44 protein-coding genes and 2 pseudogenes (2 of these 46 running past the window's edge) are annotated in these 57,671 nt (G+C 53.5%); 31 read left to right on the top strand and 15 right to left on the bottom strand.

The window, feature by feature from the left end; all coding sequences use genetic code 11:
• Positions 1–928 carry the 3' portion of a class I fructose-bisphosphate aldolase gene (fbaB, locus tag J4645_RS09280; protein ID WP_208208954.1) on the top strand. It extends 125 nt beyond the left edge of the window, so only the last 928 of its 1,053 coding nucleotides appear in the window; its start codon lies beyond the left edge, outside the window; the stop codon is at positions 926–928.
• A gap of 52 nt (positions 929–980) precedes the next feature.
• Here the strand turns inward: fbaB and yegS are convergent, their stop codons facing one another.
• Positions 981–1,880 carry a lipid kinase YegS gene (gene yegS, locus J4645_RS09275; RefSeq protein ID WP_023207587.1) on the bottom strand — a complete coding sequence of 300 codons (900 nt, stop codon included), beginning with the start codon at positions 1,878–1,880 and terminating at the stop codon, positions 981–983.
• A 558-nt stretch (positions 1,881–2,438) separates the two neighbouring features.
• On the opposite strand from yegS, the gene steD reads away from it, so the two are divergent.
• Together steD and J4645_RS09265 are read left to right on the top strand one after the other, a co-directional pair.
• On the top strand, positions 2,439–2,774 hold the full coding sequence (gene steD, locus J4645_RS09270) for a type III secretion system effector SteD (RefSeq protein WP_001612048.1): 336 nt from the start codon (positions 2,439–2,441) through the stop codon (positions 2,772–2,774).
• Between the two features lie 121 nt (positions 2,775–2,895).
• Positions 2,896–3,312, top strand: a complete 417-nt coding sequence (locus J4645_RS09265) for a CesT family type III secretion system chaperone (RefSeq protein ID WP_001543023.1) — start codon at positions 2,896–2,898, stop codon at positions 3,310–3,312.
• A gap of 9 nt (positions 3,313–3,321) precedes the next feature.
• Here the strand turns inward: J4645_RS09265 and J4645_RS09260 are convergent.
• The 11 genes and pseudogenes from J4645_RS09260 to mdtA form a co-directional block, all read right to left on the bottom strand.
• Positions 3,322–3,501, bottom strand: a pseudogene (locus J4645_RS09260) (non-LEE encoded effector protein NleB); the annotation flags it as partial.
• A gap of 450 nt (positions 3,502–3,951) precedes the next feature.
• Complete coding sequence (gene yegQ, locus J4645_RS09255; RefSeq protein WP_001517981.1) at positions 3,952–5,313, bottom strand: tRNA 5-hydroxyuridine modification protein YegQ; 1,362 nt, start codon at positions 5,311–5,313, stop codon at positions 3,952–3,954.
• 115 nt (positions 5,314–5,428) lie between these two features.
• Positions 5,429–7,540: a DUF4034 domain-containing protein gene (locus J4645_RS09250; protein ID WP_023215234.1), complete on the bottom strand. Its 2,112-nt coding sequence runs from the start codon at positions 7,538–7,540 to the stop codon at positions 5,429–5,431.
• Positions 7,541–7,550: 10 nt separating this feature from the next.
• The gene (locus J4645_RS09245; RefSeq protein ID WP_017442194.1) at positions 7,551–8,267 is read right to left on the bottom strand and encodes a DUF1266 domain-containing protein; all 717 of its coding nucleotides are present in this window, start codon (positions 8,265–8,267) and stop codon (positions 7,551–7,553) included.
• Positions 8,267–9,469: a hypothetical protein gene (locus J4645_RS09240; protein ID WP_000141073.1), complete on the bottom strand. Its 1,203-nt coding sequence runs from the start codon at positions 9,467–9,469 to the stop codon at positions 8,267–8,269. The genes J4645_RS09245 and J4645_RS09240 overlap by 1 nt, the downstream gene beginning before the upstream one ends.
• A 268-nt stretch (positions 9,470–9,737) precedes the next feature.
• Positions 9,738–10,460: a two-component system response regulator BaeR gene (gene baeR, locus J4645_RS09235; protein ID WP_000137854.1), complete on the bottom strand. Its 723-nt coding sequence runs from the start codon at positions 10,458–10,460 to the stop codon at positions 9,738–9,740.
• On the bottom strand, positions 10,457–11,860 hold the full coding sequence (gene baeS / locus J4645_RS09230) for a two-component system sensor histidine kinase BaeS (protein WP_000870081.1): 1,404 nt from the start codon (positions 11,858–11,860) through the stop codon (positions 10,457–10,459). Before baeS ends, baeR begins: the two co-directional genes overlap by 4 nt.
• Positions 11,860–13,272: an MFS transporter gene (locus J4645_RS09225; RefSeq protein ID WP_000137815.1), complete on the bottom strand. Its 1,413-nt coding sequence runs from the start codon at positions 13,270–13,272 to the stop codon at positions 11,860–11,862. Before J4645_RS09225 ends, baeS begins: the two co-directional genes overlap by 1 nt.
• The gene (gene mdtC / locus J4645_RS09220) at positions 13,269–16,349 is read right to left on the bottom strand and encodes a multidrug efflux RND transporter permease subunit MdtC (RefSeq protein ID WP_001210092.1); all 3,081 of its coding nucleotides are present in this window, start codon (positions 16,347–16,349) and stop codon (positions 13,269–13,271) included. The genes J4645_RS09225 and mdtC overlap by 4 nt, the downstream gene beginning before the upstream one ends.
• On the bottom strand, positions 16,350–19,472 hold the full coding sequence (gene mdtB, locus J4645_RS09215; RefSeq protein ID WP_208208953.1) for a multidrug efflux RND transporter permease subunit MdtB: 3,123 nt from the start codon (positions 19,470–19,472) through the stop codon (positions 16,350–16,352). It abuts the gene before it with no gap.
• Positions 19,472–20,713, bottom strand: a complete 1,242-nt coding sequence (gene mdtA / locus J4645_RS09210) for a multidrug efflux RND transporter subunit MdtA (RefSeq protein WP_000678803.1) — start codon at positions 20,711–20,713, stop codon at positions 19,472–19,474. The genes mdtB and mdtA overlap by 1 nt, the downstream gene beginning before the upstream one ends.
• Before the next feature lie 282 nt (positions 20,714–20,995).
• On the opposite strand from mdtA, the gene J4645_RS09205 reads away from it, so the two are divergent.
• Positions 20,996–21,055: a type I toxin-antitoxin system Ibs family toxin gene (locus tag J4645_RS09205; RefSeq protein WP_105887528.1), complete on the top strand. Its 60-nt coding sequence runs from the start codon at positions 20,996–20,998 to the stop codon at positions 21,053–21,055.
• 98 nt (positions 21,056–21,153) lie between these two features.
• Here the strand turns inward: J4645_RS09205 and yegD are convergent.
• Positions 21,154–22,506: pseudogene (gene yegD / locus J4645_RS09200) on the bottom strand (molecular chaperone).
• 133 nt (positions 22,507–22,639) lie between these two features.
• Between yegD and alkA the strand changes: the two are divergent.
• Positions 22,640–23,509 carry a DNA-3-methyladenine glycosylase 2 gene (gene alkA / locus J4645_RS09195; protein WP_000494711.1) on the top strand — a complete coding sequence of 290 codons (870 nt, stop codon included), beginning with the start codon at positions 22,640–22,642 and terminating at the stop codon, positions 23,507–23,509.
• On the opposite strand, the gene J4645_RS09190 is transcribed toward alkA, so the two are convergent.
• A complete protein-coding gene (locus tag J4645_RS09190; protein ID WP_000042964.1) occupies positions 23,477–26,467 on the bottom strand; it encodes an MASE1 domain-containing protein in 2,991 nt (996 codons plus the stop codon). The genes alkA and J4645_RS09190 overlap by 33 nt on opposite strands.
• A gap of 330 nt (positions 26,468–26,797) precedes the next feature.
• On the opposite strand from J4645_RS09190, the gene udk reads away from it, so the two are divergent.
• The 3 genes from udk (at position 26,798) to asmA (ending at position 30,006) form a co-directional block, all read left to right on the top strand.
• Entirely contained in the window at positions 26,798–27,439 is a 642-nt protein-coding gene (udk, locus tag J4645_RS09185; protein ID WP_000132082.1) for a uridine kinase, read from the top strand.
• A gap of 90 nt (positions 27,440–27,529) precedes the next feature.
• Positions 27,530–28,111 carry a dCTP deaminase gene (gene dcd, locus J4645_RS09180; RefSeq protein ID WP_001234783.1) on the top strand — a complete coding sequence of 194 codons (582 nt, stop codon included), beginning with the start codon at positions 27,530–27,532 and terminating at the stop codon, positions 28,109–28,111.
• Between the two features lie 38 nt (positions 28,112–28,149).
• A complete protein-coding gene (gene asmA / locus J4645_RS09175) occupies positions 28,150–30,006 on the top strand; it encodes an outer membrane assembly protein AsmA (RefSeq protein ID WP_001252262.1) in 1,857 nt (618 codons plus the stop codon).
• A gap of 85 nt (positions 30,007–30,091) precedes the next feature.
• On the opposite strand, the gene J4645_RS09170 is transcribed toward asmA, so the two are convergent.
• Positions 30,092–31,672 (bottom strand): TerC family protein, encoded by a 1,581-nt coding sequence (locus J4645_RS09170; protein ID WP_000454712.1) that lies wholly within the window; start codon positions 31,670–31,672, stop codon positions 30,092–30,094.
• A 674-nt stretch (positions 31,673–32,346) separates the two neighbouring features.
• On the opposite strand from J4645_RS09170, the gene J4645_RS09165 reads away from it, so the two are divergent.
• The 23 genes from J4645_RS09165 to J4645_RS09055 all read left to right on the top strand — a co-directional run.
• A complete protein-coding gene (locus J4645_RS09165; protein WP_000978077.1) occupies positions 32,347–33,486 on the top strand; it encodes a polysaccharide export protein in 1,140 nt (379 codons plus the stop codon).
• Positions 33,487–33,491: 5 nt separating this feature from the next.
• Positions 33,492–33,941, top strand: a complete 450-nt coding sequence (gene wzb / locus J4645_RS09160; RefSeq protein ID WP_000482224.1) for a low molecular weight protein-tyrosine-phosphatase Wzb — start codon at positions 33,492–33,494, stop codon at positions 33,939–33,941.
• Positions 33,938–36,097, top strand: coding sequence for a tyrosine-protein kinase Wzc (gene wzc / locus J4645_RS09155; RefSeq protein ID WP_023215231.1), 2,160 nt, complete (start codon positions 33,938–33,940; stop codon positions 36,095–36,097). The genes wzb and wzc overlap by 4 nt, the downstream gene beginning before the upstream one ends.
• Before the next feature lie 86 nt (positions 36,098–36,183).
• Positions 36,184–37,026 (top strand): colanic acid biosynthesis glycosyltransferase WcaA, encoded by an 843-nt coding sequence (gene wcaA, locus J4645_RS09150; protein ID WP_000205695.1) that lies wholly within the window; start codon positions 36,184–36,186, stop codon positions 37,024–37,026.
• 2 nt (positions 37,027–37,028) lie between these two features.
• Entirely contained in the window at positions 37,029–37,517 is a 489-nt protein-coding gene (wcaB, locus tag J4645_RS09145) for a colanic acid biosynthesis acetyltransferase WcaB (RefSeq protein ID WP_000888724.1), read from the top strand.
• Positions 37,514–38,731 (top strand): colanic acid biosynthesis glycosyltransferase WcaC, encoded by a 1,218-nt coding sequence (wcaC, locus tag J4645_RS09140; RefSeq protein ID WP_001023843.1) that lies wholly within the window; start codon positions 37,514–37,516, stop codon positions 38,729–38,731. Before wcaB ends, wcaC begins: the two co-directional genes overlap by 4 nt.
• On the top strand, positions 38,706–39,920 hold the full coding sequence (gene wcaD, locus J4645_RS09135) for a colanic acid polymerase WcaD (RefSeq protein WP_000091392.1): 1,215 nt from the start codon (positions 38,706–38,708) through the stop codon (positions 39,918–39,920). Before wcaC ends, wcaD begins: the two co-directional genes overlap by 26 nt.
• A gap of 12 nt (positions 39,921–39,932) precedes the next feature.
• Positions 39,933–40,679 (top strand): colanic acid biosynthesis glycosyltransferase WcaE, encoded by a 747-nt coding sequence (gene wcaE / locus J4645_RS09130; protein ID WP_000480132.1) that lies wholly within the window; start codon positions 39,933–39,935, stop codon positions 40,677–40,679.
• 15 nt (positions 40,680–40,694) lie between these two features.
• Entirely contained in the window at positions 40,695–41,249 is a 555-nt protein-coding gene (wcaF, locus tag J4645_RS09125; RefSeq protein ID WP_001153601.1) for a colanic acid biosynthesis acetyltransferase WcaF, read from the top strand.
• A gap of 23 nt (positions 41,250–41,272) precedes the next feature.
• A complete protein-coding gene (gmd, locus tag J4645_RS09120; protein WP_000048160.1) occupies positions 41,273–42,394 on the top strand; it encodes a GDP-mannose 4,6-dehydratase in 1,122 nt (373 codons plus the stop codon).
• Positions 42,395–42,396: 2 nt separating this feature from the next.
• Positions 42,397–43,362, top strand: a complete 966-nt coding sequence (locus tag J4645_RS09115; protein WP_001041701.1) for a GDP-L-fucose synthase — start codon at positions 42,397–42,399, stop codon at positions 43,360–43,362.
• 2 nt (positions 43,363–43,364) lie between these two features.
• On the top strand, positions 43,365–43,838 hold the full coding sequence (locus J4645_RS09110) for a GDP-mannose mannosyl hydrolase (RefSeq protein ID WP_001530314.1): 474 nt from the start codon (positions 43,365–43,367) through the stop codon (positions 43,836–43,838).
• Positions 43,835–45,058 carry a colanic acid biosynthesis fucosyltransferase WcaI gene (wcaI, locus tag J4645_RS09105; protein WP_000699646.1) on the top strand — a complete coding sequence of 408 codons (1,224 nt, stop codon included), beginning with the start codon at positions 43,835–43,837 and terminating at the stop codon, positions 45,056–45,058. The genes J4645_RS09110 and wcaI overlap by 4 nt, the downstream gene beginning before the upstream one ends.
• The gene (cpsB, locus tag J4645_RS09100; RefSeq protein WP_000605953.1) at positions 45,055–46,497 is read left to right on the top strand and encodes a mannose-1-phosphate guanyltransferase; all 1,443 of its coding nucleotides are present in this window, start codon (positions 45,055–45,057) and stop codon (positions 46,495–46,497) included. Before wcaI ends, cpsB begins: the two co-directional genes overlap by 4 nt.
• 110 nt (positions 46,498–46,607) lie before the next feature.
• Positions 46,608–47,978 (top strand): colanic acid biosynthesis phosphomannomutase CpsG, encoded by a 1,371-nt coding sequence (gene cpsG / locus J4645_RS09095; protein WP_208208952.1) that lies wholly within the window; start codon positions 46,608–46,610, stop codon positions 47,976–47,978.
• A 53-nt stretch (positions 47,979–48,031) separates the two neighbouring features.
• Positions 48,032–49,426 (top strand): undecaprenyl-phosphate glucose phosphotransferase, encoded by a 1,395-nt coding sequence (gene wcaJ, locus J4645_RS09090; RefSeq protein WP_000183163.1) that lies wholly within the window; start codon positions 48,032–48,034, stop codon positions 49,424–49,426.
• A 132-nt stretch (positions 49,427–49,558) separates the two neighbouring features.
• Positions 49,559–51,037 carry a colanic acid undecaprenyl disphosphate flippase WzxC gene (wzxC, locus tag J4645_RS09085; protein ID WP_000058682.1) on the top strand — a complete coding sequence of 493 codons (1,479 nt, stop codon included), beginning with the start codon at positions 49,559–49,561 and terminating at the stop codon, positions 51,035–51,037.
• Between the two features lie 21 nt (positions 51,038–51,058).
• Positions 51,059–52,339 (top strand): colanic acid biosynthesis pyruvyl transferase WcaK, encoded by a 1,281-nt coding sequence (gene wcaK / locus J4645_RS09080; RefSeq protein WP_001528379.1) that lies wholly within the window; start codon positions 51,059–51,061, stop codon positions 52,337–52,339.
• Complete coding sequence (gene wcaL / locus J4645_RS09075) at positions 52,336–53,556, top strand: colanic acid biosynthesis glycosyltransferase WcaL (RefSeq protein ID WP_023215230.1); 1,221 nt, start codon at positions 52,336–52,338, stop codon at positions 53,554–53,556. Before wcaK ends, wcaL begins: the two co-directional genes overlap by 4 nt.
• A 10-nt stretch (positions 53,557–53,566) precedes the next feature.
• Positions 53,567–54,970: a colanic acid biosynthesis protein WcaM gene (gene wcaM, locus J4645_RS09070; RefSeq protein ID WP_023377086.1), complete on the top strand. Its 1,404-nt coding sequence runs from the start codon at positions 53,567–53,569 to the stop codon at positions 54,968–54,970.
• A 177-nt stretch (positions 54,971–55,147) separates the two neighbouring features.
• Positions 55,148–56,041: a GalU regulator GalF gene (gene galF, locus J4645_RS09065; protein WP_000981469.1), complete on the top strand. Its 894-nt coding sequence runs from the start codon at positions 55,148–55,150 to the stop codon at positions 56,039–56,041.
• A 384-nt stretch (positions 56,042–56,425) separates the two neighbouring features.
• On the top strand, positions 56,426–57,505 hold the full coding sequence (locus J4645_RS09060; protein ID WP_000642134.1) for an EpsG family protein: 1,080 nt from the start codon (positions 56,426–56,428) through the stop codon (positions 57,503–57,505).
• Positions 57,505–57,671, top strand: the start of a protein-coding gene (locus J4645_RS09055; protein ID WP_000924686.1) for a glycosyltransferase family 1 protein. 835 nt of this gene lie beyond the right edge of the window; 167 of the gene's 1,002 nt are visible here — the first part of the coding sequence; it begins with the start codon at positions 57,505–57,507; its stop codon lies beyond the right edge, outside the window. The genes J4645_RS09060 and J4645_RS09055 overlap by 1 nt, the downstream gene beginning before the upstream one ends.

Below are 57,671 nucleotides of genomic sequence, written 5' to 3'. Positions count from 1 at the left end.
CAATAATCGTCCACCAGCCGTTCTGCGTAATATGCAGACGCTCTATAATACTGGTCGCCTGGCGGGAACAGGATACCTTTCGATACTGCCCGTCGATCAGGGAGTGGAGCACTCCGCCGGCGCTTCTTTTGCGGCCAACCCGCGCTACTTTGATCCAAAAAACATTGTTGAATTGGCGATTGAGGCCGGCTGTAACTGCGTGGCCTCTACCTACGGCGTACTGGCCTCGGTTTCACGGCGTTATGCGCACCGTATTCCGTTTTTGGTCAAACTGAATCACAACGAAACATTGAGCTATCCGACAGAGTACGATCAGACCCTGTACGCCAGCGTTGAGCAGGCGTTTAATATGGGCGCCGTGGCGGTAGGCGCGACGATCTATTTCGGTTCGGAACAGTCTCGTCGCCAGATTGAAGAGATCTCCGCCGCTTTTGAGCGTGCGCATGAGCTGGGTATGGTGACCGTATTCTGGGCTTACCTGCGTAATTCTTCCTTTAAAAAAGACGGCGTCGATTACCATGTATCCGCTGACCTGACGGGGCAAGCCAACCATCTGGCCGCTACGATTGGCGCGGATATTGTGAAACAGAAAATGGCCGAGAATAATGGCGGTTATAAAGCGGTCAACTTCGGCTATACCGACGACCGCGTGTACAGCAAACTGACCAGCGATAACCCGATTGATTTGGTACGTTACCAGTTGGCGAACTGCTATATGGGACGCGCCGGGCTTATCAACTCCGGCGGCGCGGACGGCGGCGACACTGATCTCGGCGACGCGGTTCGTACCGCGGTGATCAACAAACGAGCCGGTGGAATGGGGCTAATTCTGGGACGTAAAGCCTTTAAGAAATCGATGGCTGATGGCGTGAAGTTGATTAACGCCGTACAGGATGTCTATCTGGATAGCAAAGTCACCATCGCCTGAGTTCAACGAAGAAAAGCCGGATGTGAGCGCATCCGGCCAGCGACAGGTGTTATTAACGTAGCAACGGGCAGTCTGGCGGCAGCCGACAGCGTAATGCGCCAGGTAGCACCTCAATATGAAATTCTTGTCCGCTGAGTGGTTCGCCATCCAGATTAAACGTGATTTCATGCGGCGCATGAATATTAAACCACGCCGAGGCGCCGTCAATAATATTCGGATTGTCATCTGACTGCGTGAGTGTGGAAAACAGCGCCGGCAGCAGCTCTTCGCCGGTAAAAATCCGTAGCTGTAACAGCCCGTCGTTAATCAGCGCGGTGGGACATAATTGCTGCCCGCCGCCGGCCTGACGACCGTTGCCGATGCCGATTACCAGCGCATCTCCCTGCCAGTGAAAGTTTTCGCCACGTATTTCGCAGCGGTCAGGGGTCAGCGTATCCATTCTCATCAGACCGTGAATAAGATAGGAGACGCCGCCCAACGCGGCTTTAAGTTTTTCCGGCGTTTCGGTGGTAATGCGGGTGCCAAAACCGCCCGTCGCCATATTGATAAAACAGGTTTTATCATTGACCCTGGCCATATCAATTTCCATCGCGTTTCCGGCAATCGCCAGTTTCAGCGCTTTGTCCAGCGCTTCAGGAATACCGGCGCTGGTGGCAAAATCGTTGGCAGTGCCGAGCGGCAAAAGGCCCAGTGCAGGGGCTACGCCGTCGCGGATCTGGATGAGCGCGGTCGACACTTCATTAATGGTACCGTCTCCGCCGCCGGCAATCACCGTTTCAACGCCCAGTCTACGGGCTTCATCAACGTAACGCTGCGCGTCGCCTTTTTCCCAGGTTACCCGAACGTGAATCTGTATACCTTCGTCGCGAAGTAGAGTAATGGCCTCACGTAGCGGCTGGTTATCAGCGCTTTTGCCATTGAGGATCAGTAAGCTGGCGGGAAAGTTAGCCATCCGTTATGCCTTAATAAGTTGAACAACAATCTCCAGAAAGTGTATAGCAGAAATGAAAAAGCGAGGTCAGAACAGGATGAAAATTGAAATGTTGCGCACTTATTGCTTTACCGTTTTTCTTCCTGCTGTACGCAGCGGTAAGCGAAGCATGGTTTAAGACAAATGGCGACAAGAGAGATGCCGGTATGCGCATTGAGTAGCGCTTGTGAGAGTGCAGGGAAACCACAAGGGGGAGTCAGACGCTTTCCGATATAGCGCCTTTAATAACGAAACGGAGGATTAACAAGACGAACATACGTCAGTTATCAGTATTAATTTCAAACACCATAATATCAGATAAAAACCTGATATTTATTACCAAACATACTTTTTAATAGCATAAAATCGAAATGTTCTTTAGACTGCTTTGGCAGGAACAAGACGCACTATTAGCAGTACACTATTCTTGTTATCAAATAAAACCTATTTAGATGATGACTTAGCGCGGTGTCTTATAGTCGTGCCTGAGGTACCGCTTTTCTCATAAACATAAACAGGCATGTGCATGAAGAGGTTTATATGAATGTCACTTCAGGCGTGAATGCGCAAACGCCATTGCTCCCTCCTTCTGAACGGGGTAATGACGAAAAACCAGTAGCTGAAATCGTTGAGTTTAACGCTTACGGCAATAAACCCAGATGTTTAATGTGTCTGGGAACCTCGGCATTGTTTACAAGTGTTTTCAGTGGGGTATGCTCAGGGGCTGTCGCCAGTGTCAGTAGTGGTGCTGCATATACTACCGCTCTGACGGTTTTAGGCGCATCGCTTGGCATGGGGGGAATTGGTATGATGGGAATATGCGCCGGACTATATCTTAGCGCAAATGGCATCAGAACCCGGCCAGCCTGGCCATAAATGAGCAAACACAGCAAGTCATAGGGAAAAGATGAATTCCGACGATGACACGGGGTGTTAAGCGTCCAGACAAGAGGCTTATGACTTATATAGAAACTCTTTAAATAGAGTATGGGGTGTTATGTATTCAAGAGCCGATCGCTTATTAAGACAGTTTTCACTAAAATTAAATTCCGATTCAATTGCCTTTGACGAAAACAGATTATGCTCATTTATTATAGATAACCGTTACCGTATCTTACTAACAAGCACTAATAGCGAGTATATAATGATATACGGTTTTTGCGGAAGACCTCCGGATAATAATAATCTTGCTTTTGAATTTCTCAATGCTAATTTATGGTTTGCAGAGAATAATGGACCACATTTGTGTTATGATAATAACTCACAATCATTATTACTGGCTCTCAACTTCTCACTCAATGAAAGTTCTGTAGAGAAACTTGAATGTGAAATTGAGGTAGTTATTAGATCAATGGAGAATCTGTATCACATTTTACAGGATAAAGGAATAACTCTGGATACCGATTATACGTGACGGTGGGAAGGGTGTTTGGTGATCTGGTGGTAATAGAGGATAATCAACCCCGGCAAAACTTACATGGCCTGATGAAGGTGGACTGAGCGTAGGTGCGATGGTTTGAGTATTACTTTGACATGAAATCAAACCTCTAATCCGGGAAAACATTATTTTAATCCTTGTAAAAGCGGCATTAAAACGTGCCATAACTTTAGACGCTTAAATTATCGGTTTTTAACCTTAATTTAATAACCTGGAAACTTTTTGTATAAGTTCGCACAAAGCAGTTCTTGATTTAATTCACTGATTTTAAACGTAAATATCAGAATGCTAAGTCCTGAGTCTGACCGGATGCGGGAGGATTGTGACTTGCTGGCTGGCCATGAATAGTGGAGGTCTGTAAACCTAAGCGCCCATTTGCGCTTTGGTTAGTGTGGTCAATTTTTGGATGTGGCGGAAAGTACCACTTTTTTATTGATTATACGCAAAAAATAAGCCTGCGTAAGGGAGATTACGCAGGCCAAGGAGGTGGTTCCTGGTACAGCTAGCATTTATGGGTTATGTTTTTCAGCGCGTTGAATAATACCCGCATTGAGCGAAGCGGTATGTGATCAATTTCTAAGAATCTTCCCGCCATGAAAAAATAACCGCAATTAACTACTTAGCATGGGGGTTACGCGTTGATTCGCCTGAGAAATTACGCATCAATAGTGCGTAATCCAGCGTAACGTCCTGCGGGACGGGCATCCAGACGGTATAGCCATCGCCAGGCGCCACCGGCATAGCGTCGCCTTTGGCGTTCTCCATCTGTTCCAGGGTGAAATTGATATTTCCCTGCGGTGTCATCAGCTCCAGACTATCGCCAACGGAGAATTTATTTTTCACCGCCACGGCCGCCAGTTGGCCTTTACGCTCGCCGGTGAACTCGCCGACAAATTGCTGGCGTTCGGAAACGGAGTACCCGTACTCGTAATTCTGGTAATCGTCGTGCGTATGGCGACGCAGGAAACCTTCGGTATAGCCGCGATGAGCCAGACCTTCCAACGTTTCCAGCAGCGTAGGGTCGAAGGGTTTACCCGCGGCGGCGTCGTCGATGGCCTTACGGTAGACCTGCGCGGTACGGGCGCAGTAATAAAAGGATTTGGTGCGGCCTTCGATTTTCAGCGAGTGGACGCCCATTTTCGTCAGGCGCTCCACGTGGGCGATAGCGCGCAAATCTTTTGAGTTCATGATATAGGTGCCATGCTCGTCTTCGAACGCGGTCATGTATTCGCCCGGTCTTTGGGCCTCTTCTATCATAAACACTTTATCCGTCGGCGCGCCGATACCGAGCGTCGGCTCAACGTTCTGTACCGGAATCGGTTCGTGCTTATGCACGATGTTGCCGACAACGTCTTCTTTTCCTTCCTGCACGTTATATTCCCAACGGCAGGCATTGGTGCAGGTGCCCTGGTTCGGATCGCGTTTATTGATGTAGCCGGAAAGCAGGCAGCGGCCGGAATAGGCCATGCATAGCGCGCCGTGGACGAAAATTTCTATTTCCATATCCGGCACCTGCTGGCGAATTTCCTCAATCTCTTCCAGCGACAGCTCGCGGGAGAGAATCACACGGGTCAGCCCCATCTGCTGCCAGAATTTTACCGTCGCCCAGTTTACGGCATTAGCCTGTACCGACAGGTGAATCGGCATTGCCGGGAAGTGCTCGCGTACCAGCATAATCAACCCTGGATCGGACATGATCAGCGCATCCGGGCCCATCTCGACGACGGGTTTCAGGTCACGGATAAAGGTTTTGAGCTTGGCGTTATGCGGGGCGATGTTCACCACCACGTAGAATTTTTTTCCGAGCGCGTGGGCTTCGTTGATGCCAAGCTGCAAATTTTCGTGATTGAATTCGTTATTACGCACGCGTAAAGAGTAGCGCGGTTGGCCCGCATAGACGGCATCGGCACCGTAAGCGAAAGCGTAACGCATATTTTTCAGCGTTCCCGCCGGCGAAAGGAGTTCTGGTTTAAACATCATTTTCTCGTTCTGATGACAGGTCAGATCCGCCTCACCTGATGAGGCGGCTGGAGGAGAGTCCTCACTTTAAGGGCGGGCATTGTAGCGCCGTGGGAGAGGGGAGTAAACCACCTTACACCATTGAGTTGACCTGTCCCGGCAGCTCTGAGTTCGGGATGCGGACGGTATACCAGGCGAAACGAAAGCGTTTCCAGAAAGAATCGAAATGCAGGTGGTCCAGGCAGTCCATAACGATTTCATTATCCGGGTAAAGCGTGAAGGCAAAATGTGCCCAGCGTGCGCTTAGCTTCATATTAAACAGCGTTCGATCGTGTTTATTACCGTGCAGGCGCGATAGGGTCACCATAGCATGTAGCGTGCCTTTGTTGGCCTCTTGTTGCACCAGTTCCAGATGCTTATGCGCCAGCGTAATATCCTTCACTTCAAAAATATTCAGCAGGAACAAGCCCCAGGCTTCTTTATGCCCGAACTGATGCGCCAGCCAGAGATTATCGAGCAGTTCTTTTTCATAAGCGGAACGTTTTTCGGTATCAAGTTCTTGTTTACTCAGACGCTGGTTGCAGATGCCAATGCTGAAATGAATATTTTTCAGGTCATTTTCATAGTCGGTATAGCCTCCGTTATCTATTAATTTGTACGGGGTGCTCTCGCGCAGCGCTAACTGCCGGTGCAAAATCTCCGCCGCGCGCTGAAAATACCCTAACGCGATGGCAGGATCGTAAGGTAGTAGGCCTTTGTTCTCTTTATTATTGTGTTCAAGGCCCAGCAGGTTTAGCGCGGCGGGTATATTTCTTTGTGCGCCCAGCTCTGCCAGCGGCACGAAATGTTCCGGGAGCCCGAACCAGTTGAAATTTTTAATCGCCGCCCGCCAGTTATGGTTATATTGAATGTCGGCGACGCTATCGAGCCAGGCGAGGCCTTGCGCCTCATCCTTTTCGAAACCCAATAGCCCGGCGTACTGAAAGTAGCCACGACGGATTTTCGGCACTGCGAATTCCGTTTGCTGCGCATTCTGACAGAGAAAATTATACATCCACCAGGTGTCAGGAAAATCGCGCAGGGCGAACTTTATCGTGTCATCAGAGAAGTAATTGTTGAGCTTAACTTTTTCCACGATCGAACGCTGAAGGGTTCGCCAGAGCGCGTCATTATCGTCCAGATCGCTATAGCAGACCCGCAGCCACTCCAGCGCGTTGTGGCGAGATTCCTGGATATGCGCTCGCAGGCTAATCTCTTCGGCTTTGGCGATAATACGTTCCTGTTCTGCCGGGGAGTCAACCTCTTTGATGCGCAGATCGCGGTGATCGTCCCACCAGATTAATAGCTCCAGATGTTCACGTTCTGCGGCAGAAAGGTGATCGCATACGCTTGATTCCAGAAATTCGCGGATCTCCTCGTGAGACCCTCTCCAGCGTGGCATACGAAACGGGATATATTCATCCAGCACGTAAAATGCCGTCGGGAAAATAGCCAGGCAGACGGCGAGCCAGTATTTTTGCCCGGCATCGTCATCGCACTCCGGCAATACGGACGGGCGCGGCAAATTTGGGCAAACCGCGTCGGCAAACGACAGCCCGGAATGGGCCATCAGCGCGTCCACCTCCTGCGGTGAATGGCGATGATATTCAGCCAGATCCTCCATTAATGGCTGCCCGGCAACATCCGCGCCCACGAGGAACTCAACCAGCCAGTCGGGCTGGCCGAAGACTTTTGAGTTGGTGCTGGTCAGGGCCGCCGCCATCCACTGGCGCGGTTCACAGTCGATAGCATTGAGCGCGGCGATGACCATCCGTTCGTTGCAGGCGGCGGCGCAGATCCACATCGCTCGGGTGGTTTCTCTCGCCCAGCCATAGCTGCGGTAAAGCCACGCACGGTGATTCCAGTATTGCGCCTCGGCAAGCCAGGCGTGAGTGGAGCGGGGACGAGCGCGCTGCCACTTTTTGATCAGCGCTAATCCTTGCGGCCCAGCCTCAACCAGCGTGTCCATATCGTAAAAAGGGTTGTCCATTTGATTCCAGGCGAAGAAATAGCGCTTTTCCGCTTCGCGGCTGGTAAAGCTCTCCGTCAGCGCCTGGTTGTAGCGTTCGTCCAGTTCGTCATAGCGTTCTTCACGCAGCAGGCCGGAAATATCGGCGATATGCCACTCGCGATGCCCGTCATTGAGGGGATTTTTGTGGTTGCACATCTCAAACATAGCGTTGAGCAGGCGGTCATCCTGTTCCATAAATAGTCCTTTAAATCGGCTCGAAAATTTTGAATTCATTCCACGGCAGTTGTCGCCAGCGGCTGACAGGGTCTTGCAGATAATGGGTGGCTTCCTGTAAATCCCGTCCGGCAAGCGCTGTTGGCGTGTCACGTAGCGTGAGCCATACCCGGCGTGCGCGAACGTAGGCGGTGGCGTAATCCTCCCAGGAATCAAAACAGTCCTGAGCGCGCTGGGCGTTAAGTAACAACACCAGCCAGGCCTGATTTTCATCACACCAGCCGAGCCCGGCGATACAGCGGGTCAGGAAGGCGGTGCGCATGCAGTCGAATGCCAGCGCGTCGCGGACCTGTCCCTGGGCCGCCAGATAATGGTAAAACGTGCGCGGCGAGCTGCCGATGCCCGCAGGCCAGCGGCGTAAGATATCCTCAACCTTGTGGCGTAACGCTGCATCGTCGAGATTTTCGCTCAAGCCCAGCTCTTTTTTTACCTGCTGTGCCAGATAGCGGCGTTTGTCATCGTCAAGTTTGAAGACCAGCTCAACGCCTTTGATCGGTAGCCCGTTGCGCCGGGCGAGGATATCAGCTAGCGCCAGCGCCCATTGCCGCCGCCGGGTATCGCGACGCAGATCCTTCAGGCGATCTTTTTCTTTCTCCTCGGCGATACGGGCCGCAATCAGCGGTTTGTTTTTTTTGTAGTTGCGCCAGCTAAAAAATAGGGCGGCAATAATAAGAACAATCCAGAACATTAGCGCTCCTCCCTGGTTGCAGAAAGATAGCGCGTGGTTTGTAGCGTCAGGCTTTCAATTTCGAAAGGTTCACTACTGGTGTTTTTTCCGGCAAGCGTAGGGTGCCATTCATGCCGTGGAAACAGCATTTCCGCAGCCGTCGCCACGTTAGGATCAACAACCTGAAGATAGCGCAGCGCCTCCGGGGCGCTGTGCAGCAGCAGCCACTGTAAAGCCACCGGAGGCGTAGGGAAGTGCTCCATTAAATGAAAATTGTCATGCAGCACATTGAGCAGAAAATTGAGGTCATGAATATGAGTAATAAATTTCCAACCTGAATATTCCGGCGTTGCTTCATAAACTATTCCCATCTCTTCGCAATCGGCGTGGCGCTCAGGAAGTGGTTGCAGATGGCGTAACAGAGATAAAACATCGTTAGCATATTTCTTAATAGGATGGCGATTTTGCTTACCTTTAATCTGATCAATGCTCAGGCCGTTATTACCAACCACCAGGCTTATTGTGACGTGGGGAATATTATTGCCGTCGCGCAGGCTAAACAGGCGAAGTTTTTGTTGTTCAATTTGCCGGGCGTAGTAATCGCCGTAGCCGCCGGAAAGCGCGCCTTTATTATCAAAATCTCCGACGCAGTGTTGCATATGCCAGGATTCATACGCCATCTCACTGCGCAGGCCGGGGTTTGTTGCATCAAGCTCAACCAGTACACCGTTATTCACCGCCATCACCGGTTTTAGCGCTTCGCTGTTGGAGGGATACCAACCTTGTTCACGCAGGCGCTGCATTTTTTGATGCTCCGCTTCGCGCATTGCCAGCACGGTAAAGCAGTTGATGCGCTGCAGTTTAGTTTCCAGCCGCGTTCCTTCCTGACGCGAAAGAAATTCCACTAAATCTCTTTCCATTGCCACGAGTTGCGGGTGCTGAACGTTAAGGTAGTAAAAGCGCTCATCGCCACCCAGCTTTGGCACCAGCCAGGCGGGGATTTCTGCATCAGCGCTAAAATAAACGGCATAATCGGCGACGGAGCGCACAGGATAAACGTGAGGAAAGTCACCAATGATCCAACGATAAAAATGGTTGCTTAACCAGCGCTGGATATTTTCGCTGTCGCCGCGTTGTTGGCTCCGGGAAAAAATAGACGATTTTACATTTGGCGCATTTATTATATTGCGTGGTTTATAGCGGTGAGATGACGTTTCTGTCATAAAAATCCATGTATAATTAAGCTGGTATTATGTTTATGTATTTTTAGATTCACTTAATGAATTAATGCGCAATAAGTTTAAAAAACTACTCACAGTATATCGGTAAACTAAAAAGAGCGGCCAAATAATTTATTGTCTCCGATCGCGTTCGTCGTGGTTTTCGGGATACCGCTCGGCCAAAGGAAAGAGGACAGTGTGTTAATTCCGCCAGAATAGCGTTGGCGGAAAATATCGTCTTACGACCTTGTTATTGTTATGCCAATAATCATTATACCAGGCGACACGCATCCGCTTCCCAGCGATATCCCACCCCGTAGACCGCGCGTATAAATGACTGTTCGGCATCCAGCGATTCCAGTTTACGGCGCAGGTTTTTAATGTGGCTGTCGATAGTACGATCGGTCACCACACGGTAGTCGTCGTAGAGGTGGTTTAACAACTGCTCGCGGGAAAAAACTTTACCCGGTTCAAGCGATAAGGTTTTTAGCAGACGGAATTCAGCGGGGGTTAAATCCAGCGCTTTACCACACCAGGAGGCCTGAAAGCGGCTTTCATCAATCATTAACGGGCTTTCGGCATCCTGCTGCTGGAGTTCGCGCTGCGGTTTACAGCGGCGCAAAATGGTTTTCACGCGGGCCACGACTTCGCGCGGGCTGTAAGGCTTACAGATATAATCATCGGCGCCGATTTCCAGCCCAAGCAGCCGGTCGATCTCTTCGATTTTGGCCGTGACCATCACAATGGGGATGTCGGAAAAACGGCGAATCTCCCGGCATAGCGTCAGACCATCGGTACCCGGCAGCATCAGATCCAGCAGGATCAGATCCGGCGGCGTTTGACGCACATACGGCAGTACCTTGTCGCCATGATTGATGAGCGTGGGGGCGTAACTTGCCGCGCGTAAGTAGTCAATAAGCAGCTGTCCCAGCTTGGGTTCATCTTCAACAATCAAAATGCGCGGCGTGTTTTCATCAATGGGTAATTCAGTCATACTTCTCTCTGTAAATCGCGATCCAGCGGTAACTCTACTGTAATGCTAACCCCGCCAAAAGGCGAATGAGCGGCGTGAAGATGACCGTTATGCGCGTGTACAATATTGACGCATATCGCCAGCCCCAGTCCAGAACCGCCGCTGGCGCGGTTACGGGACACTTCCGTGCGGTAAAAACGGTCAAAAAGCTTTTGTAACTGTTCATCGCTGACGCCCGGTGCAGAATCGGCAAAGGTCAGGAATAATGATTTATCGCGTTGTTCGGCGGAAATATGCAGGCCGCCGCCGCTGTCGGTGTAGCGCAGACTGTTTTCCAGCAGATTATTAAACAGTTGCATCAGGCGATCCGGGTCGCCGAAGACGGTCATGCTATCCGGCAACGCGTAATGTAGCGTTAGCCCCCGGCTGGTAAAGCGTTCTCTGAACGCGCCGCCAGCGACTTCCAACAGGGGAACAAGATCGACGGTCGTTTTTTGGTAAGCCAGCGCGCCCTCGTCAGACAACGAAAGCTGATGCAGGTCGTCAACCAGTTTGGTAAGCGTACCGACTTCCGCCTGTAGGGAGGTAACCGATTCTGGCGTGAACTGGCGAACGCCATCCTGAATGGCTTCCAGTTCGCCGCGCAATACCGCCAGCGGCGTGCGCAGTTCGTGGGAAATATCCGCCATAAAGTCGCGGCGCATCTGCTGATTTTTTTCCAGCGTGCTGGCAAGCTGGTTAAAGTCCTGCGCCAGTTTTCCCAGCTCATCGGCGCTGGTTGGGGTCACGCGCGTGGTAAAATCCCCCGCCGCCAGTCTGTGCGTACCCTCGACCAACCGTTTGACCGGGGCGAGCAGGCCACGCGCCAGCAAAAATGTCGCCAGCGCGGCCAGCAACGTTGATAATGCCACGATCATCCAACTGGCGCGCCGCTGCTGCATATCAAAATTAATATCCGTATTGCGCGTCAGCCGCTCGACAGGAGAGGCGATAATCGCGCCGACTTCGACGCCATTGACCAGAATGGGGCGGCGAGTACCGTCATGCGGCACCGGACCGCGTGGGCCGACCAGCACCCGGCCATTTTGATCGACGACCCAGAACTGGGTGCGCCAACCGTGCGGCGGCATACCGGGGCCGGGTTTATCCCGGTCGTTGTCATGCTCAAATGAACGCAGAATCTGGAAAACGAAGCGATCGTTGTTGCGTAAAAAACGCCAGTTGCCGTGTTGCTGGTACTGGTCGCCCAGCGCATCGCCCAGCATTTGTAGCCGCTGCTCGTTGCCGTGTTTGATATAGTCAATAAATCCGCGTTCAAAACTGACGCGCACGGCCCAATGCATACTGATCAGCAGCACGATGCAGGTGGCGAAAATCGCCAGAAACAGCTTGCCGGTGATTCCGGGCCGCCAGACTTTCATTACAGGCTCCTTTTACGCCGTGAAATGACCATGTTTTGCTGTGTATCGTTCGGCACGCGGGCAAAAATTATCGCCGGTAGCGCGATAATAACCGCCATACATAACCAGGTGTACATAAAGACGTGATGTGTGGCGCTACTGTCTATCCCGATATGCTGTTGGCCAAACATACCCAGCAGCATTCCGGCAATAGTGACGCCAATACTCATCGAGAGCTGCATAATCATCGATAATAAGCTATTGCCGCTGCTGGCCAGCGTATCGGGAAGGTCTTTTAGCGTTAAGGTGTTCATGGAAGAAAAGCGCGCCGAGTTCACCATTCCCTGCAAAAGCAGTACCAGCGGCAGGAGATAATACCAGCCGAGCAGCGCGACCGACATAAACAACAGGCTAACCAATGCCAGTCCGAGCGTGGTCGCCACCAGAACCCGACGATAGCCAAAACGGTTAACTATCTGCACCACAATCCGCTTCATTCCCATGCTGCCCAGCACCATGGGGATCATCATCAAACCGGCATGAAACGGTGAAAAACCAAGACCAATTTGCAAAAAGACCGGCGTCATAAACGGCAGCATACCGCTGCCGATACGCCCGGCAAAACTGCCCAGCAACCCCAGTGAAAACGTGGGCGTGCGGAACAATCGCAGGCTGAATAACGCGCCTGAGTTTTTTTTGGCATGGAGGAGATAGAGCAGAATGGCTGCCGCGCCGCCCGCAGCAAGTCCGGCTAATGTCCAGGGCGAAATCCCCATGCTTTTACTACCATCCAGCGCCAGCGTGAGTACCGCCATGCCGATAGCTAACAGCAGGAACCCCGGCAGATCAAAGCGCCGGGTCTCTATGGTGTAGTTTGGCATCAGCATAAAGGTTGCAATAGCGCCGACAATTCCCACCGGGATATTGATCAGAAAGATCCAGTGCCATGAAGCATATTCCACCAGCACCCCGCCCAGCGCGGGGCCGAGTAACGGCCCGATCTGTCCCGGTAGGGTGACGAAGGTCATCGCCGCCATATATTGCGCGCGCGGCACGATTTTCATGACCGTCAGGCGTCCGACCGGTACCATCATCGCGCCGCCTACGCCTTGTAAAACCCGCGCTAATACCAGTTGATTAAGCGTGCCGGAGAGGGCGCAAAACAGCGAACCCAGCGTGAACAGCACAATGGCGGCAAAGAAGATATTACGCACGCCGATTTTATCTGCCAGCCAGCCGCTGGCGGGGAGCATTACGGCGACGGTAAGAACATATGACACCACTACCATGTGCATATGCAGCGGGCTTTCCCCCAGGCTTTTCGCCATGGAGGGCAGCGCAGTGTTGACGATGGTGGTATCCAGCGACTGCATAAAAAAGCCGAATGCCACAATCCAGAGTTGCCAGCGGGTGTTGTCAGGAAGTTCTGTCATATTTCTACTACCGGTTTGCTATTTTTACGCGAAAAACGCCGCCGCAGACGATCGAAAAAGAGGTACACCACCGGCGTGGTATAGAGCGTCAGGAGCTGGCTCATGACCAAACCGCCGACAATGGTTATCCCCAGCGGCTGCCGTAATTCCGAACCGTCTCCGCCAGATAACACCAATGGCAGTGCGCCGAACAGCGCCGCCAGCGTGGTCATCATTATTGGACGGAAGCGTAACAAGCAGGCCTGGAAAATGGCTTGTTCCGGCGTCAGGCCGCCGCTTCGTTGCGCTTCAAGCGCAAAATCGACCATCATAATGGCGTTTTTCTTCACAATGCCAATTAATAGCATGATCCCTATCAGGGCGATTAGGCTGAAAGGGGCATTGAAGAGTTCCAGCGCCAGAAGCGCCCCAACGCCCGCCGATGGCAGAGTAGAGAGAATGGTCAGTGGATGGACGTAGCTTTCGTACAGTATCCCCAGCACAATGTAGACGGTAGCGATCGCCGCCACTATCAAAATAAGCTGTGAATTCATGGTCTGCTGGAAGACTTGCGCCGTTCCGGAAAAACTGCCGCGTACCGTCGGGGGGACGCCAAGCTGCGTCATTGTGCGATTAATGGCCTCCGTCGCCTGCGATAACGATGTGCCGGTCGGCAGGTTAAAGGCAATCGTGGACGCCGCGGACAATCCCTGATGGTTCACCGACAGCGGCGCATTGGCGGGCCGCCATTGGGCGAAATAAGAGAGGGGAATCGCTTTTCCGTCACGGTTGATAACGAACATTTTCTCCAGCGCGCTGATATCCTGGCTATAGCGCGGATCGACTTCCATCACCACTTTATACTGGTTCATCGGCTGATAAATGGTGGAAATTTGCCGCTGGCCGAAAGCATTATTTAACAGACTGTTTGCGGCCTGAACATCAATACCCAGCCGTGACATGGTGTCGCGGTCGTAGATAAGGTTCATCTCCGCGCCATTATCCTGCTGGTCGGAGTTTACGTCCGCCAGTTGCGGCAGGGCCGAGAGCGCTTTGCGTATTTTCGGCTCCCACTCGCGCAGCGCCGCCAGGGAGTCAGACAGCAACGTATATTGGTAACTGGCGTTAGCCTGCCGCCCGCCGACGCGAATATCCTGTACCGCCATCAGAAACAGCCTGGCGCCGGGTTCTTTTGCCAGTTTGACCCGCAGTCGGTCAATGATTTGCTGCGCCGTCTCTTTGCGTTCGCCGCGCGGCTTCAGCGTAATAAACATCATGCCGCTATTCACCCGCGAGCCGCCGGTAAAACCAGTGACATTATTCACCGCCGGATCGTCGCGAATAATTTTCATAAAATCCTGCAGCTTGCCGCGCATGGCCTGGAAAGAGATGCTCTGGTCAGCCTGAATACCGCCCATCAACACGCCGGTGTCCTGCTCCGGAAAGAATGTTTTAGGGATGGCGATATAAAGCCAGATGTTCAGCGCAACGGTGCCAAGAAAAACCACACCGACAAGACGCGTATGGTTAAGCACCCATTTTAACGACGTGCCGTAACCCTGTTGCAAGGCGACCAGCAAACGGCCAACGCCCCGTTTACGCGGTTGGGTGCGCGGTTTGCTTGATTTAAGCATCCAGCCGCACATCATCGGCGTCAGCGTGAGCGAGACCACCAGCGAAATGCCAATCGCCACCGAGAGGGTAACGGCGAATTCCCGTAATAATCGCCCTGGCAGGCCGCCCATTAACAGCAGCGGCAGAAATACCGCCACCAGCGACAGACTCATGGAGATGACCGTAAACCCGACTTCCCGCGTACCCTGTAATGCCGCCTGCAAAGGTTTCATTCCCGCCTCCAGATGGCGGGCGATATTTTCCAGCACCACAATGGCATCATCAACGACAAATCCGGTCGCGATAGTCAGCGCCATCAGCGACAGATTGTTGAGGCTGAAGCCGCACAGATACATGGCGGCGAAGGTGCCGATGAGCGAAACGGGAACGGCGACGGCGGGGATTAGCGTGGCGCGCCCGGAACGCAGGAATAAAAACACCACCAGGATCACCAGCGCGACAGAGATAACCAGCGTCTCTTCTACCTCTTGCAGCGATGCGCGAATCGTCGGCGAACGATCCTGGGCGATTTGTAAATCGATAGCGGCGGGGATCATTGCCCGCAGTTCCGGCAGTTTTGCCCGGATGCCGTCGACCGTCTGAATAATGTTGGCCTCCGGCAGCTTGCGGATCATCAACAAAATAGCGGGTTTAGCGTTCGTCATCCCGGCGTTACGGACATCCTGCACCGAGTCGGTGACGCTGGCGACGTCGCCCAGGCGTACCGCCGCGCCGTTGTTATAGTGAATAATCAGCGGCTGGTATTCGGCGGCGGTTTTCAGTTCGTCGTTGGTCTGGATTTGCCAGCGGTGGACGCTATCTTCAATTGCGCCTTGCGGTCGGCGTACGTTGGCGCTGTCGATCGCTTCGCGGACCTCATCCAGCGAGACGCCCTGGTTAAAGAGCGCCTGCGGGTTTAAGCCTACACGTACTGCGGGCAGGGAGCTGCCGCCGACGTCAACATCGCCGACGCCGTCAATTTGCGCGATGGTTTGCGCCAGTTGGGTAGAGGCGAAATCATACAGTTTGCCCTGTGACCAGCTCTCCGAGGTGAGCGTTAAAATCATAATCGGCGCGTCGGATGGGTTGGCCTTGCGATAAGTCGGGCGGCTGGGCATTCCGCCTGGCAACAAGCTTTGCGCGGCGTTAATGGCGGCCTGCACGTCGCGCGCCGCGCCGTTAATATCACGATCGAAATTAAATTCGAGAATAATGCGCGTACTGCCGAGCGAGCTGCTGGAAGTCATTTCATTGACGCCTGCAATGCGTCCCAAAGAGCGTTCCAACGGCGTCGCCACCGACGAAGCCATGGTTTCCGGCGAGGCGCCCGGCAGCGAGGCGCTAACCATAATCACCGGGAAATCGACCTGCGGCAGCGGGGCGACCGGCAGCAGACGGAAGCCCAGAATGCCGCACAGCGTAATGGCGGCGGCAATCAAAATGGTGGCGACCGGGCGGTAGATGAAAAGGGCGAAAAAGCGCATCTACGCCTCCTCTTTATGGCGCGGAAAGCGACTTTTCACGTACAGCGACAGGCGGTCAAACAGGAGATAAATCACCGGTGTGGTAAACAGAGTTAATACCTGGCTGACCAGTAGGCCGCCCACCATTGCGATCCCCAACGGGCGACGTAATTCCGCGCCAACGCCGGTACTCAACATTAATGGCAATGCCCCGAGCAACGCCGCCAGCGTGGTCATCAGAATCGGTCGAAAACGCAGCAGACAGGCCTGGAAGATAGCGTCGCGCGGACTCATCCCCTGTTCGCGTTCGGCGGCGAGGGCGAAGTCAATCATCATGATGGCGTTTTTCTTCACGATGCCGATCAGCAAAATAATGCCGATAATGGCGATAATATCGAGCTCGCTACCGGCGATGATCAGCGCCAGCAGCGCGCCGACGCCCGCCGTAGGCAGCGTTGAGAGAATCGTGATCGGATGGATAAAACTCTCATACAGCACGCCGAGCACGATATACATCGCCACCACGGCGGCGACAATAAGCCAGACGGTGCTGCCCAGCGCCGCCTGGAAGGCGAGCGTACTGCCCTGAAACTGCGTTGTAATATCCGCTGGCAGGGCGAGCGTTTTTTCCGTATCGAGAATCGCCTGCACCGCATCGCCGAGCGAATAGCCCTCCGGCACGTTAAACGAAAATGTCGTAACCGGGAACTGATCTAAATGATTGATAGAGAGCGGAGCGAAGCGCTGCTCAATGCGGGCAATCGCGCTGAGCGGTACGGTGCCGCCGTCGCGGCTCGTCAGGCGAATCGTCTCCAGCGCCGCCAGTCCCGGCGTGCTGGCGGTATTATGTTCCAGTACGACGCGGTACTGGTTCGCCCGGGTATAAATCGTTGAAATCAGGCGTTGCCCGAACGCGTTGTAGAGCGCGTTATCCACATCCGCCATGCTGATACCCAGACGGCTGGCGCTGTCGCGGTCGACATTCACCCAGGCCGCTAATCCCCGATCTTGCCAGTCGCTGCTTACCTCAGAGAGCTGTGGTAACGACTGTAGCGCGTTCTGCAGTTTTGGCACCCAGTGACTGAGCGCATCGAGCGTCGTGGCCTGCAGGGTAAACTGATACTGCGTGCGGCTGACCTGCGTGTCGATGGTTAAATCCTGCGTCGGCTGGAGATACAGCGCCACGCCGGGAATCGTCGCCACGGCGGTTTGCAGCCGGGAGATCACCTGCTGCACGCGGTCATCACGCGCATCCAGCGGCTTGAGGTTAATTTGCAGGCGCGCGCTATTGAGCGTGGGGTTAGCGCCGTCTACGCCAACAAAAGTCGTCAGGCTTTGCACCGCCGGGTCCTGTAATATCCGCTCCGCCACCTGGCGCTGACGTTGCGCCATACTGGCATACGATGACGATTGCGGCGCCTGCAGCGTTCCCTGGATAATGCCGTTATCCTGTACCGGAAAGAACCCTTTCGGAATGACTATCCACAGCATAACGCTGAGCAGGAGCGTGGCGAATGCCACGCTCAATGTAAGCCACGGATGGTTGAGCACTTTCGCTAATCCGCGTCCGTAGCTGGCGATCACGCGGTCAAACATCCGCTCGCAGGCGCGGGAAAAGCGGTTTTGTTTACGCAGAGACTGCTGGCTGAGCATACGCGCGCACATCATGGGCGTGAGCGTCAAAGAGACGACGGCGGAGATTAAAATCGCTACCGCCAACGTCACCGCAAATTCGCGGAACAGTCGACCAACAATATCGCCCATAAAGAGCAACGGGATCAGCACCGCAATCAGGGAAAAGGTGAGGGAAATAATGGTAAAGCCGATTTCGCCCGCGCCTTTGAGCGCCGCCGCCAGCGGTTTTTCTCCTTTTTCGATGTAGCGCGAGATGTTCTCGATCACCACAATCGCATCGTCCACCACGAAACCCGTGGCGATAGTGAGCGCCATCAGCGTCAGGTTATTAATGGAAAAATCCAAAAACACCATCACCGCAAAGGTGCCGATAAGCGACAGCGGTACGGCGACGCCGGGAATAATTGTGGCGGGAATGTTACGTAAAAACAGATAGATAATCATGACGACCAGCGCGATCGCCAGCATCAGTTCAAACTGGGTATCGCGCACGGAAGCGCGAATATTGGTGGTGCGATCGGACAGGACCGTGACCTTCACCGATTTCGGCAGGCTTTCGGTAAGCTGGGGCAGCATCTGGCGAATGCTGTCCGCTGTCGCAATGATATTGGCGCCGGGCTGGCGTTGAACGTTCATCACGATAGCCGGCGCTTGATTCGCCCATGCGCCGAGCCAGCTATTTTCCGCCCCCTGTTCGACGGTGGCGACATCGCCCAACCGTACCGGCGCGCCGTTTTGATACGCGATGATAAGCCTGCGGTAGTCGTCGGCAGACTGCATCTGATCGTTAGCAGAAAGCGTCACCGCCCGTTCGGGGCCATCCAGACTGCCTTTCGCCGAGTTGACGTTGGCGCCGGTAATTGCGGTACGGACCGTTTCGCTGGTCAGACCGAGCGCGGCGACAGCCTGAGCATTCAGTTTTACGCGTACCGCAGGGCGCTGCCCGCCGGCAAGCGTCACCAGTCCGACGCCGGAGACCTGCGAGATCTTCTGCGCCACGCGGGTTTCTACCATGTCCTCTACTTGGGTCATCGGCATCGCGTTTGAGGTGACGGCAAGCGTCATAATCGGCGGGTCCGCCGGGTTGACTTTGCTATAAATCGGCGGATTCGGCAGGTCGGAAGGCAATAAATTGGTGGCTGCGTTAATCGCCGCCTGTACTTCCTGCTCGGCAACGTCCAGCGGCAGCGTCAACTGAAACTGTAGCGTTACCACTGATGCGCCGCCGGAGCTTTGCGACGACATCTGCTTAAGTCCTGACATCTGGCCGAACTGGCGCTCAAGCGGCGCGGTGACGGCGGAGGTCATGACATCCGGGCTGGCGCCAGGGTAGAGCGTAACAACCTGAATAGTGGGGTAGTCGACCTCCGGCAAAGCGGCGACGGGCAGGAAGCGATAGCCGATAATCCCGGCGAGTAAAATCGCCGCCATCAGCAGAGTGGTGGCCACGGGGCGCAGAATAAACAGGCGCGAAGGGCCGCCCGTGCTGCCCGGAGGTAATACCTGCATCAGGCGCGCGCTCCTTTTTGACCTTCATGGCGGGAAGGGGATTTTTCATCCGCCACGGTGGTTTGCGGCTCAACGACCTCGACTTTTGCGCCTTCCGTCAGCCGATCAATACCATCGGTAACGACGCGATCGCCTGCCGACAAGCCTGCGCTGATCACCACGTTTCGGTTATCCTGAATACCGATTTTTACCCGCTTCTTGCTGACGTTATTTTCGTCGTTCAGCACCCACACAAAGTGGCCCTCATTGCCCATTTGCACCGCCGCGGCAGGCACCACAACGGCATTTTGTTCGGTATCGACCAGCATCCGGGCGTTCACAAATTGATTGGGGAACAGCGTATCGTCCTGATTGGTAAAGCGCGCTTTAATTTTGATCGTTCCCGTCGTGGGATCAATCTGGTTGTCCAGACTGAGCAACACACCTTCGCTCAATTTGTGCGAGTTAGTCCGATCCCAGGCTTCTACGACCAGCGCTTTCCCCGCTTTCTGTGCCTGAACTACGGTCGCGATATCGCTTTCCGGCAGAGTAAAAATGAGATCAATCGGGTGCGTTTGCGTAATGACGACAATACCGGCGGTATCGCTGCTGGAAATCTGGTTGCCGACATCCACCTGTTTCAGACCCACGCGTCCCGAGACCGGGGCCGTGATACGACTCCAGTCGAGCTGTAACTGCGCGCTGGCGACATTGGCTTCATCCGCTTTAATGGTTCCCTGGGTTTCGTTGACCAGCGCCTGTTGCGCATCCAGTTCCTGACGGGAAACCAGATTGGTTTTTGCCAGTTGCTGATAGCGCGCCAGATCACGACGCGCATTCGCCAGCGTAGCGTTATCTTTCGCCAACTGTCCCTGAGCCTGCGCCAGGGCGACCTTAAACTGGCTGGGATCGATTTGCGCCAGCAGATCGCCTGCGTTGACCTGCTGACCTTCCTGAAAGTGCAGGGCGATGAGTTGACCATCCACGCGGCTACGTACCGTAACGGTATTCGCTGCGGTCACGGTACCCAGCCCGCTCAGATAGCGCGGTACGGCCTGCGTGGTCGCGGTCGCGGCCTGTACCGGCGCCAGAGGGCCGTCGCGCATACCGCGGCGACCTGCGGCGGCGGTATGCGGCGCTTGCGCGGCGACGCCCGGCGCGGCGGTCGGGCTTTCGCTACGGTTATGCCAGAACCAGAATGCGGCGGCGGCTACTACAACCCCAATCGCTATTGCCCAGCGGAAAGTATTACTGCCTTTCATCGGTATAAGTTTCTCATCCTGAAACGTTTTGCGGAATGTTGCTCCCTCTATTGTAGTCAGCAGGGAAGGGAGAAAAATGGAGGAATTATGGAACACGGTCGGGATTATTCTGAATGGCGACCCGCTTTGCGAGGCGCTACGCAACTCTCATCGCTGAAAATCGTTAGCGCGCCGGAGTGCGGTAAAGTGGCGGCACGGCAATGAAGGTAAGCCACCGATTTCAGCAGGACGCTGAAACGGGAAAGCCCCTCCCGAGGAAGGGGCCAAAATAAGGAAAGGGTTATGATGAAGGTAGTCATCATACTGGTGATACTCTTAGTGATTAGCCTACCAGCTTACTAAGACACCAGGGGGAGGAGGAATCCTCCCTTACCCTCACTCCTGACGTTAAGCCACATCAAGAATAATGTCAATCCATCAGCTCTGGGCTTGCGAGGCGCTTAGCGGAAAACGACCTCCGCCCAGCGCGCCAGTCCTGCGGTGACGGAGCCGAAATCATCGCCGCCAGCGATGGGTATGCCCGGTAGCTGTTCGGAAAGCGCTTTTTTAATCAATGGCGAACGGGCGCTGCCGCCGGTCAGATAGATGACATCCGGTTTTTCCTGCGCGCTGTCCAGCGCCAGTTGCACCTGTTCCAGAATACGCGCCAGCGGTTGATCCAGCGCCGCTTCCAGTCCTTGCTGGCTGATAGCGACCGCCAGGTCGTCGCTGATAAATGGCAGCCTCGCCGTAACATCCGCCTGGCCGGAAAGGGCGATTTTGCTCTCTTCCGCGCAGCGTACCAGGCGGTAGCTAAGCCGCTGACGCCAGACCTTGAGCAGCAACGCGACCTTGTCTGCTTCACGCGCGTTGCGAACCAAATCGTTCAACAGACGACCATTCGCGCTACTGTAAAAATCGCTTTGCGCCGGGACGTCGTTAATCGCAACGGCGTTCCACCACGGCAGCACCGGCAGGGCGATGCCTTTTTCGGTTTCGCCGCCCATGCCCAGCAAAGGCATCAGATTTTTAAAGGCCAGCGCGATATCCAGATCGTTTCCGCCCACGCGGCAACCGCTGTGCCCCAACAGGCTGTTTTCACGATCGGCGCGCTGACGCCACTGTGGCCCCATTAGCAGCATGGAGCAGTCGGTGGTGCCGCCGCCAATATCCACGACCAGCACACGCTTCTCTTCCCGCAGTGTAGCCTCGTAGTCCAGGCCCGCCGCGACCGGTTCGTACTGGAATACCACCTCCTGAAAACCGGCGCGTTTTGCCGCCCGCTCCAGAATACCCTGCGCCTGGCGGTTCGCGTCATCGCCGCCGAGTCCCTGAAAGTTGATCGGGCGACCGATCACCGCTTGGGTAATGGCCTCCGGCAATTGGCTGTGCGCCGTATGACGAATATGTACCATCATGGCGCAGACCAAATCTTCAAACAGCGCGACCTGCTGCGGTTTCAGGCCGCTGGCGCCTAAAAAGGATTTCGGCGATTTGACAAACTAGACCTCCTGGGGATCGTCAATATAGTGCGCCAGCGACGCCAGACCAAACTGTACGCTTTGCGCGCCAACCTCAATATCTTCCTCGCGGTTGTAGCGTATCGCGCGGCGTAGCAGCGCCTGGGTTTCTTCGTCCGTTGCCGGCACATCATGATGGCGATACAGCCACTCGCTCACCGCTTCGCGCGTCGGCGCGCACAGCATAGACGGCAGTAATGCGCTGTTATTCTCCATTGTCAGCAACTGTGGATGCCCGTCGCGCATAATGGCGACCGAGCAGTTTGCCGTACCGTAATCAAATCCTATAAACACCTTAAAATCCCCATGCCAGTGAAGAAGGGGCGTGACTTTAGCGAAATGTCGTCGCGGCGACAACTGGAATATGAAAGCAAGGCGTTACGTGCGATTAGCGTTTATGCTGAAAGGTCAAATAAAGGAGAAAAGTATGTTTACCCTGAGCTGGCAGCCGCCTTACGACTGGTCGTGGATGTTGGGCTTTCTTGCCGCGCGTGCGGTGGACGGCGTGGAAACGGTAGGCGAGGGCTTTTATGCGCGCAGCCTGGTGGTGGGCGAGCATCGCGGACTGGTCAGCGTGAGGCCCCATCTGCCCACCCACACTGTGCAGGTTAGCGTGAGCGCCGGATTACTTCCCGTCGCGCCGGCGTGTCTGGCGAAGGTTTCGCGTCTGTTTGATCTTGACTGCCAGCCCGCGCAGGTTGCCGCCGTGCTGGGGCCACTGGGCGAGGACAGACCGGGGCTGCGTTTACCGGGATCGGTTGATACGTTTGAACAAGGCGTGCGGGCGATACTGGGGCAACTGGTGAGTGTCGCGATGGCGGCAAAGTTGACGGCGAAAGTGGCGCACCGCTATGGTGAGGCGTTGCCGGATGCGCCCGATTATGTCTGTTTTCCCGGTCCGGAAACGCTGGCGTTGGCCGATCCGCTGGCGCTTAAAGCTCTGGGGATGCCGCTGCGGCGCGCCGAAGCGCTGATTCATCTGGCGCAGGCGACGCTGGCGGGAAAACTGGCGCTCGCCGCGCCGCCGGATATTGAGCAGAGCGTTAAAAATTTACAAACGTTTCCGGGAATTGGTCGCTGGACGGCGAACTATTTCGCCCTGCGCGGTTGGCAGGCAAAAGATATCTTTTTGCCCGACGATTACTTAATTAAGCAGCGCTTCGCCGGGATGACGGCCGCGCAGATCCGTCGCTACGCGGAGCGCTGGAAACCGTGGCGTTCCTACGCGCTACTGCATATCTGGTATACCCACGGCTGGCAACCGTCAATGGATAGCGAAATAGCTGGTATTCAGTAACAAATCCAACGGTTGCGCTTCGGCGATAGTGTCGCCATAAATCAGATCCACGCCAATACGGGAGAGCGTATCCAGCACCTGTGGGTTTTGTACCGGCCCGGCGAGCGTTTTGATGTCCAGATGCTGGGCGTGTCCCTGGATGATCGAGGTCAGCATTTCATCCATTAAACTCTCATGAACGTTGGCGATAAGGTCGCTATCCAGCAGTAAATAATCAGCGATATGCGGGGTCAGTAAATTAAACAGCTGTAAATCGCGCCCGACATGGCTGAGAATCACCTGGCAGCCGCGTTGTCGCAGTTTTCGCAGAGTCGCAGCGGCGGTCTGCGCCTGCTTAACGATAACGTCAGCCGGGATAATCAGATGTAATAACCGTGGCGGCAGTGGGCTATGCTCCAGTTGTTCCAGCAGCTCATCAATAAGGGTCGCGCTGTATAATCCTGCGGCGGACAGCGGCAGCGCAACGCTTAATCCCTTGCTGGCGACGGCGGTCGCCGCATGGTGGAAAAACTCATGGAATACCCGTCGGTCAAGCGCGTGATGCAGCGCGGAGTCGGCTAATCCTGCCCGGAACGCGCGCTCTTCCATCACTTCCCCTTCGCTGGTCCACAGCCTGAGTGAGACCAGCCAAAAGCTGGTGGCCTCCGGCGTACGCGGCGGCGCGACGTTTCTGGCAAGCATTAGCAGGTGGTTATTTTTAATCATATGCCACTGTTCTTCCAGCGGCATCATTCCCTTTGAGGAGGTTAATGCGTGCTGCGGTTCGTACACGGTCAGACGGCCGCGACCGCTATTTTTCGCGGCGTAGCAGGCTATATCGGCCTGAGACACGACCTCTGTGAGCTGGCAGTTATGTTCATTTATCATTGTGATCCCGGCGCTGGCGCCGATCCGATGCAGGCGTCCTTCCCACATAAAGTGATATTCATTAACGGCGTTGATAAGCCGCGTCACGATAAAGCGCGCGCTGTCACTATTACAATCCGGCAGCAACAGGCCAAACTCATCGCCACCCAGACGGGCCAGGAGATCGCCAGATCGAAGCATACTGAGCATCAGTGACGCGAGTTCGCGCAATAAGGCATCGCCGGCGGCATGTCCCGCGCTGTCGTTAACCGCTTTAAAACGGTCCAGATCGATAAACACCAGCGCATGATGTTGAGGCGATTCCTGTATTGTTTGCAGGCGCTGTTGAAGCTGCTTTTCAAAACTGGCGCGGTTGGCAAGATGGGTGAGGGCGTCATGCGTTGCGCTGTAGCTGAGCTGGCGTAACATTTTTCGTGATTCGGTAACGTCCTGGATAACCAGAACCGAACCAATCTTATCGCCGTCAAGCGTACTGAGCGGCGTGATACTGTAATGAATATCGTAGCTGCCGCCGTTATGACAATGGAGCACTATCTCCTGTTCCATGTCCGATCGCGACCTGTCGGCGCGATAAATATCCTCCAGCAGCGGCCCCTTATTACCTGACGTAATGCGCAGAACCGTTAATAATGGCGCGCCTAAAGCATCCTCCTGCCGCCAGCCGCTCATCTTCTCGGCGATCGGGTTCATAAAGGTGATATTCATCGCGACATCAATACACACCACCGCTTCTCCGATAGAGTCAAGCGTGATGTGCAACCGTTCTTTTTCCTGAAACAGCGCGTCGTTCGCCTGTGTAATACGCTCCATCAACCGCTGGTTTTCCTGCTCGCTTTGCTTGAGATCGTTAATATCTTCAATCTGAGCAATAAAATAGAGAGGTTTATTGTCTTTATGACGAACCAGCGAGACGGCCAGTAGCGCCCAGACGACATCGCCGTTGCGGGTGTAGTAGCGTTTTTCCATGGAATAGCTATTGATGTCGCCGCGCACCAGCATGTTTAGCTGTTCAAGGTCATTATTCAGGTCTTCCGGCCAGGTCAATTGCTGAAATGTCATCGTGCGTAATTCATCCTGGCTATAGCCAAGAAAATGGCTCAGAGATTTATTGACCTGTAGCCACTGACCCTCCGTACCGACCAGCGCCATACCAATGGCGGAATACTCCATCGCGTTGCGAAAGCGGGATTCGCTCTCGGTGATATGTTTGCGTTCCGTGCGAAACGCGTACATCACCATCGTCATCATATTGGCAGGCAGCAGGATCATTAAAAAAGGTAGCCACGGCATATTGACCATCACGTCGGTTTTCGGCGTGGCGAGCAGCGTGGGGTCATTGGCCAGCATGAGCGAGACCACGATAACGGTAGCTAAAAAAATTAAAAACGCCTCCATTCGCGGCAGGCGCACCGCACTCCACATCAACAGGACGATAACGCACGTAAACGGCCACGGAATATAGCGCATAGCGAGCCAGCTTAGCGCCAGCGTAATGACCAGCGTCAATAGCGTTTCCAGCAACAGATGCGGGTCGCGATGACGCAACAGATAGTGTGGTTTAAACAGTAAACCTAACGGTACCAGCGTCAGCGCGCCGATGGCTTCCGATAATACCCAAATCAGAAACGCTTTCGAGGCGACCGCTTCCGGCGCTATCAGCCAAAATAACATGCCGCCGAGTAGCGGCGGAATCACGGCGCTGCCGATAGCCAGACGAAACCAGTCATTCAAATTTTGTAAGGGGTTGTAGCTGGGGAGCAGTTTTCGCAGCAGTATCGCGCCAGTGGCCGCCTCGATAATATTTATTGCCGTCCAGCTAAAGTTAAGCGAGGCGGCAGGAAATAAAGTCAGTGAGGCGCCGATGCTGCCGAGCGAGCAGGCGACCGCGATCCCTGGCCACAGACGGCCCGCATGGCGGTAAAACGCGACCATCATAATGGAGGTGGGGAACCACAGCGGCGCGAGTTGGGTGCCGACACGCGATAATACGAGCGAAAAGAGCGTAAAGACAAACGCGACCAGGCCTAAACTGACCAGACGCAATAGCGGGTGGGGGACGGTAACGAAAACATGTTGGGATGGTTTACTCATTACCACTCTATCCGAATCGCCGGTAACGTCGCGGAATACCGGACGCGTCAGTTTACTCTGTGATTATGCTAGTATAAACGCGTAATGATTTATACGCTGGCTGAATATAAATTGTGGCTCCCGGCGTATTCCTCCTCCAGACGGGTCGATAAATCCGCTGTCCGCGTTAAAACTGAACGCTTTTACGTCGCGACGTCGAATGCGCCGCCAACAAATTCACCGTGGCATAGCGCCGGACTGGTATCGCGCTGCTGAAATCCCTATAATTGCCGCGTTTGGCGTTTCGGCGCCCCCCTTCCTTACATCCAGGTTAATCAGGTCGCTAAATTTATGACTGATCAGTCTCATCAGTGCGTCATTATCGGTATCGCTGGCGCATCGGCTTCCGGCAAGAGTCTTATTGCCAGTACCCTTTACCGCGAATTGCGTGAACAAGTGGGTGACGAACATATTGGCGTTATTCCCGAAGACAGTTATTACAAAGATCAAAGCCATCTGTCGATGGAAGAACGCGTAAAAACCAACTATGACCATCCGAATGCGATGGATCACAGCCTGCTATTTCAGCATCTTCAGGCGCTCAAGCGCGGTTCGGCGATTGAATTACCGGTATACAGTTATGTTGAGCATACCCGTATGCAGGAAACGGTTCGCGTAGAACCGAAGAAAGTGATTATTCTTGAAGGTATTCTGTTACTGACTGACGCGCGTTTGCGTGAAGAGATGAACTTCTCTATTTTTGTCGATACGCCGCTGGATATCTGTTTGATGCGCCGTATCAAACGCGATGTGAACGAGCGTGGTCGCTCAATGGATTCGGTGATGGCGCAATATCAGAAAACGGTGCGTCCGATGTTCCTGCAATTTATTGAGCCTTCCAAACAATATGCGGATATTATCGTGCCGCGCGGCGGTAAAAACCGCATCGCTATTGATATTCTGAAAGCGAAAATCAGCCAGTTCTTTGAATAAATCTGGCGAATTGTGTACCGTTCAGTGATAACCTGGTTAGCCCTTGATGTGCTTGATTTAAGGGCTTGATGCGCGAAAGGAGAAAGTGCCATGCGTTTATGCGACCGAGATATTGAAGCCTGGCTGGATGAAGGCCGTTTGTCTATCACCCCGCGACCTCCCGTAGAGCGCATTAACGGCGCGACGGTCGATGTACGTCTTGGCAATAAATTTCGAACCTTCCGTGGCCATACGGCGGCGTTTATCGATCTGAGCGGGCCGAAAGATGAGGTCAGCGCGGCGCTGGATCGCGTGATGAGCGATGAAATCGTTTTGCCGGACGGCGAGGCATTTTATCTGCATCCGGGCGAGTTGGCGCTGGCCGTCACCTTTGAATCCGTTACCCTGCCGCCGGATTTAGTGGGCTGGCTGGATGGCCGTTCCTCGCTGGCGCGTCTGGGACTGATGGTGCATGTGACGGCGCACCGTATCGATCCCGGCTGGTCGGGCTGCATTGTGCTTGAGTTTTACAACTCCGGGAAGCTGCCGCTGGCGTTGCGTCCGGGTATGCTCATCGGCGCGCTGAGCTTTGAGCCGCTGTCCGGCCCGGCGGCGCGGCCTTATAACCGCCGTCAGGATGCCAAATATCGCGATCAGCAGGGCGCTGTTGCCAGCCGGATTGATAAAGACTGAGCCATTCGGCGCAATACTGCCGGTCCATTGAGGGTAGCATGAGACGATTTCTGACGACGCTGATGATTCTCCTGGTCGTGCTGGTGGCCGGATTCTCTGCGTTGGTATTGTTGGTCAATCCGAATGATTTCCGCGCCTATATGGTGCAGCAGGTTGCCGCGCGTAGTGAATATCAGTTGCAACTGGACGGGCCGCTGCGCTGGCACGTATGGCCGCAACTCAGCATCCTTTCCGGGCGAATGACGCTAACGGCGCGAGGCGCCAGCGAACCGCTGGTGCGGGCTGACAATATGCGCCTGGATGTCGCTTTATGGCCGCTGTTGAGTCATCAGCTTCATGTTAAGCAGGTAATGCTGAAAGGCGGGGTGATTCAACTGACGCCGCAAACGGAAGCGGTACGCAGCGATGATGCGCCGGTCGCGCCGAAAGATAATACCTTGCCGGACGTAGCGGAAGATCGCGGCTGGTCGTTTGATATTCGTAGCCTGCGCGTTGCCGACAGCGTGCTGGTTTTCCAGCATGAAAATGATGATCAGGTCACGGTGCGCGATATTCGTCTGAATATGGAACAAGATGCCGAGCATCGCGGCACGTTTGATTTTTCGGGACGCGTGAACCGCGATCAGCGGGATCTTGCTTTATCGTTCAGCGGAACGGTGGATGCTTCCGATTATCCGCATAATTTAACCGCGGGTATTGAGCAACTGCGCTGGCAATTGCAGGGCGCGGATCTACCGGCGCAGGGGATTGAGGGGCAGGGACAACTGCAGGCGCAGTGGCAGGAGGCGCAAAAACGTCTTTCATTTAACCACTTAAATTTAACGGCGAATGACAGTTCTCTGACCGGGCATGTTCAGGTAACGCTGGCGGAGCAGCCGGAATGGCAAATTGACCTCCAGTCCAGCAAGCTTAATCTGGACAACCTGTTGCCGCATCATAGCACCGTGGCACAGACGGGCGGCGCGGTGTCGCAGGGGCAAAATACGCTCCCCCTGACCAGGCCAGTTATCGCGTCGCGTGTTGGTGCGCCGCCTTATCAGGGGCTGCAAAGCTTTACGGCGGAGATTGCTTTACAGGCGGATTCAGTTCGCTGGCGGGGAATGGACTTTACCCAGGTTTCGACGAAGATGTCTAATCAGGCCGGATTGCTGGATATCACCGAGTTGCAGGGGAAACTGGCCGACGGAGAGATGTCGCTGCCCGGCACGCTTGACGCCCGCACCGCCAGTCCGCGCATCGAATTCCACCCTCGCCTCAACCATGTTGAGATTGGGACTATCCTGAAAGCCTTCAATTATCCGATTAGCCTGACCGGTAAGATGTCGCTGGTTGGCGATTTCTCCGGGGCGGATATTGACGCGGAGGCGTTTCGCCATAGCTGGAAAGGAAAAGCGCATGTTGACATGAGCAATACGCGCCTCGAAGGAATGAATTTCCAACAACTGGTGCAGCAGGCCGTAGAGCGAAGCGGCGGCGACGCGCAGCAGTCGCAGGAAAATATGGACAACGCGACCCGACTGGATCGCTTCACGACCGATCTGGCGCTAAATAAGGGCACGCTGACGCTCGACGACATGGTCGGGCAATCTTCTATGCTGGCGTTAACCGGCAGCGGAACGCTGGATCTGGTTAAGCAGAGCTGTGATACGCAATTTAATCTGCGTGTGCTGGGCGGATGGAACGGCAATAGCAACCTGATCACCTTCCTGAAAGAGACGCCGGTGCCGCTGCGCGTCTATGGCAAGTGGCAGGAGCTGAACTATACCCTGCAAGTGGATCAGTTATTGCGCAAGCATTTACAGGATGAGGCGAAGCGTCGGCTCAACGACTGGGCGGATCGCAATAAAGATACCCGTAACGGTAAAGATGTGAAGAAACTGCTGGATAAGCTGTAGTTTTTGGCCAAAGGGCAGAGCCGGATGGCGAGGCTAACGCGCCTCCGGCCTGCCTGGTAAGCAGGCCGGGGCAGGCGAACAGACGTTACATCTCCGGGTCTGGCTCGCCGTTATGCAGCGGAATTAACTGCACTTTCTGCACTCGATGGCTTTCTACCTGCAATGTTTTCAGCAAATAATCACCCACCTGAACCTCTTCACCGGTTTGCGGTATGCGCTGCAAATATTCCATCAATAATCCGGCAATCGTATGGTATTCCCGTTTTTCATCCAGTGGTAGCGGCACGTACTGCACCAAATCCTCCAGCGGCATATGGCCGTTTGCTGTCCAGGAACCGTCCGGGTTCTTCTGAATATCGTGGCGGGCGTCAATTTCCTCGACTTCATTCGGCAGATTACCGGCGATAGTCTCCATGACATCGCTTAATGTCACAATGCCTTCAACCGAGCCAAACTCATCTACGACAAAGGCAAAATGGGTTCTGGCGTTACGGAACTGCTCCAGCGCAGGCAGCAGCGGCAATGTTTCCGGGAAAACCAGCGGTTGGCGAATCAGCGCGCGCAGGTTGAGCGGTTCGCCGCGCAGCGATTGTTGCAACAGATCGATGACGTGGACGACGCCGAGTAAATCTTCCTGTTCATTTTCACCCGTCACGACCAGACGCGTATGCTGGTTCTTTTCCAGCAGAGCGCGGATTTCCGCTTCCGGCGCGTTGAGATCGATATGCTCGATATCGTGACGCGACGTCATGATGCTACTTACGGTGCGCTGGTTGAGATTCAGCACCCGTTCAATCATCCTGCGCTCCTGCGGATTAAAAATCTGGCTGTCGTCATGGTCTGCCAGCATCGCGGCGGTTTCCGCATCCAGTTCGGCATCCTCTTTTTTACCGCTAATCAGCCGCATCACGGCCTCCGTTGTGCGCTGGCGCAGCGTATGGTTAGCGGAAAGAAAACGGCGGCGGTTAAAAATAGCCAGTTGGTTGAGCGCCTCGATCATCACCGAGAAGCCGATAGCCGCGTACAGATACCCTTTCGGAATGTGGAAACCAAACCCTTCCGCCACCAGGCTAAAGCCGATCATTAGCAGGAAGCTAAGGCACAAAATGACAATGGTGGGATGGTTGTTCACAAATCGGGTCAGTGACTTGCTGGCGAGCAGCATCAGGCTAATGGCGATTATCACTGCCGCCATCATGACCGCCAGGTGATCGACCATCCCCACGGCGGTAATCACGGAGTCGAGAGAAAAGATAGCGTCCAGCACCACGATTTGCGCGACCACCGCCCAGAATTTCGCCCCCTTACGCTGGGTAGGGTTGGCGCTATCTTTCCCTTCCAGCCGTTCGTTGAGCTCCATGGTGGCTTTAAAGAGCAGGAAGAAGCCGCCGAACAGCATAATCAGATCGCGGGCGCTAAAGCTTAACGCCTGTACGCTAAAGAGCGGCTTAGTCAAGGTGACCAGCCACGAGATTGACGCCAGCAGCAGCAGGCGCATGATCATCGCCAGTATCAGGCCGGTAATGCGCGCGCGGTCGCGCTGCCCCGGCGGTAGTTTTTCAGCGAGGATGGCAATAAAGACCAGGTTATCAATGCCGAGAACAAGTTCGATAACGATTAACGTTACCAGTCCGGCCCAGATTGACGGATCGGCAATCCATTCCATAGTAAGAGCAATACCTTCTGTAATATGACAATTGTCACAATTCGATCATGGATAATACGGCGGAAAAATGCAATGCCGCAGAGCAATTTATCTTTGTTACGCGGCTATAAAATAACTTTAAAATAGCCGTAATGTTTCTGTCGGAAACTAAATAATGTCAAGAATATATTTAGGAAATATCGCAGGTGGAGTGGAGTAAATAAATATTGTCAACATCAATAAAATCCTAAAATCATCTGTTAATTCATTTAATATTAATCTTAAAAATATAGAATGGCGGGTTTGTTACCTTGCCTGTCATTAGGTTAGCTGCAACAATTCTTGCAGGATTAAGATAGCGCGCTTAAATATCCTGTCACGACATCGAGAAAACTATTAATACGTAACCTTTATTTCGCTGAAGATTTTTATCTGAACGAGGATGAAATCGGAGGGGAATGCGAAAATTTAGAATAATCAGTGTATTGGTAGCTAAGAAGCCAGGGGCGGTAGCGTGCCTGAAAGCCTGAATATAAGCCTTTATTATTCTGTCAATAGCCTGCGGATGAATTGATTTTTTTTCAGAATGATGCCAGTTAATTTTCTCTGCCATTAACTGCAAGGTAAATGTGCACGGACGAAGCCGCTATTTAAATTGCACAGGATAATGACTCTGCCAAAGTGATAAATAATCAATGATGAAATCCAAAATGAAATTGATGCCATTATTGGCGTCGCTCAGCTTGATAAGTGGTTGCACAGTACTTCCGGGCAGCAATATGTCTACGATGGGGAAAGATGTGATCAAACAGCAAGACGCTGACTTTGATCTCGACCGGATGGTCAATGTGTATCCGCTGACGCCACGGTTGGTTGAGCAATTACGCCCGCGGCCCAATGTCGCGCAACCGAATATGTCGCTGGACCAGGAGATCGCCAGCTATCAGTATCGCGTCGGGCCTGGCGATGTGCTGAATGTCACCGTCTGGGATCACCCGGAATTGACCACGCCAGCAGGCCAGTACCGTAGCTCAAGCGATACCGGCAACTGGGTACAGCCGGACGGCACCATGTTTTATCCCTACATTGGCAAGGTTAGCGTCGTCGGTAAAACTTTGTCAGAGATTCGCAGCGATATTACCGGGCGTTTAGCGAAGTACATCGCGGACCCACAGGTGGATGTCAATATCGCCGCTTTCCGCTCGCAAAAAGCGTATATCTCCGGCCAGGTGAATAAATCCGGTCAGCAGGCCATTACTAACGTACCGCTAACCGTCCTGGATGCGATTAACGCTGCGGGCGGCCTGACCGATATGGCGGACTGGCGCAACGTCGTGCTGACGCACAACGGCAAAGAACAGCGCATTTCGCTACAGGCGCTGATGCAAAATGGCGATCTTAGCCAGAACCGCTTGCTCTACCCTGGCGACATTCTGTATGTGCCGCGCAATGACGATCTGAAAGTCTTTGTCATGGGCGAAGTGAAAAAACAGAGCACCCTCAAAATGGATTTCAGCGGTATGACGCTCACCGAAGCATTGGGCAATGCGGAAGGCATCGATCTGACCACCTCCAACGCCAGCGGCATTTTTGTGATTCGTCCGTTGAAAGGCGAGGGGGGACGCGGCGGCAAGATCGCCAATATCTACCAGCTTGATATGTCTGACGCCACGTCATTGGTGATGGCGACGGAATTCCGACTTCAGCCTTACGATGTGGTGTACGTCACGACTGCGCCGGTTGCTCGCTGGAACCGTCTGATCAATCAGTTGCTGCCAACCATTAGCGGTGTCCGTTATATGACGGATACGGCCAGCGACATTCATTCCTGGTAATCGTTATGTTTAACAAAATATTAGTGGTCTGTGTGGGGAATGTTTGCCGTTCCCCGACGGCGGAACGTTTGCTAAAGCGCTTTCATCCCTCGCTGACGGTAGCGTCCGCCGGGTTAGGCGCGCTGGTCGGCAAAGGCGCCGATCCTGCGGCGGCGAGCGTGGCGAGCGCCCACGATCTGTCTTTGGAAAATCACTGCGCAAGGCAAATTTCCGCGCGTCTGTGCCGGGAATATGACCTGATTCTGACGATGGAGAAACGTCACATCGCCGCCCTGTGCGACATTGCGCCGGAAATGCGCGGCAAGGTAATGCTGTTTGGTCACTGGGACAGCGAGCGTGAAATACCGGACCCGTATCGCAAAAGCCGCGATGCGTTTGAGGCGGTGTACACATTACTGGAAAGGTCTGCCCGCCAGTGGGCGCAGGCACTGAATGCAGAGCAGGGAAAACCATGACAGAAAAAGTAAAACAATCTGCGGCGGTTACGGGTAGCGATGAAATCGATATCGGGCGTCTGGTCGGAACGGTGATTGAAGCGCGTTGGTGGGTGTTGGGGACGACGGCCATCTTTGCGCTGTGCGCGGTAATTTATACGTTCTTCGCCACGCCCATCTATAGCGCCGATGCGCTGGTACAGATTGAACAAAACGCCGGTAATTCGCTGGTACAGGATATCAACAGCGCATTAGCGAATAAGCCGCCGGCTTCCGATGCGGAAATTCAGCTCATTCGATCGCGTCTGGTGCTGGGGAAGACCGTTGACGATCTGGATCTGGATATTGCCGTCACCAAAAACACCTTTCCGCTGTTCGGCGCCGGGTGGGAGCGGCTGATGGGGCGTCACAATGAAATGGTGAAAGTCACGACATTCACCCGACCAGAGACGATGAGCGGACAGATCTTCACCCTCAAAGTGCTGGGCGACAAACGTTATCAGTTGGTCAGCGACGGCGGATTTAGCGCGCAGGGCGTTGTGGGCCAGCCACTCAATAAAGACGGCGTGACGATGTGGGTAGAGGCAATTGACGCCCGTCCTGATACGGAATTTACGGTGAGTAAATTCTCAACGCTTGGCATGATTAATAACCTGCAAAATAACCTCACCGTAACGGAAACCGGCAAAGATACAGGCGTTCTGAGCCTGACGTTCACGGGAGAGGATCGCGACCAGATCCGCGAAATTCTCAACAGTATTACCCGTAACTATCTGCAACAGGATATTGCGCGGAAATCTGAAGAGGCGGGGAAGAGCCTGGCGTTTCTGGCAAAACAACTGCCGGAAGTCCGCAGCCGTCTGGATGTGGCGGAAAACAAGCTAAACGCTTTCCGCCAGGATAAAGACTCGGTGGATTTACCGCTGGAGGCGAAGGCGGTGCTCGATTCGATGGTTAATATCGACGCCCAGTTGAATGAGTTGACGTTTAAAGAGGCGGAAATTTCCAAGCTCTTTACCAAAGCGCATCCGGCTTACCGCACCCTGCTGGAAAAACGTAAAGCGCTGGAAGATGAAAAAGCCAAACTGAACGGGCGGGTGACGGCAATGCCGAAAACCCAGCAGGAGATTGTGCGTTTGACCCGCGATGTGGAGTCCGGCCAGCAGGTCTATATGCAACTGCTTAATAAACAGCAGGAGCTGAAAATCACCGAAGCCAGCACCGTTGGCGACGTACGCATCGTTGACCCGGCGATTACCCAGCCGGGCGTGCTGAAGCCGAAAAAGGCGTTGATTATTCTCGGCAGCATTATTCTGGGATTAATGTTATCGATTGTCGGCGTGCTGCTGCGCTCGCTGTTTAATCGTGGTATCGAAAGCCCACAGGTGCTGGAGGAGCACGGGATCAGCGTCTATGCCAGTATTCCGCTGTCGGAATGGCAAAAAGCGCGCGATAGCGTCAAAACCATTAAAGGGATTAAGCGTTACAAGCAGAGCCAACTGCTGGCGGTGGGCAATCCGACCGATCTGGCGATTGAGGCGATTCGCAGCCTGCGCACCAGCCTGCATTTCGCCATGATGCAGGCGCAAAATAATGTACTCATGCTCACAGGCGTCAGCCCCTCTATCGGCAAAACCTTTGTTTGCGCCAACCTGGCGGCCGTCATCAGCCAGACGCATAAACGGGTATTACTGATCGACTGCGATATGCGCAAGGGCTACACCCATGAACTGCTCGGCACCAATAACGTGGACGGCTTATCTGACATTCTGGCGGGCAAAGGCGAGATAGCCTCCTGCGCGAAACCTACGGCGATCGCTAATTTTGATCTTATTCCGCGCGGTCAGGTACCTCCTAATCCATCGGAACTGCTGATGAGCGAGCGCTTCGGCGAGCTGATCACCTGGGCAAGCAGCCGCTACGACCTGGTATTAATCGACACGCCGCCGATTCTGGCCGTGACGGACGCCGCGATTGTGGGTCGCCACGTCGGGACGACGCTGATGGTGGCGCGTTATGCCGTCAACACTTTAAAAGAGGTGGAAACCAGTCTGAGCCGTTTTGACCAGAATGGCATTCAGGTCAAAGGCGTCATTCTCAACTCCATTTTCCGCCGGGCGACGGGCTACCAGGATTATGGCTATTACGAGTATGAATACCAGTCAGATTCCAAATAAAAAATAAGGCGTGCCGGATGGCGCGGCCTGTGACTGTAGGCCGGACAAGCGTAGCGCCATGCGGCAAAACTATCTGGGGAATAAGCATGACAACAGACAATCCGCTGATCTCAATTTATATGCCAACCTGGAACAGGCAGCAGTTGGCTATCCGGGCGATTAAATCAGTACTACGTCAGGACTACCGTCACTGGGAGATGATCATCGTGGATGATTGCTCCTCGTCTTATCAGCAGCTACAACAATTTGTTGAGGAGCTGAACGACCCGCGCGTCCGTTATACCCATAATGCCAGGAATACTGGCGCCTGCGCGGTTCGCAACCAGGCCATTATGCAGGCGCAAGGGCATTACATTACCGGTATTGATGATGACGATGAATGGACGCCAAACCGTCTGAGCGTGTTTCTGGCCCATAAACACCAGTTGACTACGCACGCCTTTTTGTATGCCAACGACTATGTGTGCGAGGGCGAGGTCTACTCTCAGCCTGCCAGCCTGCCGCTGTATCCGAAATCCCCTTATTCGCGCCGCTTGTTCTACAAGCGCAATATTATTGGCAATCAGGTTTTTACCTGGGCCTGGCGTTTTAAAGCGTGTTTGTTCGATACCGAACTCAAGGCGGCGCAGGACTACGACATTTTTCTGCGCATGGTGGTGGAGTATGGCGAACCGTGGAAAGTCGAAGAGGCGACGCAAATTTTACATATCAACCACGGCGAGATGCAGATTACCTCTTCGCCGAAAAAGTTCTCCGGCTATTTCCATTTTTATCGTAAGCACAAAGATAAATTTGATCGCGCCAGTAAAAAATACCAGCTTTTTACCCTGTACCAAATTCGCAATAAGCGAATGACCTGGCGCACGTTGCTGACGTTGCTCTCCGTGCGTAATAGCAAACGCCTGGCGGCCGGGCTGCGGGGGCGATAACGATGCTGGAAGACTTACGCGCGAATAGCTGGAGCTTACGCCCTTGTTGCATGGTGCTGGCCTACCGTATCGCTCATTTTTGTTCCGTCTGGCGCAAAAAGAATGTGCTGAATAATCTGTGGGCCGCGCCGGTGCTGGTGCTGTATCGCGTGATCACGGAATGCCTGTTCGGGTATGAAATCCAGGCCGCCGCGACCATTGGTCGGCGGTTCACTATCCATCATGGTTACGCGGTAGTGATCAACAAACATGTCGTCGCCGGTGACGATTTTACCATTCGCCACGGCGTCACCATTGGCAATCGCGGCGCGGACAGCCTGGCTTGTCCGGTGATTGGTCACGGCGTTGAGCTGGGGGCGAATGTCATCCTGCTTGGCGATATTACTATCGGTAATCACGTCACGATTGGCGCGGGTAGCGTGGTGCTTGACAGTATTCCGGACCATGCGCTGGTGGTGGGAGAAAAAGCACGGGTGAAGGTCAGCACATGAATATTCTGCAATTTAATGTACGGCTGGCGGAAGGCGGCGCGGCGGGAGTGGCGTTGGATCTCCATCTGCGGGCGCTGCAAAAAGGGCTGACGTCACGTTTTGTCTATGGTTATGGCAAAGGCGGAAAAAAAAGCGTCAGTCACCACCGCTATCCGCAGGTGATAAAACAGACGCCGCGCGGCACGGCAATCGCCAATATCGCGCTATTTCGTTTCCTGAATCGCGATCTGTTTGGCAATCTCGACAATCTTTACCGCACGGTTATCCAGACATCCGGCCCGCTGGTGCTGCATTTTCATGTTCTCCACAGTTACTGGCTAAACCTGGCGGATATCGTGACGTTTTGCGAAAAAGTCAAAGCGCAAAAACCGGACGTCACGCTGGTCTGGACGCTGCACGATCACTGGAGCGTCACCGGGCGTTGCGCCTTCACCGACGGTTGTGAGGGCTGGAAAAGCGGCTGCCAAAAATGTCCGACCCTAAGCAATTATCCGCCGGTCAGGGTGGATCGGGCGCACCAGCTTATTGACGGCAAACGTCAGCGCTTTCGTGACATGCTGCGGCTGGGCTGCCGGTTTATTTCGCCGAGCCAGCACGTGGCCGAGGCCTTTAACAGCGTTTATGGCGCGGGGCGCTGCCAGATTATTAACAACGGTATCGATCTGGCGACTGAGGCGATTCTCGCGCAGCTATCACCTGTGCCGCTGAATCCGGGAAAACCGCGAATTGCCATTGTGGCGCATGACTTGCGTTACGACGGCAAAACTGACCAGCGTCTGGTACACGACATGATGGCGCTGGGCGAAAAAATTGAACTGCATACCTTTGGTAAATTTTCGCCTTTTACCGGCCAAAACGTCGTTAATCACGGTTTTGAAACCGATAAGCGCAAATTAATGAGCGCGCTCAATGAGATGGATGCGCTGGTCTTTAGCTCGCGGGTCGATAACTATCCGCTGATCTTGTGTGAAGCGCTCTCGATCGGCGTACCGGTGCTCGCTACCCACAGCGAGGCGGCGCAGGAGGTGCTGGCGAAATCCGGCGGCCAGACCTTTGCCGCTACAGATGTACTGCGCCTGGCGCAGCGGCGTAAGCCAGAGATTGCTCAGGCGGTATTTGGCGCAACGCTGGACGCCTTTCGTATGCGTAGCCGCGTCGCGTACAGCGGTCAACAGATGCTGGAGGAGTATGTCTCGTTCTATCAGAATCTGTAGCTACCTGCTGCTGCCGCTGATCTACCTACTGGTCAATGTCAAGATTGCCCAACTGGGGGAAAGCTTTCCCATTACCATCGTCACTTTTTTACCGCTGTTGCTGCTGTTATTTGTGGAACGCATTAGCGTAAAAAAATTGATGATCGCCTTAGGCATCGGCGCGGGGCTTACGGCATTTAACTTCCTGTTCGGCCAGTCGCTGAATGCTGGTAAATATGTCACGTCCACGATGCTGTTTGTCTATATTGTGGTCATTATCGGGATGGTCTGGAGTATCCGATTCAAAACCATTTCCGCGCATAACCACCGAAAGATTTTGCGTTTTTTTTATCTGGTGGTGGGTATAGTGGTCGCGCTCGCCGCGGTTGAGATGGCGCAAATTATCCTTACCGGCGGCAGCAGTATTATGGAAGGAATTTCGAAATATCTCATTTACAGTAATAGCTACGTACTGAACTTCATAAAATTTGGCGGTAAGCGTACCACTGCGCTTTATTTTGAACCGGCATTTTTCGCTTTGGCACTAATCTCAATTTGGCTGAGCATCAAACAGTTTGGTATCAAAACACCGAAAAGCGATGCTATGATTCTGGCAGGGATAATATTATCAGGATCATTTTCAGGGGTAATGACCTTTATCCTGTTTTATCTTCTGGAGTGGGCGTTCCAATATTTGAATAAGGATGCGATAAAGAAAAAACTTCCACTGGCGCTGGTCTCATTAACCCTGTTTTTGGTTGGGGTAATTATTGCATTTCCTTATATCGCGACACGACTTGGCGATTTAGGGACGGAAGGCTCATCTTCTTATTATCGTATTGTGGGACCCTTAGTCATGGTCGGATATTCCTTGACCCATATTGATGGTGTAGTCAGATTTGGCTCACTTTATGAATATGTCGCATCATTCGGAATCTTTAACGGTGCGGATGTCGGGAAAACCATAGACAATGGATTGTATCTGCTGATTATTTATTTTTCCTGGTTCGCAGTGCTAATGACGCTGTGGTATATGGGGAAAGTTTTAAAAATGGCGCTAAATGCGTTTGGCGATAATCGCAATTTTCGGGTGCAGCTCTATCTTTTTACGCCGGTGTCGCTGTTTTTTACCGGTTCAATATTTAGCCCGGAATATGCTTTTTTAATCGTCTGTCCGTTCATTTTGCGCAAGGCGTTAAAAATTTCATAACGGGGTGGTGGCATGTTTTTAAGCGTCGTTACCGTCGCCTTTCGCAATTACGAAGGGGTGGTAAAAACCTGGCGCTCGCTGCGCAATCTGGCGCGCGATCCGGGTCTGTCATTTGAATGGATCGTAGTGGATGGCGGTTCGGAGGACGGCACGCGCGAATTTCTGCAAAAACGTCACGGTGAGTTTAACCTGCGTTTTATCAGTGAAAAGGATCGCGGTATTTATGATGCCATGAACAAAGGCATTGCGCTGGCGCAGGGGCGCTATACCCTGTTTCTTAATTCCGGTGATGCGTTCCATGATGATGCCGCGCTGTTTGTCCGCCAACTGGCGCGACAAAAGGGCGAGGCGATGTATATTGGCGACGCGCTGCTGGATTTCGGCGGCGGGCATAAAATACGCCGGAAGGCTAAACCCGGGTATTATATCTACCATAGTTTGCCAGCCAGCCATCAGGCGATATTTTTCCCGACGGCAGCGTTAAAAAAGTATCCTTATGATCTGCAATATCATGTCTCTTCAGATTATGCGCTGGCGGCCCGTCTCTATAAAGCAGGCTATCCTTTTCGGCGAATTAACGGACTGGTATCTGAATTTTCGATGGGCGGCGTGTCAACCTCGAATAATCTGGAATTATGTCAGGATGCAAAAAACGTACAGCGAAAAATATTACGTGTGCCAGGGTTTTGGGCGCAATTATCCTATTTATTACGTCTGAAAACGACGGGTAAAACAAAAGCGCGATATAACAAAGTCTAATCACCGGGAGTTATTATGCAGGATCTTAGCGGCTTTACGGTGCCGAAGGGGTTCCGCGGCGCTAATGCGCTAAAAGTACAATTATGGTGGGCGGTACAGGCGACATTATTCGCCGGGTCGCCGCAAATATTGTATCGCTGGCGAGCCTTTTTGCTGCGTCTGTTTGGCGCCAAAATTGGAAAGAATGTGGTTATTCGACCGTCAGTAAAAATTACCTATCCGTGGAAATTAACCGTCGGCGATTATGCCTGGGTAGGCGACGACGCGGTGTTATATACGTTGGGTGAAATTAATATTGGCGCACATGCGGTCATTTCACAAAAAGGGTATTTGTGTACCGGTAGCCATGATTATACCAGCGCCCATTTCGATATTAACGCCGCGCCGATTGTTATTGGCGAAAAATGTTGGCTGGCAACCGATGTTTTTGTCGCGCCCGGCGTGATGATAGGTCATGGCACCGTCGTCGGCGCGCGCAGCAGCGTATTTAAATCATTACCGGCAAACGCGATTTGTCGGGGCAATCCCGCAGTGGTAACGCGCCAGCGCGTTCAGAAAGTTACTCCCTAACGGGACTATTTGAGGAAATGAAAATGTCAAAAGTCGCTCTCATTACTGGCGTAACCGGACAGGATGGTTCTTACCTGGCAGAATTTCTGCTGGAAAAAGGGTATGAGGTGCATGGTATCAAGCGCCGCGCGTCATCGTTTAATACCGAGCGCGTGGACCATATTTATCAGGACCCGCACAGCTGCAACCCGAAATTTCATCTGCATTATGGTGACCTGACCGACGCCTCCAACCTGACCCGTATTTTACAGGAAGTGCAGCCGGATGAGGTTTACAACCTGGGCGCGATGAGCCACGTGGCGGTGTCGTTTGAGTCGCCGGAATATACCGCCGATGTGGATGCGATGGGCACTCTGCGCCTGCTGGAGGCGATCCGCTTCCTCGGTCTTGAAAAGAAAACGCGGTTCTACCAGGCCTCCACCTCTGAACTGTACGGTCTGGTGCAGGAAATTCCGCAGAAAGAGACCACGCCGTTCTACCCGCGTTCCCCCTATGCGGTAGCGAAACTGTACGCCTACTGGATCACCGTCAACTACCGTGAATCCTACGGTATTTACGCCTGTAACGGCATTCTGTTTAACCACGAGTCCCCGCGTCGCGGCGAAACCTTCGTCACCCGTAAGATCACCCGCGCCATCGCCAATATCGCCCAGGGACTGGAGTCCTGCCTGTATCTCGGCAACATGGACTCGCTGCGCGACTGGGGTCATGCGAAAGATTACGTGCGAATGCAGTGGATGATGTTACAGCAGGAGCAGCCGGAAGATTTCGTGATTGCCACCGGCGTGCAGTATTCCGTACGCCAGTTTGTGGAGCTGGCGGCGGCGCAACTGGGGATAAAACTGCGCTTTGAAGGCGAAGGCATTAATGAGAAAGGGATCGTGGTATCCGTTACCGGACACGATGCGCCGGGCGTGAAACCGGGCGATGTGATTGTGGCCGTTGATCCGCGTTATTTCCGTCCGGCGGAAGTGGAAACCCTGCTGGGCGACCCGTCCAAAGCGCATGAGAAACTGGGCTGGAAACCGGAAATCACCCTGTCGGAGATGGTCTCCGAGATGGTGGCGAACGATCTGGAGGCCGCGAAAAAACACTCACTGCTGAAATCTCACGGTTACGAGGTGGCCATCGCGCTGGAGTCCTGAGAATGAATAAGCAACGAATTTTTGTGGCGGGCCATCGTGGGATGGTGGGATCCGCCATTGTACGGCAGCTTGCGCAGCGCGGCGACGTGGAACTGGTACTGCGCACCCGCGATGAGCTGGATCTGCTCGACGGGCGTGCGGTACAGGCGTTCTTTGCCGGGGCGGGTATCGACCAGGTTTATCTGGCGGCGGCGAAAGTGGGCGGCATTGTCGCCAACAACACGTATCCGGCGGATTTTATTTATGAAAACATGATGATAGAGAGCAACATTATTCACGCCGCGCACCTGCACAACGTGAACAAACTGCTGTTTCTCGGTTCGTCCTGTATCTATCCGAAACTGGCAAGGCAGCCGATGGCGGAAAGCGAGCTGCTGCAGGGGACGCTGGAGCCGACCAACGAGCCGTACGCCATCGCCAAGATCGCCGGGATTAAACTGTGCGAGTCCTACAACCGGCAGTACGGTCGCGACTACCGTTCGGTGATGCCAACCAACCTGTACGGCCCGCATGACAATTTCCACCCGGACAATTCACATGTGATCCCGGCGCTGCTGCGTCGCTTTCATGAGGCTGCGCAGAGCCACGCGCCGGAGGTGGTGGTGTGGGGCAGCGGCACGCCGATGCGTGAATTTCTGCACGTTGACGATATGGCGGCGGCCAGTATTCACGTGATGGAGCTGGCGCGTGAAGTGTGGCAGGAGAACACTGCCCCGATGCTGTCGCACATTAACGTCGGCACTGGCGTGGACTGCACCATCCGCGAGCTGGCGCAGACCATCGCAAAGGTGGTGGGTTACCAGGGCCGGGTGGTGTTCGACGCCGCGAAGCCGGACGGCACGCCGCGTAAATTGCTCGACGTCACGCGCCTGCATCAGCTTGGCTGGTATCACGAAATTTCACTGGAGGCAGGGCTTGCCGGTACTTACCAGTGGTTCCTTGAGAATCAGCAACGGTTCCGGGGGTGACAATGTTTTTACGTCAGGAAGATTTCGCCGCCGTGGTGCGGGCGACGCCCCTCATCTCCCTCGATTTCATTGTGGAAAACGGCCAGGGGGAAATTTTACTGGGCCAGCGTCTCAACCGTCCGGCGCAGGGCTACTGGTTTGTGCCGGGGGGGCGGGTGTGCAAAGACGAAACGCTGGAGGCCGCCTTTGCACGCCTGACGCAGGCGGAACTGGGCGTGCGTCTGCCGCTGGCGGCAGGGACGTTTTATGGCGTCTGGCAGCACTTCTATGACGACAACTTTTCCGGTGAGGATTTTTCAACTCACTACATCGTGCTCGGCTTTCGTCTGCGCGTGGCGGAGAGCGATTTACGCCTGCCTGAGACCCAGCATGGCAGTTACCGCTGGCTGACGCCGGAACAGCTTCTGGCAAGCGATAATGTTCATGAGAACAGTCGGGCCTACTTCCTTCCTGACGCGCCGGCGGTGGGCCTATGAAGATCCTGGTCTATGGCATTAACTATTCGCCGGAACTGACCGGTATCGGCAAATATACCGGCGAAATGGTGGCGTGGATGGCGCGGGAAGGCCATGAGGTGCGGGTCATTACTGCGCCGCCGTACTACCCGCAGTGGAAGGTCGGCGAGCGCTATTCCGCCTGGCGCTATCGCCGGGAAGAGGGCGAGGCTACCGTCTGGCGCTGCCCGCTGTATGTGCCGAAACAGCCCTCCACCTTAAAACGGTTGCTTCATCTGGGGAGCTTTGCATTGAGCAGTTTTTTCCCACTGATGGCGCAGCGTCGCTGGAAGCCGGATCGGATTATCGGCGTTGTACCGACGCTCTTTTGTACGCCGGGAATGCGTCTGCTGGCGACACTCTCCGGCGCGCGTACCGTACTGCATATTCAGGATTACGAAGCGGACGCCATGCTCGGCTTAGGAATGGCGGGAAAAGGCAAGCGCGGCAGCGTAGCGCGGTTAGCGACGGCCTTTGAACGCAGCGCGCTGCGTAACGTTGATAATGTTTCGACCATCTCTCGCTCCATGATGAATAAAGCGCGGGAAAAGGGCGTCGCGGCGGAAAAAATCCTCTTTTTTCCGAACTGGTCGGAAGTGGCGCGCTTTCAGGACGTTAATGACGCTGACGTGACGGCTTTGCGTCAGCAGCTTGGCTTGCCAGAGGGTAAAAAAATCGTGCTCTATTCCGGCAATATCGGCGAAAAGCAAGGGCTGGAAAAGGTGATAGACGCCGCGGAACGATTACGCGATCGACCGCTGATTTTCGCGATTGTCGGCCAGGGGGGCGGCAAGGCGCGGCTGGAGAACATGGCCCGCGAACGCGGCCTGCCAAATATTAAATTCCTCCCGCTGCAGCCTTACGACGCCTTACCCGCGCTGCTGAAAATGGGCGACTGCCATCTGGTGGTGCAAAAGCGCGGCGCGGCGGATGCGGTACTGCCCTCCAAGCTGACTAACATTCTGGCGGTCGGCGGCAATGCGGTAATTACCGCTGAGCCGCACACCGAATTAGGACAACTTTGCGCGCGTTATCCGGGCATCGCCGTTTGCGTGGAGCCGGAGTCAACCGACGCGCTGGTCGACGGGATTAGCCAGGCGCTCGCCATGCCGAAAAACAACACGACGGCACGTGAATACGCCGAACGCACGCTCAATAAAGAGAACGTGCTACGCCAATTTATTGCAGATATTCGGGGATGATAATGCGTCAGACAAAACTTTACCCGGTTGTGATGGCCGGTGGCTCCGGTAGCCGATTGTGGCCGCTTTCTCGCGTGCTTTATCCAAAACAGTTTTTGTGCCTGAAAGGCGATCTCACCATGCTGCAAACCACCATTTGCCGTCTGAACGGCGTGGAGTGCGAAAGCCCGGTGGTTATCTGCAACGAACAGCACCGTTTTATCGTTGCCGAACAGCTCCGCCAGCTCAATAAGCTGACGGAGAACATTATTCTTGAGCCCGCCGGGCGCAATACCGCGCCGGCGATTGCGCTGGCGGCGCTGGCAGCGACGCGCCAGCATACGGACTGCGATCCGCTGATGCTGGTACTGGCGGCGGATCATGCGATCGCCAATGAAGAGGCCTTCCGCGACGCGGTGCGCGGCGCCATGCCCTATGCTTACGCGGGCAAACTGGTGACCTTCGGTATTGTGCCGGATCTGCCGGAAACCGGCTATGGCTATATCCGGCGCGGTGATGTCGTGCCGGGCGCGACGGATGCGGTGGCTTTTGAGGTGGCGCAGTTCGTTGAGAAGCCGGGGCTGGAAACCGCCCAGGCCTACGTCGCCAGCGGCGATTACTACTGGAACAGCGGCATGTTTCTGTTCCGCGCCGGACGCTATCTGGAAGAGCTGAAAAAGTTCCGCCCCGATATTCTGGCCGCTTGTGAACAGGCGATGCGCGGCGTCGATCCGGATCTTGACTTCATTCGTGTGGATGAAGAGGCCTTCCTCGCCTGTCCGGAAGAGTCCATTGACTACGCGGTGATGGAGCGGACGGCGGACGCGGTGGTGATGCCAATGGACGCGGGCTGGAGCGATGTCGGCTCGTGGTCCTCGCTGTGGGAAATCAGCGCCCACACCCCGGAGGGAAATGTCCACCACGGCGACGTCATCAGCCATAAAACGGAAAACAGCTACGTTTACGCCGAATCCGGCCTGGTGACCACCGTCGGTGTGAAGGATCTGGTGGTGGTGCAGACCAAAGACGCCGTGCTGATTGCCGATCGCCACGCGGTGCAGGACGTGAAAAAGGTGGTGGAGAAGATCAAGGCCGACGGACGCCATGAGCACCACATGCACCGCGAGGTTTACCGCCCGTGGGGCAAATACGACTCCATCGACGCGGGCGAGCGCTATCAGGTGAAGCGCATTACCGTCAAGCCGGGGGAAGGACTGTCGGTACAGATGCACCATCACCGCGCCGAGCACTGGGTGGTGGTGGCAGGGACCGCCAGAGTCACCATCAACGGCGAGGTTAAGCTGCTCGGTGAAAACGAGTCCATCTATATTCCGCTGGGGGCGACCCACTGCCTGGAAAATCCGGGAAAAATACCGCTCGATTTAATTGAAGTGCGTTCCGGCTCGTATCTCGAAGAGGACGACGTGGTGCGGTTCGAGGACCGTTACGGGCGGGTCTGACGCCTGCAATGGTGCCCGGTAAGCGCAACGCGCCATCCGGCAATGAACAACAATAACGATGCTGGCCATTTACGGTCAGGGCTAACTGTTGCCTGAAGAAGGGTAAGAACATGACAAAATTAACCTGTTTCAAGGCCTACGACATTCGCGGCAGGCTGGGCGAAGAGCTCAATGAAGATATCGCGTGGCGGATTGGCCGCGCTTACGGCGAATATTTAAAACCGAAAACCATCGTGCTGGGCGGCGACGTGCGCCTGACCAGCGAGGCGCTGAAGCTGGCGCTGGCGAAAGGGTTACAGGACGCGGGCGTCGACGTGCTGGATATCGGTATGTCCGGCACCGAAGAGATTTACTTCGCCACCTTCCACCTCGGCGTGGACGGCGGTATTGAAGTGACCGCCAGCCATAACCCGATGGACTACAACGGTATGAAGCTGGTGCGCGAGGGCGCCCGCCCGATAAGCGGCGACACCGGTCTGCGCGACGTTCAGCGTCTGGCGGAAGCGGGCGATTTCCCGCCGGTGAACGACGCCGCGCGCGGCAGCTACAGACAAATCAGCCTGCGCGACGCCTACATCGACCACCTGCTCGCCTACATCAGTGTTAACAATCTCACCCCGCTGAAGCTGGTGGTGAATTCCGGCAACGGGGCGGCGGGGCCGGTCATTGACGCCATCGAAGCGCGTCTGAAGGCGCTGGGCGCGCCGGTGGAGTTCATCAAAATCCACAACACCCCGGACGGCACCTTCCCGAACGGCATTCCCAACCCGTTGCTGCCGGAGTGTCGCGACGACACCCGCAAGGCCGTTATTGAACACGTGGCGGACATGGGCATCGCCTTTGACGGCGACTTCGACCGCTGCTTCCTGTTCGATGAGAAAGGGCAGTTTATCGAGGGGTACTACATCGTCGGGCTGCTGGCGGAAGCGTTTCTGGAAAAACACCCGGGGGCGAAGATTATCCACGACCCGCGCCTGACCTGGAACACGGAGGCAGTGGTGACGGCGGCGGGCGGGACGCCGGTGATGTCAAAAACCGGGCACGCCTTTATCAAGGAGCGGATGCGTACGGAGGATGCCATTTATGGCGGGGAAATGAGCGCGCATCACTATTTTCGTGATTTTGCCTACTGTGACAGCGGAATGATCCCGTGGCTGCTGGTGGCGGAGCTGGTGTGCCTGAAGGGACAGTCGCTGGGTGAACTGGTCCGCGACCGGATGGCGGCGTTCCCGGCGAGCGGGGAAATCAACAGCAGGCTGGCGGAGCCGGCAGCGGCCATCGCGCGGGTGGAAGCGCACTTCGCGGAAGAGGCGCAGGCGGTGGACCGCACGGACGGACTCAGCATGTCGTTCGCCGACTGGCGTTTCAACCTGCGCTCGTCGAACACCGAACCGGTGGTGCGCCTGAATGTGGAGTCACGCGGCGATATTCCGCTGATGGAAGCGCGAACACGCACTCTGCTGGCGCTGCTGAATCAGTAACGTCAGATCTCCCCTTACCGCCTGCGGGTAAGGGGCCAATCACAGGAACAACGATGACAAATCTAAAAAAGCGCGAACGAGCCAAAACCAATGCATCGTTAATCTCTATGGTGCAACGCTTTTCAGATATCACCATCATGTTTGGCGGGCTGTGGTTCATCTGTGAAGTCAGTGGACTGCCATTCCTGTACATGCACCTGTTGGTGGCGCTGATTACGCTGGTTGTTTTTCAAATGCTGGGCGGGATGACCGATTTTTATCGCTCCTGGCGCGGCGTCAAAATGTCGACAGAGTTAACGCTGTTACTGCAAAACTGGACGCTGAGCCTGATCTTCAGCGCCGGTCTGGTGGCGTTTAATGATGACTTTGACAACCGCCTCGCCACCTGGCTGGCCTGGTATGCGCTGTCCAGCCTGGGCTTAGTGTTATGCCGTTCATTTATTCGTTTTGGCGCGGGCTGGCTACGCAATCGTGGTTATAACACTCGCCGGGTCGCCGTCGCCGGAGATTTGCCTGCGGGCCAGGCGTTGCTGGATAGTTTCCGTAATGAGCCGTGGCTGGGTTTTGAGGTGGTGGGCGTCTATCACGATCCCAAACCGGGCGGCGTCTCTGCTGACTGGGCCGGGAACTTCGAGCAGTTAATTGACGATGCGAAAGCCTCGCGAATTCACAATGTTTATATCGCCATGTCAATGAGCGACGGCGCCATGGTGAAAAAACTGGTGCGCGAGCTGGCCGACACCACCTGCTCGGTGATCCTTATTCCCGATGTGTTCACCTTTAATATTCTCCACTCGCGCGTGGAGGAGATGAGCGGCGTTCCGGTCGTTCCGCTGTATGACACGCCGCTGTCAGGGATTAACCGTCTGCTTAAACGGGCAGAGGATATCGTGCTGGCGTCGCTGATTCTGCTGCTCATCTCACCGGTACTGTGCTGCATTGCGCTGGCGGTCAAATTGAGCTCGCCCGGGCCGGTGATTTTCCGTCAGACGCGCTACGGGATGGACGGCAAGCCGATCAAGGTCTGGAAGTTCCGCTCAATGAAGGTAATGGAGAACGATAAGGTCGTTACCCAGGCGACGCAAAACGATCCGCGCGTCACCCGGGTAGGTAACTTTTTGCGTCGTACCTCGCTGGATGAATTACCGCAGTTTATCAACGTGTTAACCGGCGGGATGTCCATCGTCGGTCCTCGCCCGCACGCGGTGGCGCATAACGAACAGTATCGTCAGTTGATTGAAGGTTACATGCTACGCCACAAGATGAAGCCGGGCATCACCGGCTGGGCGCAAATTAATGGCTGGCGCGGTGAAACCGATACGCTGGAGAAAATGGAAAAACGCGTGGAATTCGACCTGGAATACATCCGCGAATGGAGTATTTGGTTCGATATCAAAATCGTTTTTCTGACGATTTTTAAAGGGTTTGTTAATAAAGCGGCGTATTAAGAACCTGACCCACAAGGCTATTTTACTTGCCATATTGAACCAGGGCAGCGTGTACGCTCCGGTTTTCCCGCGCTGTCCGTGTTCAATCTGGCTGCGCCAATGACGCCTTGTGAACAGGTTCTGGAGAAAAGAATGAGTTTACGACAAAAAACGATCAGCGGCGCTAAATGGTCGGCTATCGCCACGATAGTGATTATCGGTCTGGGGTTAATTCAAATGACGGTGCTGGCGCGGATCATCGACAACCACCAGTTTGGCCTGTTGACCGTCTCGCTGGTGATTATCGCGCTGGCCGACACGATCTCGGACTTTGGCATCGCGAACTCGATTATCCAGCGTAAAACGATTGGGCATCTGGAGCTGACCACGCTTTACTGGCTAAACGTTGGGCTTGGGATTGTGGTATTTGCGGTGGTCTTTTGGCTGAGCGATGCGATTGCCCATGTTTTGCATAACCCGGATCTCGCGCCGTTAATCAAAACGTTGTCGCTGGCGTTTATCGTGATCCCTCACGGGCAGCAGTTCCGCGCGCTGATGCAAAAAGAGCTGGAGTTCAATAAGATCGGCATGATCGAAACGACCTCCGTGCTGGCGGGGTTCACCTTTACGGTGATTAGCGCCCATTACTGGCCGCTGGCGTTAACCGCGATTCTCGGCTATCTGGTGAACAGCGCGGTGCGAACGCTGCTGTTTGGTTACTTTGGCCGCAAGATTTACCGTCCGGGGCTGCATTTTTCGCTGGCATCGGTGTCCACGAACCTGCGTTTTGGCGCGTGGCTGACGGCGGACAGTATCGTCAATTACATCAACACGAATTTATCGACGCTGGTACTGGCGAGAATTCTCGGCGCAAGCGTCGCCGGCGGATATAACCTCGCGTACAACGTGGCGGTTGTGCCGCCGGCGAAGCTTAACCCCATCATTACTCGCGTGCTATTTCCGGCATTCGCCAAAATCCAGGACGATACCGAGAAGCTGCGCGTCAACTTCTATAAGTTGCTTTCCGTGGTGGGAATTATCAATTTTCCCGCGCTGTTGGGCCTGATGGTAGTGGCGAACAATTTTGTGCCGTTAGTGTTTGGTGAGAAGTGGAACAGCATTATCCCGATCCTGCAATTGCTGTGCGTGGTGGGGCTGTTGCGCTCGGTCGGCAACCCGATTGGTTCGCTGCTGATGGCGAAAGCGCGCGTGGATATCAGCTTTAAATTCAACGTCTTTAAAACGTTTCTGTTTATCCCGGCAATTCTCATTGGCGGCCATCTGGCGGGGGCGATTGGCGTGACGCTGGGGTTCCTGGTGGTGCAAATCATCAACACTATTCTGAGCTATTTCGTGATGATTAAGCCGGTACTCGGCTCCAGCTATCGTCAGTATATTCTCAGCCTGTGGCTACCGTTTTATCTCTCATTGCCAACATTTATTACCAGCTACGGCGCAGGAAAGCTGGTCGACGGCTATTTACCGTTGTCAGGGGTATTTGCGCTACAGGTCATGGTCGGTATTTTGAGTTTTATTTTAATGATTATTTTTTCACGCAATGCGCTGGTGATGGAAATTAAAAATCAGCTTGTTGGCAGTGCAAAAATGAAAAAGTTATTACGTGTCGGATGACGGGGATATAAGAGGCTATTTATGAAATTATTAATTTTAGGCAACCACACATGCGGCAACCGTGGTGATAGCGCCATTATGCGCGGTTTGCTTGATGCCATCCGTCAACAGGCGCCAGAGGCGGAGATGGATGTGATGAGCCGTTTCCCGGTGAGTTCCGCCTGGTTGCAGGGGCGCCCGATTATTGCCGACCCGCTGTATCAGTTAAGTCAGAAACAGCAGGCGGCGGCAGGGCTTAACGGTCGGGTGAAAAAAGTATTACGTCGTCGTTTTCAGCATAAAATTTTATTGTCTAAAGTCGCCCAGGAAGGATCGCTGCGTAATTTTGCTATCGCGCCGGAATTTGCCGAATTCGCGCAATTTATTGCGCAGTATGACGCCGTCATTCAGGTGGGCGGTTCAAACTATGTCGACTTATACGGTTTGACTCACTTTGAATATCCGCTGTGCGCGTTTATGGCGAACAAACCAATTTATATGGTGGGACATAGCGTCGGCCCTTTCCAGAATCCTGACTTTAACCAGCTCGCCAATTATGTTTTTGGGCGCACCAGTGCGCTGATCCTGCGTGAAACCGTCAGCCGCGATCTAATGACCGCCGCGCAGATCGATACCCGGAAAGTGGAACAGGGGGTGGATACCGCCTGGTTAGTCGAACGCCGTCACGACGAGTTTGTCGCCAGTTATGCTGTGCAGCACTGGCTGGACGTCACCGCGCGCCGCAAAACCGTCGCGATTACGTTGCGCGATCTGGAGCCGTTTGATAAACGCCTGGGCACCACTCAGCAGGCCTATGAGCAGGCTTTTGCCCAGGTTGTGAATCGCCTGATTGCGGACGGTTATCAGGTACTGGCGCTGTCGACCTGCACCAGTATCGATCGCTATAACCGCGATGACCGGATGGTTGCGTTACGGATGGCGAAGTATGTAAACGACTCAGAGCATTTCCATATCGCGATGGACGAACTCAATGACGTGGAAATCGGAAAGATCCTCGCATCCTGCGTACTGACTATCGGGACGCGCCTGCATTCCGCCATTATCTCCATGAATTTTGGCACGCCCGCTATCGCCATTAATTATGAACATAAATCCGCCGGGATTATGCAGCAGCTAGGCCTGGCGGAATTGGCTATCGATATCCGTCACTTGCTGAACGGTTCATTACAAAGCGTGGTGGCCGATACGCTCAATCAATTGCCTGCGCTAAAGGCAAAAGTGGCTAATGCCGTCACCGAGGAGCGGGGGAAAGGGTTCACGATGATCAAATCCGTTCTCGACAGAATTCGGGAGGCGCAATGAAAGTCAGCTTTTTTCTGCTGAAATTTCCACTCTCATCGGAAACCTTTGTGCTGAATCAGATTACTGCGTTTGTTGATATGGGCCATGAGGTGGAGATTGTCGCGTTACAAAAAGGCGATACCCAACATACTCACGCCGCCTGGGAGAAGTATGGCCTGGCGGCGAAAACCCGCTGGTTACAGGATGAGCCCCAGGGACGGCTGGCGAAACTGCGCTACCGGGCATGTAAAACGCTGCCGGGGCTGCATCGGGCGGCGACCTGGAAAGCGCTCAATTTTACCCGCTATGGCGATGAATCACGCAATTTGATCCTTTCCGCGATTTGCGCGCAGGTGAGCCACCCTTTTGTGGCGGATGTGTTTATCGCGCACTTTGGTCCGGCGGGCGTGACGGCGGCCAAACTACGCGAACTGGGCGTGCTTCGCGGCAAAATCGCGACTATTTTCCACGGGATTGATATTTCCAGCCGCGAAGTGCTCAGTCATTACACGCCGGAGTATCAGCAGTTGTTTCGTCGTGGCGATCTGATGCTGCCCATCAGCGATCTGTGGGCCGGTCGCCTGAAAAGTATGGGCTGCCCGCCGGAAAAGATTGCCGTTTCGCGCATGGGCGTCGACATGACGCGTTTTTCCCATCGTCCGGTGAAAGCGCCAGGGATGCCGCTGGAGATGATTTCCGTCGCGCGCCTGACCGAGAAAAAAGGACTGCATGTGGCGATTGAAGCCTGTCGGCAACTGAAAGCGCAGGGCGTGGCGTTTCGCTACCGCATTCTGGGGATTGGCCCGTGGGAACGTCGGCTGCGCACGCTCATCGAGCAGTATCAGTTAGAGGATGTCATTGAGATGCCGGGGTTTAAACCGAGCCATGAAGTGAAGGCGATGCTGGATGACGCCGACGTTTTTTTGCTGCCGTCGATTACCGGTACGGATGGCGATATGGAAGGTATTCCGGTAGCGCTGATGGAGGCGATGGCGGTAGGGATTCCCGTGGTATCTACCGTGCATAGCGGTATTCCGGAACTGGTGGAGGCCGGCAAATCCGGCTGGCTGGTGCCGGAACACGATGCGCAGGCGCTGGCGGCCCGACTCGCTGAGTTCAGCCGGATTGACCACGACACGCTGGAGTCGGTGATCACGCGCGCCCGTGAAAAAGTGGCGCAAGATTTTAATCAGCAGGCGATTAATCGCCAGTTAGCCAGCCTGCTACAAACAATATAAACGAGGTGGTATGCCCGTGAATAAGTTCTCCCGACGTACCCTCCTGACGGCAGGTTCCGCGCTTGCTGTTCTTCCTTTTTTGCGCGCCTTGCCGGTACAGGCGCGTGAACCTCGCCAGACCGTCGATATTAAGGATTATCCGGCGGATGACGGTATCGCCTCATTCAAACAGGCCTTCGGCGACGGGCAGACCGTGGTCGTACCGCCAGGATGGGTGTGTGAAAATATCAATGCGGCGATAACGATTCCGGCGGGAAAAACGCTGCGGGTACAGGGCGCGGTGCGTGGGAATGGCCGGGGACGGTTTATTTTGCTAGACGGGTGTCAGGTGGTGGGGGAGCAGGGCGGCAGTCTGCACAATGTGACGCTGGATGTTCGCGGGTCGGACTGTGTGATTAAAGGCGTGACGATGAGCGGCTTTGGCCCCGTCGCGCAAATTTTCATTGGCGGTAAGGAACCGCAGGTGATGCGTAATCTCATTATCGATGACATCACCGTTACCCACGCCAACTACGCCATTCTCCGCCAGGGATTTCATAACCAAATGGACGGCGCGCGGATTACGCATAGCCGCTTTAGCGATTTGCAGGGGGACGCCATTGAGTGGAATGTCGCGATTCACGACCGCGATATCCTGATTTCCGATCATGTCATCGAACGCATTGATTGTACCAATGGCAAAATCAACTGGGGGATCGGCATCGGGCTGGCGGGTAGCACCTATGACAATAGTTATCCTGAAGACCAGGCAGTAAAAAACTTTGTGGTGGCCAATATTACCGGATCTGATTGCCGGCAGCTGGTGCACGTAGAAAATGGCAAACATTTCGTCATTCGCAATGTGAAAGCCAAAAACATCACGCCCGATTTCAGTAAAAATGCGGGTATTGATAACGCAACGATCGCAATTTATGGCTGTGATAATTTCGTCATTGATAATATTGATATGACGAATAGTGCCGGGATGCTCATCGGCTATGGCGTCGTTAAAGGAAAATACCTGTCAATTCCGCAAAACTTTAAATTAAACGCTATTCGGTTGGATAATCGCCAGGTTGCTTATAAATTACGCGGCATTCAAATTTCCTCCGGTAACGCCCCCTCTTTTGTCGCCATCACCAATGTACAGATGACGCGTGCTACGCTGGAACTGCATAATCAACCGCAGCACCTCTTTCTGCGTAATATCAACGTGATGCAAACTTCAGCGATTGGCCCGGCGTTAAAAATGCATTTCGATTTGCGTAAAGATGTCCGTGGTCAATTTATGGCCCGCCAGGACACGCTGCTTTCTCTCGCTAATGTTCATGCCATCAATGAAGACGGGCAGAGTTCCGTGGATATCGACAGGATTAATCACCAAACCGTGAATGTCGAAGCAGTGAATTTTCCGCTGCCGAAGCGGGGAGGATAAGTACCACTATTTTTACGAAAATTCCTGGGAAAAAGTTGTTCATACTTAATGTTATGGTGCCGACTAAGACGTAATGTAGAGCGTGCCATCATTATCCCTGGCAGCAGAGTAATTCATGCTGGCGAAAACAAGCTAAAGAGCTATAATTCAGCAACCATTTTACAGGTGGAAGAAACAATGATGAATTTGAAAGCAGTTATACCGGTAGCGGGTTTGGGTATGCATATGTTGCCTGCCACCAAGGCAATCCCAAAAGAGATGCTACCGATCGTCGACAAGCCAATGATTCAGTACATTGTCGATGAGATTGTGGCTGCAGGGATCAAAGAAATCGTACTGGTGACTCACGCGTCTAAAAACGCCGTTGAGAACCACTTCGACACCTCTTATGAACTTGAATCACTTCTTGAGCAGCGCGTTAAGCGTCAGCTTTTGGCGGAAGTGCAATCTATCTGCCCACCGGGCGTAACGATTATGAACGTGCGCCAGGCGCAGCCGTTAGGGCTGGGGCACTCTATTCTGTGCGCGCGTCCGGTTGTGGGCGATAACCCTTTCATTGTGGTACTCCCGGATATTATTATTGATGATGCTACCGCCGATCCGCTGCGCTATAACCTTGCGGCGATGGTGGCGCGTTTCAATGAAACGGGTCGCAGCCAGGTGCTGGCGAAACGCATGAAAGGTGATTTATCGGAGTATTCCGTTATCCAGACGAAAGAACCTCTTGATAATGAAGGCAAAGTCAGCCGGATTGTGGAGTTTATCGAAAAACCGGATCAGCCGCAGACGCTGGATTCCGATCTGATGGCGGTGGGCCGTTATGTGCTTTCAGCCGACATCTGGGCGGAACTGGAAAGAACCGAACCGGGCGCCTGGGGCCGCATCCAGCTCACCGATGCCATTGCTGAACTGGCGAAAAAACAGTCGGTTGACGCGATGCTAATGACGGGTGACAGCTATGACTGCGGTAAAAAAATGGGCTACATGCAGGCATTTGTGAAGTACGGGCTGCGCAACCTGAAAGAAGGAGCGAAGTTCCGTAAGAGCATAGAGCAGCTTCTGCATGAATAAGTATTAACAACCATGATAAATGGTTGGTGATAAACATAATAACGGCAGTGAACATTCGAAGCGGCAAATTGGCTGAAACGAGTGTTGACTGCCGTTTTAGTTTTGTATAAAGGGCTTAAGTAACAAGGGGTTATCTGGAGCATTTTAATGCTGATTTTATAAGATTAATCCTTGTTTCCGGATGCAATTAATAAGACAATTAGCGTTTAAGTTTTAGTGAGCTTTGCCCTGCTGGGCGAGGTTTGTAACAAGTCGATATGTACGCAGTGCACTGGTAGCTGATGAGCCAGGGGCGGTAGCGTGTCCTGAATAATTATAATATCGTATTTATAAAGATTATTTTTAGAAAACAATAAGAATAATTTTTTATTTGAGAGACTTAGCATGATATATTACATTTTTATTGTAATTTTTCCGTTCTTTTCATTTGTTAAGAATAAAAATATAAAAATTTACGCCTTGATGCTAAGTTTTTTATTTCTTGTCTCGTTTTGTTCTTTACGTTGGCAGACTGGTACTGATTGGCTCCCCTATTACGATGATTTCATGAGTCCAGGGAATCGACATGACTTTGAAATCGGGTATGTATTATACGTCAAATTAATAAGATATTTGACAGATAATTATACATTGTTTCTATTCACTACATCAATTATTCCTATCGCGTTAATATTCTGGGGATGCCTGAAAACACAAAAAAATATATCATTAACTATTCTGTCTGTTTGTGTTTTTTATAGTTATTATTATCTGGGGTCTTTTTTTGGGGCCGAAAGAAGAATTATTGCAATTGGGTTATCTTTTTTCGCTTTAATCCAATATAAAAGTAATAAAAAGGTGCAATCGCTTATTCTTATTCTATGTGCGTCGACATTTCATATCTCGTCTTTAGTTACCTTATCTGTTTTTTTAATCAATAAGTTATCTTTAAACTTATATAAAATATTACTTGTGCTTGGTGCCATTCTATCATTGCCTTTGTCACATTATTTATCAGATATAATTTCTTCCGTTATTAGTCTAATTCCTGTCGAAATTGTTCGCTATAAACTCACTGTTTATACTCAAAATGCACAAGAATATGGTTCCATAAGTATATCTGGAATTTTAAAAAGGGTGGTAATTTCTGCTATTTTTATTTACACATTATCTTTTGATATAAAAAATAATAAGGCAAATTTATTTTTGGTGAAAACATATTTATTTGGAACTATCATATATTTATTTTTATCTCCGATCTCAGCCATGTTCTCAGTAATTAGTATATATTTTACTATAGTCGAAATATTGTTGATTCCTGCAGTATTAGTGCGTGTAGGAATTTTTACACGGATTCCTGCTCTGATTTTTATAGTGATTTTTTATTTTGGCTATCAAGTTTACTCTATACTAGGGTCTTATCCTGAACTTTTCTATCCTTACATATCGGTATTTTCAGAAATTCAGCGTCAAGGTATTTACTAATGTTATTAATATATACGGGTTCGTATCCAGATGATAAATGTGGAGTAGGTGATTATGTTTATAATCTAAACCAAGAAATTAAAAAGAATTATACAGTTAACGTTGTCAAACTATCCTTATTCGAATTAATCTATAAAATAGTTTCTAATAGAAAAATTATTAAACT

The organism is Salmonella sp. 32082101201600294FB01SM01, assembly GCF_017572865.1.
Taxonomy (GTDB): domain Bacteria; phylum Pseudomonadota; class Gammaproteobacteria; order Enterobacterales; family Enterobacteriaceae; genus Salmonella; species Salmonella enterica.
The sequence above is the reverse complement of the archived record's forward strand: the minus strand, read 5'-3'. Positions and strand labels throughout refer to the sequence as shown.

What these genes read in the sequence shown, in the direction of transcription:
- wcaC (WP_001023843.1), top strand. Translation starts at nt 37,514, where the DNA reads ATGAATATTCTGCAATTTAATGTACGGCTGGCGGAAGGCGGCGCGGCG.
- gmd (WP_000048160.1), top strand. Translation starts at nt 41,273, where the DNA reads ATGTCAAAAGTCGCTCTCATTACTGGCGTAACCGGACAGGATGGTTCT.
- J4645_RS09110 (WP_001530314.1), top strand. Translation starts at nt 43,365, where the DNA reads ATGTTTTTACGTCAGGAAGATTTCGCCGCCGTGGTGCGGGCGACGCCC.
- J4645_RS09060 (WP_000642134.1), top strand. Translation starts at nt 56,426, where the DNA reads ATGATATATTACATTTTTATTGTAATTTTTCCGTTCTTTTCATTTGTT.
- yegS (WP_023207587.1), bottom strand. Translation starts at nt 1,880, where the DNA reads ATGGCTAACTTTCCCGCCAGCTTACTGATCCTCAATGGCAAAAGCGCT.
- wcaA (WP_000205695.1), top strand. Translation starts at nt 36,184, where the DNA reads ATGACAACAGACAATCCGCTGATCTCAATTTATATGCCAACCTGGAAC.
- cpsB (WP_000605953.1), top strand. Translation starts at nt 45,055, where the DNA reads ATGATAATGCGTCAGACAAAACTTTACCCGGTTGTGATGGCCGGTGGC.
- wcaI (WP_000699646.1), top strand. Translation starts at nt 43,835, where the DNA reads ATGAAGATCCTGGTCTATGGCATTAACTATTCGCCGGAACTGACCGGT.
- mdtA (WP_000678803.1), bottom strand. Translation starts at nt 20,713, where the DNA reads ATGAAAGGCAGTAATACTTTCCGCTGGGCAATAGCGATTGGGGTTGTA.
- J4645_RS09225 (WP_000137815.1), bottom strand. Translation starts at nt 13,272, where the DNA reads ATGACAGAACTTCCTGACAACACCCGCTGGCAACTCTGGATTGTGGCA.
- asmA (WP_001252262.1), top strand. Translation starts at nt 28,150, where the DNA reads ATGAGACGATTTCTGACGACGCTGATGATTCTCCTGGTCGTGCTGGTG.
- alkA (WP_000494711.1), top strand. Translation starts at nt 22,640, where the DNA reads ATGTTTACCCTGAGCTGGCAGCCGCCTTACGACTGGTCGTGGATGTTG.
- J4645_RS09115 (WP_001041701.1), top strand. Translation starts at nt 42,397, where the DNA reads ATGAATAAGCAACGAATTTTTGTGGCGGGCCATCGTGGGATGGTGGGA.
- J4645_RS09165 (WP_000978077.1), top strand. Translation starts at nt 32,347, where the DNA reads ATGATGAAATCCAAAATGAAATTGATGCCATTATTGGCGTCGCTCAGC.
- wcaL (WP_023215230.1), top strand. Translation starts at nt 52,336, where the DNA reads ATGAAAGTCAGCTTTTTTCTGCTGAAATTTCCACTCTCATCGGAAACC.
- dcd (WP_001234783.1), top strand. Translation starts at nt 27,530, where the DNA reads ATGCGTTTATGCGACCGAGATATTGAAGCCTGGCTGGATGAAGGCCGT.
- baeR (WP_000137854.1), bottom strand. Translation starts at nt 10,460, where the DNA reads ATGACTGAATTACCCATTGATGAAAACACGCCGCGCATTTTGATTGTT.
- wcaB (WP_000888724.1), top strand. Translation starts at nt 37,029, where the DNA reads ATGCTGGAAGACTTACGCGCGAATAGCTGGAGCTTACGCCCTTGTTGC.
- galF (WP_000981469.1), top strand. Translation starts at nt 55,148, where the DNA reads ATGATGAATTTGAAAGCAGTTATACCGGTAGCGGGTTTGGGTATGCAT.
- J4645_RS09245 (WP_017442194.1), bottom strand. Translation starts at nt 8,267, where the DNA reads ATGTTCTGGATTGTTCTTATTATTGCCGCCCTATTTTTTAGCTGGCGC.
- wcaF (WP_001153601.1), top strand. Translation starts at nt 40,695, where the DNA reads ATGCAGGATCTTAGCGGCTTTACGGTGCCGAAGGGGTTCCGCGGCGCT.
- mdtC (WP_001210092.1), bottom strand. Translation starts at nt 16,349, where the DNA reads ATGCGCTTTTTCGCCCTTTTCATCTACCGCCCGGTCGCCACCATTTTG.
- J4645_RS09265 (WP_001543023.1), top strand. Translation starts at nt 2,896, where the DNA reads ATGTATTCAAGAGCCGATCGCTTATTAAGACAGTTTTCACTAAAATTA.
- J4645_RS09240 (WP_000141073.1), bottom strand. Translation starts at nt 9,469, where the DNA reads ATGACAGAAACGTCATCTCACCGCTATAAACCACGCAATATAATAAAT.
- wcaM (WP_023377086.1), top strand. Translation starts at nt 53,567, where the DNA reads ATGCCCGTGAATAAGTTCTCCCGACGTACCCTCCTGACGGCAGGTTCC.
- J4645_RS09170 (WP_000454712.1), bottom strand. Translation starts at nt 31,672, where the DNA reads ATGGAATGGATTGCCGATCCGTCAATCTGGGCCGGACTGGTAACGTTA.
- steD (WP_001612048.1), top strand. Translation starts at nt 2,439, where the DNA reads ATGAATGTCACTTCAGGCGTGAATGCGCAAACGCCATTGCTCCCTCCT.
- wzc (WP_023215231.1), top strand. Translation starts at nt 33,938, where the DNA reads ATGACAGAAAAAGTAAAACAATCTGCGGCGGTTACGGGTAGCGATGAA.
- J4645_RS09190 (WP_000042964.1), bottom strand. Translation starts at nt 26,467, where the DNA reads ATGAGTAAACCATCCCAACATGTTTTCGTTACCGTCCCCCACCCGCTA.
- baeS (WP_000870081.1), bottom strand. Translation starts at nt 11,860, where the DNA reads ATGAAAGTCTGGCGGCCCGGAATCACCGGCAAGCTGTTTCTGGCGATT.
- wcaD (WP_000091392.1), top strand. Translation starts at nt 38,706, where the DNA reads ATGTCTCGTTCTATCAGAATCTGTAGCTACCTGCTGCTGCCGCTGATC.
- cpsG (WP_208208952.1), top strand. Translation starts at nt 46,608, where the DNA reads ATGACAAAATTAACCTGTTTCAAGGCCTACGACATTCGCGGCAGGCTG.
- wzxC (WP_000058682.1), top strand. Translation starts at nt 49,559, where the DNA reads ATGAGTTTACGACAAAAAACGATCAGCGGCGCTAAATGGTCGGCTATC.
- wcaJ (WP_000183163.1), top strand. Translation starts at nt 48,032, where the DNA reads ATGACAAATCTAAAAAAGCGCGAACGAGCCAAAACCAATGCATCGTTA.
- wcaK (WP_001528379.1), top strand. Translation starts at nt 51,059, where the DNA reads ATGAAATTATTAATTTTAGGCAACCACACATGCGGCAACCGTGGTGAT.
- wcaE (WP_000480132.1), top strand. Translation starts at nt 39,933, where the DNA reads ATGTTTTTAAGCGTCGTTACCGTCGCCTTTCGCAATTACGAAGGGGTG.
- udk (WP_000132082.1), top strand. Translation starts at nt 26,798, where the DNA reads ATGACTGATCAGTCTCATCAGTGCGTCATTATCGGTATCGCTGGCGCA.
- yegQ (WP_001517981.1), bottom strand. Translation starts at nt 5,313, where the DNA reads ATGTTTAAACCAGAACTCCTTTCGCCGGCGGGAACGCTGAAAAATATG.
- J4645_RS09250 (WP_023215234.1), bottom strand. Translation starts at nt 7,540, where the DNA reads ATGGAACAGGATGACCGCCTGCTCAACGCTATGTTTGAGATGTGCAAC.
- wzb (WP_000482224.1), top strand. Translation starts at nt 33,492, where the DNA reads ATGTTTAACAAAATATTAGTGGTCTGTGTGGGGAATGTTTGCCGTTCC.
- mdtB (WP_208208953.1), bottom strand. Translation starts at nt 19,472, where the DNA reads ATGCAGGTATTACCTCCGGGCAGCACGGGCGGCCCTTCGCGCCTGTTT.